Origin of the sequence: Mesorhizobium sp. (assembly GCF_004963255.1) — a bacterium.
In the GTDB taxonomy this organism is placed as follows: Bacteria; Pseudomonadota; Alphaproteobacteria; order Rhizobiales; family Rhizobiaceae; genus Mesorhizobium.
In genome coordinates this window covers 1-57,671 of the sequence record NZ_SUGA01000012.1, presented here as the reverse complement: position 1 = coordinate 57,671, position 57,671 = coordinate 1, and the positions used below count along the sequence as shown (strand labels likewise).

The following is a 57,671-nucleotide window of genomic DNA, read 5'->3' as shown; positions in this document are numbered from 1 at the left end:
TTTCTGCGTCCATATGGAAATTATCCGTTGCTGCGGAATTTAATTCGGCCATTATGATGATATGTCGAATAGCAATCAATCAGCTTTTATGACTGACGCGCCGCGCGCGCCCATTCCCGCCACCGCCTATCTGCTGACCGGCTGCATCGCCGTCATCGGCTCCAATTCGCTGGTTCTGGGTCCGATCGCGCCGGCCGTCGCGGCGTCGTTCGGCGCCAGCGTGCCGGCGGTGATGACAGCCGCCGCCGCCTTCGGCCTCGGCACCTCGGCCAGCGCGCTCTTTCTTGCCCGCTACATCGACCGCATCGGCGCGCGGCGCATGCTGCAGGGCGCCTTGCTGCTGCTGGCGCTGGCACTCGTCGCCAGCGCGCTCGCGCCGACGGTGACGACCCTGGTCGCCGCCCAACTCGTTGCCGGCATTGCCGCCGGCATCGCCATGCCGGCGATCTACGCCAGCTCGGCCGCGATCGCGCCGCCCGGCCGCGAGAGCGGCACCATCGGTGTCGTGCTGACCGGCTGGACGCTCTCGATGGTCGCCGGCGTCTCGCTGTCCGCGGTGCTCGCCGATCTCATCCATTGGCGGGCTGTCTTCGCGGCCGTGGCGTTGCTTGCGGCAGCGGTCGTCGCCGGCCTGGCGATGAGCTCTCTGCACGACACCAGGAAAAGCGGTCCCGCGCCGTCGCCGCTCGGCGCGCTCGCCGTTCCCGGCATCCTGCCGTTGCTCATTGCCTGCGGCGCCTTCATGACCGCCTTCTATGGCGTCTATGGCTATCTCGGCGATCATTTCCATGAAGCCCTCGGCGAGCCGGTAAGCGCCAATGGCCTTGCGGCGGTCGCCTATGGCCTGGGCTTCGGCGCGGCCGCCTTGCTGGATGGCGTCATCGATCGGCTCGGCGCCCGCCGTGTCATGCCCTTCGCCTATCTGCTGGTCGCCGCCGTCTATGTCGCGATCGCCCTGGCGAGTGGCGGCTTCGGCCCGTTGATCGCGACGATCGCCGTCTGGGGCTTGACCAACCATTTCGGGCTGAACGTGCTGGTCATGCGCCTCACCGCGCTCGACCCGTCGCGGCGCGGCACCATCATGGGACTGAACAGCGCGGTCACCTATCTCGCCGTCACCGTCGGCACGGCAGGCTTCGGCCCGCTCTACACGAGCCTCGGCTTCGCCAACTGCGCCCTGGTCGCCGCTGGATTGATGCTGGTGGCGGCGGGCGCGGCGGCATGGCGGTCGTCCACCCGGCAATAGGCTTGCATCTGCGTTCACACCTTCGCTAAGGCTGGCTTGCGAACCGGAGTCGCAGCCGATGAAGACGACGCTCGAGATCACCGCCGAGCCCCTGCCGCGGGACCTTGCTTTCCTGGGCGAAAGTCTCACCGCTTTCAATGATGGCGACGTCGGCCCCTCAGGCCGGAAGCCTCTCGTTGTCTTCGTGCGCGACGAGCACAGCGGCGTCGTCGCCGGCATATCCGGCTACACCGCCTGGGGCTGGCTTTACGTGCAGTGGCTGTGGGTCGACGAAAGGCTGCGCGGAAAAGGCATTGCCGCCGGCATGCTCGACGCCGCCGAACAGGAAGCTGTCGCGCGCGGCTGCCATGGCGCCTGGATCGACACTTTCAATCCAATTGCCGAAAAGGTCTATCGGCGTCAGGGCTACCAGCCGTTCGGCGAATTGCCCGATTTCCCGGTTGGCCGCAGCCGCGTCTTCCTGCAGAAGAAACTGTCGCCCTGATCAGCCCGTCAGCTTTCCGCCGCGCAGCGGCTCGGGCGCGCCGGTGGTGCTCGGAAAGCTGATCGGCAGGCCGCGCAGCACGCGCACGGCGAGGAAAGCAAAACATTCCGCTTCCACCGCGTCGCCCTTCCATCCGAGCGTCTCGGCCTGAACCACTTCGACCCCGGCGCGGCTTTCGAGCATCGCCATCATCGTTGGGTTATGGCGGCCGCCGCCGCTGACCGCCAGCCGCTTCGGCCGGCGTGGCAACAGGTCGAGCGCCTTGCCCACGGCCGACACAGTGAAGGCCGTCAGCGTCGCCGCGCCGTCCTCGGCGTTCAGCCCCTCGGCCATCGCCGCGGTGAAGTCGAAGCGGTCGAGGGATTTCGGGTAGGGCTTAGTCAGGTATGGATGCTGCAAGAGCCTGGCGAGCCGTTCCTCATCGACCTTGCCGGCAGCCGCCAGCCTGCCGTCGCGGTCCATCTCGCCGAGGCCTTTCGACTTGACGAAGTCATTGACCGGCGCGTTGGCTGGCCCGGTGTCGAAGGCGACGATATTGTCCTTGCCGTCCCACCAGGTGATGTTGCCGACCCCGCCGAGATTGAGCACGGCGGTGTCGCCGCTCGGATCGGCTTCCTTGAGCAGCGCCGCATGATAGGCGGCGGCCAGAGGCGCGCCTTGCCCGCCGGCCGCGACATCGGCCGAGCGGAAGTCATAGGCCACCTTGGTGCCGAGCAGCGAAGCCATCAGCTCGCCGTCGCCGAGCTGGCGCGTGCGGCCGATCCGCCCCGGCTGCGGCGCGCGATGCAGCACCGTCTGGCCGTGGAAGCCAACGACGCCGATCTCGGCCATGCGCATGCCCTGGCTCTCGACCAGATCCTTGACCGCCGCCGACTGCGCCCGCGTCAGCGCCTCCTCTGCCTCGCGAAAAATCACCGGCTCCGGTCCCTCGAAATTCCAGGCGCGCGCCTGGCGCAGCGTCTCTTCGAGCAAGGCGCGGATCGATTGCGGGTAGGGGGCCAGCGTGTATGCGCCGGTGTCGGCGATGCGCTCGCCATCCGTCTTGATCAGCGCCACGTCGATATTGCCGTCGAGCACCGTTCCGGTCATCAGGCCGACGGCCCAGATTGGTTCCATGGTCTTGTCCCCGAATCGTCGTCCAACCACGTGTCGGACGGATCGGCGCGGCAGGCAAGTCTTTCGGCTCGCCCTTGCCGGCGGCCTTTTGCGCCAAATGGCGAAAATCGAGCAACCACGTTCTTGCCTCTTGCCGCCGAAGGCGCGAGCCTGCACGACCGTCGCCGACCTGTCTCAAGGAGAAAAATGCCATGGCAGCCAATGTTGCAGTGATCGCGGGCGCCGGCTCCGGCTTAAGCGCCTCGCTGGCGCGGCTTCTCACTCAGGAAGGCTTCCGCGTCGTTCTCGCTGCGCGCAATGTCGACAAATTGGCGACGCTGGCGAAGGAAACCGGCGCGCTGGCCGTCGAAACCGATGTGTCCGACACGGCCTCCGTCGAGCGGCTGTTCGACACGGCCGACAAGGCAGGCCCGCTCGAAATCGCGGTTTTCAACGCCAGCGGCCGCACACGCGGGCCGATCGCCGAACTCGATCCCGAGGCAGTCAAGCAAGCTTTGTTCGTCGGTGCCTATGGCGGCTTCCTGGTCGGCCAACAAGCGGCGCGCCGGCTTCTTGCACGCGGCTCCGGCTCAATCCTGTTCACCGGCGCCACGGCGAGCCTCAAGGGCTTTTCCGGCTCGGCCGGTTTCGCCATGCCGAAATTCGGCCTGCGCGGGCTGGCGCAATCGATGGCGCGAGAGCTTTCCCCGAAGAACATCCACGTCGCGCATTTCATCATCGACGGCCAGATCGAGCCGGCCGGACAGGCGCCCGAGCCCGACCGCCCCGACCGCCGCCTCTCGCCCGACGCGATCGCCGAGACCTACCTCGCCGTCCATCGCCAGCATCGCAGCGCCTGGAGCTTCGAGGTCGAGCTGAGGCCTTGGGTCGAGACGTTCTGACGACCCACTGCACGAACCTTACAATAACGCACCCTGCCGCAGCTTTATTTTAGAAAGTATGCATATTTTCTGATGCCATTTTAGCGATTTGCAATGTAAAAAAAGCAAAAAATAAAAGATACCTTTACTTAACTTCGGCGTGCATACTGCGGTTCGATCAGAGCTGTTGTCCGGCTCTCCTGCGCGAATTGAGAATGGGCATGCCGCTTACACGTCGCACGCTGTTTGCAGCCGGAGGCGGAGGGCTGCTGGTCGCGCAAGCGCAAGCCATGGCCACGCAGGCCCAGGCGCAAGACGCTCCAAAGCCCATCGTGAGCGACAACAAGCTGCGCATCGCCATGCCCGGTTTCGCCTCCGATCCGTTCTTTCCGGCCGATGGCTCAGGCGACAAGGGCATCGACATGGATCTTGCGCGCGGCATAGCCGCCGAGCTTGGCGTCGAACCCGTGTTCGACCGGTCCGCCGCGACCTTCGATGGCATGGTGCAAAGGCTGACGTCCGGTCAGGCGGACCTGGCGATCGGCAAGCTCAGCCGCACGCTTAAGCGCGGCCGCTCGATCCTCTATTCCCGGCCTTACGCCATGCTGCATCAGGGCCTGCTCGCCAATCGCGTGAACCTGGCGCGCATCACGCAAGGCAAGCCGCCCGAACAGATCATCCGCGATTTCTCCGGCGATCTCGGCGTGATCGAAGGCTCGTCCTTCGCCACTTATGCGGCGGCCACTTTCCCGCACGCCACGATCCAGCGCTTCGCGGGCTGGAACACGGTCATCGACGCGATCCGCAACGGCACGATCGACCTTGCTTATCGCGATGATTTCGAGATCAAGAAGCTGATGGTCGACGATCCGTCGATGACGGTGGTCGCGCGCTCGATCACGCTGACCGACAAGGTCGATACGATCGCGGTCGGCGTCAGTCCGGCCAATCCGCATCTGGCGGCCTTTGTCGATCTCTATCTCGATCTGGCAAGGGCTCAGCAGGTCCTCAACACCGACGAGATCATTGCGCGCTATCGCCAGGGGAGCAAAGCCTGACAATGGCCGTCTCGGATGCAGCCGCACCCATGCCTCTCGATTGGCGCCAGGCGGCAAAGCGCATCCTGCGCTCGCCGTTGACGACGATCATCATGATCCTGGCCGGGATATTGTGCGGCCTCTACTACCCGGCCGTCGCCCATGCGATCAGCCCCGTCGCCCAGGTCTACCTGAATTTCCTCAAGATGGTCGTCCTGCCTTACCTGGTCTCGTCGGTCATCTTCTCGATCACCGCCATGGTCCAGGACCCGAAATCGGTGCGCTATCTCGGCAAGGTCGGCATAGCGGTGCTGGTCGTGTCGTTCCTCGCCGTGCTGGTCAGCGGCACCTATTCGCTGATCCTCAAGCCCGGCCAGATCGAGAACCCGCAGTCGCGCATCGAGCTCGGCGAGTTCATCAATTCGCAGGGCAGCGTCTCCACCGATCTCGCCTTCCCGTTCCAGCCGCCACCGCCCACTGGCGACCCGAACGGCGGACATTCGATCTTCCTGGATCTTGTGCCGAACAACGTCTTCAACGCGCTGGCGTCGGGCCAGACCATCCAGGTCCTGTTGTTCTGCCTGCTTTTCGGGCTGGCGATGGGCAAGATTCCGCAGCCCTCGTCACTCAGCCTGTCACAAGCGCTCAACGCGGTCTACCGGGCCTGCACGGTGCTGACCAACTGGTTCGTCTGGGGATTGCCCTTCGCGACCTTCGTCCTGATCGCCGACCAGACCGCGTCGACCGGCACCAAGCCGCTGATGCTGATGGGCGGCTATCTGCTGGTGATGGGTCTCTCCTGCCTGACATTCCTCGCCGGCGCGTTTGCGATTATCGCCATCAGGTCGCGGCGAAGCTACTGGGCCACGATCAAGACCCTTCAGCCGCTGCTCATGGTGGCTATCACGACGCGCTCCACCGTCGCGTCGCTGCCCTGGGTCATCAATCTTTTGAGCGAGCGGCTGCGCTTCAACCTGGTGGTGGTCGAGCTGCTCGTGCCGCTGCAGGCGGCGCTGCTGCGGACCGGGCCGGCGCTGGTCTACACATCCGGCGCCCTGTTCATTGCCCAGCTCTACGGCCATCAGCTGGCGATCCCGGACCTCTTGCTTGTCGGCGTCGTCTCCGCGCTTCTGGCGCTGACGACAGGCGGCATGGGCAGCCTGCTCATCCTCTCGCAGATGTCCATCGTCTGCGGCTATCTCAAGCTTCCCTTCGAGGCGGCGTTCGCTCTGTTCGTGGCGGTGGACGCGGCCGTGGACACGCTGATGACGCTGTCCAGCGTCTCCACTGTGGCCGCAAGCACGGCAATGATCGCGCCCAGCCATCGAGAGACGGTGCAGGGCGTTGAAACCGTTGGGCAAGAGCTCGAAGCCGAGCCCGCCCGATGATCGACGACGCCATCCGCCCGCAGCTCGGCATCATCGGCGGTCTCGGGCCGCTGGCGTCGGCCGACTTCTACTTCAAGCTGACGCGGATGACCGAGGCGCTGCGCGACAACGAGCATGTGCCTTCCGTCATCCTCAGCGTGCCGCAGCTGCCCGACAGGACCGAAGCGATCCTGGCCGGTCATGACGGTCCGCTGGCGCCGCTGCGAGCGGCGGTCGCAACGCTCAATGCGCTCGGCGTTGCTTGCATTGCCATGCCCTGCAACACCGCCCATCATTGGTACGACAAGCTGGCGGCGGACTCGCCAGCCGAGATCATCCATATCGGCGACGCTGTGGTGGCGGAGATTCGCCGCAACCTGGACCGGGGCAGGATTGCCAACCTCGCAACCCGGGGCACCCTGGTTTCCGGTTTCTATCAGCACAGGATATCGGCGGCGGGGTTCGAACTCTGCGTCCCGCAGGACGCCGAGTTTCAGGAACGCGTCGACAGCGCGATCATGCTCGTCAAGGCCGGGTCGATCGCGGAAGCCGCGGCCGAGACCGAGCGCGCGCTTCATCTCGTGCAAATGGCTGGCGCAGATATCGCCCTGCTTGGCTGCACGGAACTGTCGGTGGTGGCAGCCAGCCTCAACGACACGAACGGATTGATCGTCATCGACAGCAATGCAGCCTTGGCGCGGGCCAGCCTGATGCGGCTGGGCTTCGGCATACAGGAAGCGCGGGGCCTGCCGACTGTGCCTCGCTTGCGGGGAAGCGATCGGTTGAGCTGGCGAGTCGCGCAGCAGGCCTCCTGAGCGCTTGCCGCTTGATCGCGTAAAACCGGCTGCCAGCAGCCAATGTTCTCCAAGTCATAAAATCTTTGAGAGAATATTTTCCGCCTCCCGTCTTAGAGGAAATGCGCTTCTTTGCCCGAGCGGGCAGCATTGGTGATGCTTGAGATCAAGGCTTCGCATCCCGCCAGGCCGAAATGATTTCAGGATCGCAAGGAACGCATCATGTCGAAACACGGCAGCGCCTCAAATTCTCTCGTTACGTCAATCACCAGGCGCGCCGGACTGGCGGCGCTTCTGGCCACGACATTGGCCGTCATCGGCCTCACTGGACCGTCGCCGTCCTTTGCCGAGGACAAGAAGGCGATCAAGGTCGGCATCATCAGCGGCGAGGACGAGGATGTCTGGCGCGTCGTCACCGCCGAGGCGGCGAAGAAAGGCCTGACGATCGAGACCGTTGTCTTCAACGACTATACCCAGCCCAACGAAGCGCTGGAGCGCGGCGAGATCGATGCCAACGCCTTCCAGCACAAGCCCTATCTCGACAACCAGATCAAGACGCAAGGCTATCACATCGTGCCGGTCGGCTATACCGGCGTCTGGCCGATCGGCCTCTATTCGAAGAAGCACGCCAAGGTCGCCGACCTGCCGGAAGGCGCTGTGATCGGCCTGCCCAACGACCCGTCCAACGAAGGCCGCGCGCTGCACGTGCTGGAGCATGAAGGCTTGATCAAGCTGAAGGACGGCACCGGCATCCTGGCGACCACCGCCGACATTGCGGAGAACCCGAAGAAGCTCGAGATCAAGGAGCTCGACGCCGGCATCGTCGGCCGCTCGGTCGACGATCTCGACGCCGCGATCGTCAACACCGACTGGGCGCTGAAGAGCGGCCTCGGCCCGGAAAATCGCATCGCGCAGGAGCCGGTGGCCGACAACCCCTACCGCAACTTCATCGCGGTCAAGATCGGCAACGAGAACGAACCCTGGGTGAAGACGCTGGTCGCCTCCTACCAGAACGAGACGGTCAAGGCCGAATTCGACAAGGTCTACAAAGGCACCGGGATCAGCGCCTATTGACCGGCGCATGGTTGGCAGAGATGGGCGGTCCGCTGCTGAGCGGGCCGCCGTCGCGTTTGCGTGGCACTGAAACGGAAACAGAGATGAACCAGCACGTCACCGCCGGACTCGCCGATCCGGTCGAGCCGACCAGGCGGGGAGACGTTGTCCGCCTCGTCGATCTGAAGCGCCGCTTCGGCGCGACGGCAGCGCTCGACGGCGTCTCGCTGACCGTGAAGAAGGGCGAGATCCTCGGCATCATCGGCCGCAGCGGCGCCGGCAAGTCGACGCTGATCCGCTGCCTGAACGGGCTGGAGCGAGCGGATTCCGGCGAGGTCTTCATCGAGGGTCGCGAGATCAGCCGCCTCGGCGAGCGCGAGCTGCAGCCGCTGCGCCGCCGCATCGGCATGGTGTTCCAGCACTTCAATTTGTTGTCGGCCAAGACCGTCGAGGACAATGTCGCGCTGCCACTCAAGATCGAAGGGCGGCCGCGCGCCGAGCGCATGGCCCGCGCGGCTGAATTGCTGCAGCTGGTCGGTCTGTCGGAGAAGGCTAAAGCCTATCCCGCCTCGCTGTCGGGTGGCCAGAAGCAGCGCGTCGGCATCGCCAGGGCTTTGGCCGCGCGGCCGGCGCTGCTCTTGTCCGACGAGGCGACATCGGCGCTCGATCCGGAAACGACGCGCTCGATCCTGGCGCTGCTCAAGGACATCAATTCCAGGCTCGGCCTCACCATCCTGCTGATCACGCATGAGATGGAAGTGATCCGCTCCATCGCCGATCGCGTGGCGGTGATCGATGCCGGCCGGATCGTCGAGGAGGGCGCCGTCTGGCAGGTCTTCGCCGATCCGAAGTCGGAGATCACCCGCAGCCTGCTCGGCGGCATCCGGCCGCAACTTCCGCCCGAGATTGCCAGCCGACTCGCCGCGGGCGAGGGCGCCGAAACGATCCTCCGGATCGACGTCGCGGGAGAAGCAGCGCGTCGCCCGCTGCTGTCCGAACTGAGCGTCAGCGTGCCCGGTGCGTTCCGGCTTGTGCATGGCGGCATCGACCATGTGCAGCAGCAGCCGGTCGGCACGCTGTTCGTGGCGGTCCCTGGAGCCGATGCCAGGCATCTGGCGGCGGTTATCGCTTTCCTGAAGAACCGCGGCGCGCGGGTGGAGGTGCTTGGCCATGTCGCCGGTCCTGTTTGAACTCCTGCTTCGCTCGATCTGGGAGACGGTGCTGATGACCGGCGCGTCCGGGCTCATTTCACTGGTCTTCGGCCTGCCGCTCGGCCTTGCGCTGGTCGCCACCGATCGCGGCGGCATCGCCGAAACTCTTTGGATCAACCGCATCCTCGGTGCCGTCATCAATGGCTTCCGCTCGGTGCCCTTCATCATCCTGCTGGTGGCGTTGATCCCGGTGACGCGGCTGATCGTCGGCACCTCGATCGGCACCTGGGCGGCGATCGTGCCGCTGTCGATCGCGGCGACGCCCTATTACGCGCGCATTGCCGAAGTGTCGCTGCGCGAGGTGGACCACGGGTTGATCGAGGCGGCGCGCGCCATGGGCGGCAACCGCTGGACGATCATCCGCGAGGTGCTGGTTCCGGAGGCGCTGCCAGGCATCGTCGCCGGCTTTACCGTGACGCTGGTGACGCTGGTGGGCGCCTCGGCCATGGCCGGCGCCATCGGCGCCGGCGGTCTCGGCGACCTCGCCATCCGCTACGGCTATCAGCGCTTCGAAACCAGCGTCATGGTCGCCGTTGTCATCGTGCTCATCGTGCTGGTCTGCGGCATCCAGTGGATCGGCGACCGGCTGGTCGCTCGTCTGGATCATCGTGGATGACGTGCGGCATCCGAACGCAATTTGCCGCAAATGCCGGGAATTGAGCGCTGGCTTGCTCCGTTTGCAATCAGATTGGTCGGCGCTTTCCTTCACCCGCAATGACACGCATGCCATCGTGCGGCGGGTCGCCAAGGCAATTCCGGGAAAAGCGCGCGGCGATTTTCTGTCCGGAATCCGAAGACATAGAGTTGCCGCCAACAGGAGCCTGACCATGCCAAGAATAATTCCGGTGCTCGATCTCGACCGCCTGGAGCAGGGTCCATCCGAACTTCGAACTTTCTTGTTTGATCTACGCACCGCCGCCCGCGATGTCGGTTTCTTCTATCTGAGCGGCCACGGCATCACCCAGCCGGAGATCGGCGCTGTGCTGCGCGCCGCCCGCGGCTTCTTCGCCTTGCCGGAAGCCGACAAGCTCGCCATCGAAATGGTGAAGTCGCAGCAGTTCCGCGGCTACACGCGCGCCGGCGGCGAACTGACCAGGGGCAAGGCCGACTGGCGCGAGCAGCTCGACATCGGCGTCGAACGCGCGACCATCGCGCAAGGGCCGGGCGTGCCGGCCTGGACGCGGCTGCAGGGCCCGAACCAGTGGCCGGCCGCGCTCCCCGATCTGAAGCCGGCGTTGCTCGCCTGGCAGACCAAGGCGACCGATGTGGCGATCCGGCTGCTCAAGGCCTTCGCGCTGTCGCTCGACCAGCCGGAGGACGCCTTCGACGCCATCTATCGCGGCGAGCCGAACCACCGCATGAAGATTGTGCGCTATCCAGGCCGCGACACGACCGGCGACGACCAGGGCGTCGGCGCGCATAAGGATGGCGGCTTCCTCACCCTTTTGCTGCAGGACGAGAACAAGGGCCTGCAGGTCGAGTATGACGGCAACTGGGTCGATGTCGACCCGATCCCGCAAACGCTGGTCGTCAACATCGGCGAACTGCTTGAACTCGCCTCGAACGGCTATCTGAGGGCGACCGTGCACCGCGTCGTCACGCCGCCCGCCGGCGTCGAACGGATTTCGGTGCCGTTCTTCTTCAGCGCCCGTCTCGACGCCACGATCCCGCTGCTTGACCTGCCGGAGGAGTTGGCGGCCGAGGCGCGCGGCCCGGCCAGCGACCCTGACAACCCGCTGTTTCGCAACGTCGGAGCCAATGTGCTGAAAAGCCGGCTGAGGTCACATCCCGACGTAGCGCGGCGCCATTATGCGGACCTGTTGGAAAAAGCATCGGCCGCCGGCTGACGACTTCACAATGATTAAGCGAGATTTTTTCGCGATCTCGGCATTTTTTGGAATGTCGTTCGTGGAAAATACGCCGCCGAGACCCCAAATAGGTTGCATCGCTCGGTGTTTTCCTCCCATTGCGCCGGGCGATGTTCCCCTCTGAAGGTTATGACCTTCATGCTTGGCCGGGCCGCTTTCGCGCCCGGCCTTTTTCTTTCAAATGCTTTAGAGATGCCTCGATCAGGCGAAGGCGATACCGATCGCGACAAGGCGGCCTAGCTCATCAGCTTCGGCAATCCTGCCGCCAGCGCGTCGATGGCCAGCCGCACCTTCAATGGCAGATGCGGCGTCTGCAGCCAGAGTGCGTGGCAATCGTAGAGATAGTCCGGCTGGCCAGGCAGCACGCGGATGAGCTTGCCCGCTTCGACACGCTCACGCACCAGCCAGTATGGCAGCCAGGCCAGTCCCATGCCTTGGCTCGCCGCGTCGGCGATGGCATCGAGATCGTCGAGACGCAATCGACCGACCGGCGCGAACTCTGCGACGGTACCGTCATCGCGAGGGAAGAGCCATGGCTGCAACACATGGCCGAGCCGCCGGTAGACGATTGGCTGATGGGCGGCGATATCCTCAAGATCGGTGGGCTTGCCGAAGGTCTCGATGTAGGACGGCGAAGCGCAGACGACCATGCGCTGGCGCGCGACTCGGCGCCCGATGATGCCGGCCCGATCATCCAGCGCGCCGGTACGGATCGCCAGATCGAAACCATCCTCGACGATATCGGCGAAGCGGTCGCTGAGCGACAGGTCCAGCTCCAGCGTTGGATGGCGTCGCGCGAGCGCGAGCAGGATCGGCGTGACGCAGTGCCGGCCGAAATGCGCCGGCATCGTCACTCGCAGTTTCCCGCGCGGCTCGGACAGTTGGTCGGCGGCCAGCGCGTCGGCCGCCTGCGCTTCCGCCAGCACGATCCTGCAGCGCTCATAATAGGCGCGTCCGAAATCGGTCGGGCTCTGCTGGCGCGTGGTGCGGCTGATGAGGCGCACCCCGAGCCGCTCCTCAAGGAAGCGGACATGCTTGCCGACCATCGGCCCCGAAAGGTCGAGAGCCGCCGCGGCGGCCGTGAACGAGCCGAGGTCGATGGCTTTCACGAACACTTCCATGCTTTCGAGGCGATCCATATTGAAAACCTATCGTTTCGACTGTCCTGCCTGAACAGCGATTTATCGGCTCTCCACGCCCCTGCATAGTTCCATTCCATCGATTGGATTTGGAGTTGCATGGATGGCAAGGGTTGTTCGCTTTCACAGTCACGGCGGTCCCGAGGTGCTTCGCATCGAGGAGATAGCGGTTCCGTCGCCAGGTCCTGGCGAGGTTCGGATCCGCGTCAGGGCACTGGGCTTGAACCGCGCCGATGCCTTGATGCGCAACGGCACTTACATCGAAACGCCATCGCTGCCGTCAGGCCTCGGTCTTGAGGCAGCCGGCTTTGTCGAGGCGATCGGCGAGGGCGTCGCTGGTTTCGCGCCGGGTGATGCGGTCAGCATCATCCCGCCGCGATCGATGGCGCGCTGGCCTGCCTATGGCGAGCTTGTGACCTTTCCTGCCGAGTTCGTCGTCAGGCATCCGCCATCGCTTTCGTTCGAGGCCGCCGCGGCGACATGGATGCAATATCTCACCGCTTATGGCGCGCTGATCGATATCGCCCATCTGTGCCGTGACGAGCCCGTCGTCATCACCGCCGCTTCGAGCAGCGTCGGGCTCGCCGCCATCCAGATCGCCAACAGAATTGGCGCCGTGCCGATCGCCGTCACCCGGACATCGGCCAAGAAGACGGCATTGCTCGATGCCGGCGCCGCGCATGTGGTGGCCTTGGCTGAGGACGATCTCCAAGCGCGGCTGAGAGCGATCGCGCCGCAAGGCGTGCGGGTCGTGCTCGACCCGGTAGGCGGCCCGATCTTCACGCCTCTTGCGGCCGCGATGGCGCACGGCGGCATTCTCATCGAATATGGCGGCCTCAGCCCTGAGCCGACGCCGTTCCCGCTGTTCGAGGTCCTGGCGAAGACGTTGACGTTGCGCGGCTACCTTGTCCACGAGATCACCGGCGATCCCGCCCGGCTGCAAACAGCCAAGCGCTTCATCCTCGATGGCCTCGCATCGGGCGCGCTGAGGCCGATCATCGCCAGGACGTTTAGGTTCGAGGCGATCGCCGAGGCGCACCGCTTTCTCGAGGCGGGCGAACAGTTCGGCAAGATCGTCGTGACTGTGTGAGGGCCTGAAAGGATCGGCGCTCGATCGAGCGGCGCGCCCGATCGATCATGCCGCCCGAACTACGCAGACCGTCGCTACCCGCGCTTTTCGATAACCGCGTAGAGCACGTTGCGGTTCTCGCCGTAGAACACCTGCGCGTCGACGGTGTTGCGGTCGACGCTGGCGTTGATGATGTTCCACATGTCGGCCTCGGAGCGCAGCAGCAACACCCAGTCCATGAAGGTTTCCCGGTAGCCGGCGTCGGGCGTGCCCTCGGCATAGTTCGCAAACAGGAACCTGCCGTTGGGCTTCAGCATCTGCAGGCAGGTCTTGGTGAGCTTCACGGCGACGTTGTGCTGGAGGTAGTCATAAAGGCCCGAGGCGTAGATGAGGTCGAACTTGCCGAGCTTGTGGCCCCTAGTCAGCACGGTCCGCACCGAACCGTCCACGGCCTCGACCGCGGTGCCCTGGAAGTCGCGCGCGATCAGCCCGACGCTCTGCGGGTCCTGGTCGAGCGCAACCCAGCGCTTGAGCCCGCCCTCGGCGAGCGCCCTCGAACGATTGGCTTCGCGCAAATGGCCGGCCGCGATCGCCAGCACCTCGGCGTCCGGCCCGTTCATCGCGGCGGTCTCATCGACATAGCGGGTCAGGAGGTCGCGCCGTTCCCGGGCCGCGACGCAGGACGGCACGTTCTGGGTGTGGCTATAGAGCGCTTTGCCGATCCCCGAGGCGTTGGCCACGTCGTCGGCCACATGCGGATCGCAATAGATAAAGTCGAGCAACTGGGCGTCGCCGGAATAGCCCCTGGGCTTGGTGAAGGACCAGTGCGTGAGCGGATCCTGGAGGAAATATTGCAGGATCGCATGGTTCTGCGCCACCGGTATCAAGGCCTGCCAAACGTCGGGATGGACCCTAGAGCGCAGCGCGCTGAGCACCGACAGCAGCCGGCGAACGATCTCGGCGGGATCCTTCCGCAGCTCGATCTGCTGCTGCGTCGTCAACAGGATGAGCGCCAGCTCCGCGCGCGCCGTTTCGAACGCTTCGCCATGATGCTCGGGCTTTCCTCGATGCAGACCTGCGGCAATCGTCTCGGCGGTAATCAGGCTTTTGCCATCAAAAACGGTTTGCACCGGATACTCCGTGGTTAACAGTCCATTAATCTATTGCGTAGAATGTCTCGTTTGCCAACGGCGATCGGTAGCATTTTAATAATATGATTAATTTCCCGCTAACCATCTCGCTTCATTAGATATTTTGCGGGTCGGAATCCGGGTTCGAGTTAACGCAAACTTGTCTCCCGCCGTGGCATTTTATTGCTCGGCAAACCGTTGTTTCCCTAGGAGCGGGCCCGCGTGGGGGCAGAAGCGAGAACAGAGTTCGAAGCGCAAAAACCCGTTGAACAGGGTTTCATTGCGAACGAACGCGTCGCGTCCAGATTGGCCGATATGGCGCATGTGGAGCCCTACGAGCCGCGCCCGGGCCCGGGGCCGAACGAACTGCGTTTCCTTTACCGTGAGGAATCGCAGGCGAAGCGGCGCAAGGAAGCCAGGCCTGGGCTTTGGATGGCCGTTGCCATCTATGTTCTTTTTTCTGCGACGGATCTGCTGCTGATACCGGATGTGGCGCTCTACACGATCACGGCGCGCTTTGCCGTGGGCCTCACGGCGCTTCTGACGCTGGAAGGGCAGCTTCGCCGCGGCGTTGCCACGCAATGGCTGGACATGACCTGCGCCGCCGCCATTATCTTTGGCTATGTCGGCTGGCTCTGGCCGACATCCTTGGGCGCGGACCGGCAAGCCGTCGCATACTATATGGTGTTCGGCACGATCTTCATGATGAGTGCCAACCTCTTCTTCACGTTCAGCTTCAAAACGTCGATCATCACGTCGACCATAATCCTGTGCATATTGTACGTGGTGAATTATTTCGTGCCCGCATCGCTCACGTACAAAATGGTGTTCGGTACGTTCTACGTCTCATGCTTCACCTTCACCTCCTATGTGAACTGGAAGCTCAATGAAGAACGCTACAATGTCTTCCTCAACGCGCTGGAAGCCAAAATCCAGCACAAGGAGGCCACCGAGCGTGGCAAGGCGCTGTTGCGGCTGTCGCGCACCGATCCGCTGACGGGCCTGGAGAACCGCCGCGCGATCGACGAGAAGCTCAGGGATTGCTGGAGCGACTGGCAGAAGCTCGGCATTCGTTTCGCGGCGATCCTCATCGACGTCGATTTCTTCAAGAAGTTCAACGACTGCTACGGCCATCAGGAGGGCGACCGTTGCCTGATTCATGTCGCCAACGCGCTGAGCGATCTCGTGCGGCAACACAATGGCTCGATCGGGCGCTATGGCGGCGAGGAATTCATCGTGCTGGCGCGCATGAACGACAAGGACCAGGTCGCGGATCTCGCGCAAGCCATTTGCCGCACGGTGGAGGACCTGGCGCTGACACATGAGCTGCGGCGGGACGGCACCTCTATCGTGACGGTGAGCGTCGGCGCCGCCTTTACCAGGACGCAGGCCGGCGGCAAGCTGGAGAAGATCATCCACGAGGCCGACCGCGCGCTGTACCTGGCGAAGGCCGGCGGCCGCAATTGCGCGCGATTGTTCGACCCGACCGATCCACAATCGAGCGACGAGAGCGAGAACATCGCCGCCCTGCTGAAGATCGCCGTCGAACGGGATCTCGTCTCGCTGGTCTATCAGCCGATCCAGGATGTCGCGTCCGGCCGGTTCGAAGCGGTCGAGGCGCTGATGCGCCTGAAGATGCTCGACGGCATACTGGTCCCGCCCAGCCTGTTCATTCCCGTCGCCGAACGCACCGGCGCCATCCTCGAGCTCGGGCGCTGGGCGATAAGGAAGGTGTGCACGGATATGCTGGCGCACGACCATGTTCGTCTCGTCAGCGTTAACGTATCGCCGATCCAGCTCAAGACGCCCGGCTTCGCGACATCCGTCGCCGGCATCCTCGGCGAGACCGGCGTCGCCGGCAGCCGGCTAGCCTTCGAGATCACCGAGGGGCGCGAACTGGAGATGGACTCCGACATCCTGCGCTGCATCAGCGACCTGAAGCTCCTGGGCATCAGGATCTGGCTCGATGATTTCGGCACTGGCTTCGCCGGCCTGTCATGGCTGCGCCTGATCGATTTCGACACGGTCAAGATCGACCGTTCGTTCCTGCACGACTGCGGCACGCCGAAGGGTATGGCCATGCTCCAGGACATCATCGCGCTGGTCCGCAACCGCGGCCACAAGATCCTGGTCGAAGGCGTGGAAACCGACGAGCAGATGGCGCTGATGCGCGAGTTCGGCATCGACAAGGTGCAAGGCTACCACGTCGGCCGTCCGCTGCCGGCGGCAAGTTTCCAGGCGAAGCGGCCGGTGCAGAAACGGCCGTTCACGGTGCTGAAGTCGGCGTGATACTGCATTCGAATTGAAAGCCCAGGTAAAGGCATTTCCGAGATTGGGTCTGAGGCGCGGGCGGGCGAGCAGTTTCTCCTTGCTGCCCCCAGCCGCCTATCCCGAACAGTTCGGCAAGGTGGTGGTCGTGGTTTGAGGCGCGCTTGCCTGTTTGCAGGCTGCTGCCCCGCTCAGCAAAAGGGTTAATAGGCCGCGGCCGAGCCGGGTATAGCCTGAAGGCGCTCGATGTCCTGACGGGGCGGGGCGCCGAACAGGCGCCGATATTCGCGGCTGAACTGGGACGGGCTGTCGTAGCCGACCGCGAAACCGGCCGTGCCGGCGTTGGCCCCGTCGGCCAGCATCAGCCTTCGCGCTTCCTGCAGGCGTAGCTGCTTTTGATATTCGAGCGGGGTCATGCGTGTGATCGCCTTGAAGTGGGCGTGAAGCGACGACGCGCTCATGCCTGAGGCGGCGGCAATCTCGTCGATCCGCAACTGCGTGTGGAAGCCGCTGCGTATCGTGGCGATGGCGCGGCTCACCTGGTTCAGGTGGCTGTCGACGGTTCCCATTTGACGAAGCGTTGCGCCATGCGGACCGGTGAGCAGACGGTAGAGGATTTCGCGCTCCACGAGCGGGGCCAGGACATCGATGGTCTCGGGGCGATCGAGCAGCTTCACCAATCGGCATGCGGCATCGATCAGGTCAGGATCGCTTGGATAGACGGCAAGCACGGGCAAGTCCTTCTCGGAAGAAACCCGCCGCTCGATCACAAGCAGGTCGGCAAGTGCCGCTGGGTCGAAGTCGATCTTGCAGCAAAGATATGGCGCGGCCGGACTGGCCTCGAGAACATGGCCGACCAGAGGCAGGTCGACCGAAACAAGAAGATAGCTCGATGCATCATAGATCACGCTCTGGCCGGCCAGCGAGACGCGCTTCGACCCTTGGGCGATTATGCAAAGCGAAGCTTCGTAGACCGCTGGCACCGGCGCGCTGGGATGGTCGGCGCGAATGAGCGACAGCCGGGGCACAGCGGTGCCGGACATGCCGGAAACCGGTGCGAACCGCGAGATCAGCTGAGCCAGGTCGGCAATTTTGTCCATGCCGCATAAATCTGCATCGCGCGCAATGTTGCAAGGCTTGGTCGGTTTATTTGGAGGATCGTGCAAACTCTTTGGACGATTACGCTACCGCTCTCCGCCTTCGCGCCACCATTTTTCGACCCGTCACCGCAAGCGAAAAGGAAACGATCATGACGGGACTGAAAGACAAGGTTGTATTGATCACCGGCGCCTCGAGCGGCATCGGCGAAGCGACGGTTCGCGAGCTCTCATCGGCGGGCGCCAGGCTGTTTATCGGCGCCCGACGCGGCGAGCGTCTGAAGGCGCTGGCCGAGGAAATCGGTGAACACGTCGCCTGGCGCGAGCTCGACGTAACGAAGGCTGAGAGCTTCGATGCTTTCGCCGATGCCGCGCACGCCGAATTTGGACGGATCGATGTGCTGGTCAACAATGCCGGCGTCATGCCGCTGTCGCCGCTTGCCGCGCTGAAGCGCGATGAGTGGGCGCGCATGATCAACGTCAACATCTTCGGCGTGCTGAACGGGATCGCTTCGGTGCTGCCACGCTTCGTCGCGCAGAAAAACGGGCACGTGGTCAACGTGGCGTCCGTCGGCGCGCATCTCGTTCTGCCCACCGCGGCGGTCTACTGCGGCACCAAATATGCGGTGTGGGCGATCACCGAAGGCCTGCGCCAAGAGCATGACGACATCCGCGCCACGATCATCTCGCCCGGCGTGACCGCGACCGAACTGGGCGACGACATCAGCGACCCGCAGGTGGCCGCGGCTTTGAAGGAGTGGCGGCAGAAATCACTGACGCCGGACGCCATCGCCCGCGCGATCCGCTTCGCCCTCGAACAGCCCGACGGCGTCGACGTCAACGAAGTGATCGTGCGCCCGACGGCGGCAAATATGTAGACATTCGTCTGCCAAGATGCCGATTGTCAGTGAATGACGGGCAGGCCGGCCTGAACGCCGGCCTGCTCCAGCTCTTGAGATCAAGCAGCCTTGACCTTCAGCTCTTCCTCGCCGCGCACCATCCTGGTCACGCCGGCGAAGTCGAGCTTGCCGGAACCGAGCACCGGCACTTTCGGCACGACGCGCACCTCGGCCGGCACCATCAGGTCCATGGCGCCATTCGCCTTGGCGAAGGCGAGGAAGTCCGCGCGGGTCGCGCCGGAAGCTTCTGTGATCAGGATGAGCTTCTCGCCCTTGCGCGCGTCCGGCACCGCCGCGACGGCTGACGGCGAGCCTTTCCAGAGCTCGCCTGCCAGCGCCTCGACCGCGGCCAGCGAGATCATCTCGCCGCCGATCTTGGCGAAGCGCTTGGCGCGGCCCCGAATCGAGATGAAGCCGGCATCATCGACGGTGACGACATCGCCGGTGTCGTGCCAGCCGTCTTTCAGTGGCTCGATCACGCCGGGGTTCTCGGCCCGCAGATAGCCCGACATGACGTTCGGGCCGCGCACGAACAGCCGTCCGCCTTCGTCGACGCCGGGCACCGGGTCCAGGCGATACTCCATGCCGGGCATGATTTTGCCGACGCTGCCCGACTTGTTGTACATCGGCGTGTTGATGGCGATCACCGGGGCTGCTTCCGTCACGCCGTAGCCCTCGAGGATGCGCAGGCCGAACTTCTCCATATAGGTCGTGCGCGTCGCCGCCTTGACCGGCTCGGCGCCGGCGAAGCAGTAGCGCACCGAGCGGAAGTCGTAAGGATGCGCCGTGCGGGCGTAGCCGGCGAGGAAGGTATCGGTGCCGAAGATGATCGTCGCGTTCGATCCGTAGATCAGTTCCGGCACGATGCGGTAGTGCAGCGGGGAGGGGTAGAAATAGACCGGCACGCCCGAAATCAGCGGCAGCACCGTTCCCGCCGTCATGCCGAAGGAGTGGAAGATCGGCAGCACGTTGAACACCTTGTCGCCCGAGTGGAAGTCGATGCGCGACGCGGCCTGGGCGGCGTTGGCCAGGATGTTGCGATGGGTCAGCACCACGCCCTTCGGCGTGCCTTCCGAGCCGGAGGTGAACAGGATCGCTGCCGGATCGTCCGCCTTGCGCGCCACCCGCGGCGTCGTCTTGCGCAACAGGCCGAGCAGCTTGTCCTTGATGCCGATCGTGGCGCGCAGGTCGTCGAGCCAGACGATGTCGACCGAACGGCCGATCTCCTCCACCACCGGCCCGAGCTTGGCCTGCTCGACGAAGGCGCGGGAGGTGAGCACGGTCTTCACCTCGGCCGCCTTGCAGGCCGACAGGATGTTGGCCGCACCCGCGGTGAAGTTGATCATCGCCGGCACCTTGCCAGCCGACATGACGCCGAGCAGCGTCGCGCATGAGCCGTTGGCGTTGGGCAGCATGATGCCCAGCGTCGCTTGTCCCGCATAGAGATGCTCGAACTTCTCGCCGAGCACCGCGGCGGCGGTGAGCAGCTTGCCGTAGCTCAGCGAACCGGTGACCGGATCCTGCACGGCGAGTTCCTTCATGCCGCGCTCGTGAGCCGTCTCGATGATCTTCTGAAGCACCGTCTTGTCGATGTCCTGAGTGCGGAAGACGAGGTCCGACATCACCTGGTAGAGCGCGGAGCCCGCCGCGGCGCGGCGCTGACGCCCCTTCAGTTCCTGGGCGACTTCGAGCTTTACCGGCTCCAGGATGGTCACCTTGACCTTCGGGAACAGGCGATGGCGCACATGCTGCGAGGAGAGCCGCGAGAAGTAGCTCTTCTCCAGCCCCTCGATGCGCACCGGCACTACCATCGAGCCGGTCTTGTCGGCGACCATGGCGGCGCCGTCATAGACCTTCATCAGGCCGCCGGTGACGGTGATGCGGCCCTCCGGGAAGATGACCAGCGGATCGCCGCCCTGCACGATCTTGATCAGCGTGCGGGTCGACATCGGCTTCGCCGGATTGAGCGGCAGCGCCCGGGCGAGCTTCATGAAGGGTTTCATCCACCAGGCCTGGGCGATCGTGTAGTCGATGGCGAAGACCGGCTCCTCGTCGGTCAGCGTCAGCGCCAGCGGACCGTCGAGGAAGCTGACATGGTTGAGCGCCAGGATCGGCGCCTTGCCGGCCGCCTTGAGATTGTCGAGCCCCTCGACCTCCAGCCGCAGGAAGGCGCGGAACAGGATCGAGACGAAGTCGCGGAACGGATTGGTCGGCAGGAATTTCAGCATCAGCCAGGCGGCAATCGCGTTGGCGACGACGAGGCCGAACAGGATGCCCGCGATGGAGACGCCGGCAGCCTGGATGGCGGCGACAAGGATGCCGCCGACGGTCATGAAGCCGGCATTGACGATGCTGACTGCCGCGACGACACGGGCGCGGCGCGCCTCCGGCGACCAGGCCTGCACGGCGGCGAAGGTCGGCACCACCAGGAAGGCGGCGGCGATGGCCATGCCGGCGAGGTCGATGGCCACACGGATGGTGTTCGGGCCGGCGAAGAAGGACGAAAGGCTGGCGGCTGTCGGCGAAGGCTGCATGCTGCCGATGGTCCAGGCCAGGTGCAGCCCGAACAGCGCCATCAGCGCGGTGCCGACCGGCGCGGGCAAAAGCACCATGCGGCCCTGCGACATCCAGGCGGCGATGGCCGAGCCGACGGCGATGGAGACGGCGAACACTGCGAGATAGGCGGTGACGGCGATCTCATTGCCGCCAAGCGAATCCTTGATCATCGCCGGCAGGATCGAAAGCACGATGGCCCCGACCAGCCAGAACCAGGAGGTCATCAGGCCGGCGCGCCAGATGCGCGTATCGGTGCGCAGGTCGGCGACCTGCCGCCAGGTCGAGCGCAAGATGTTCCAGTCGATGGTGAGGTTGGGAGCAGCCGAACCCGTGGCAGGGATGTAGCGGCTGACCAGCCAGCAGCCGACGGCGAGCGCCATCATGATCGGTCCGAACACCGAAACGCCGATGCCGTCGGCGGAAACGACGCCGCCGGCAATCGTGCCGCCGAGGATCGCGGCGAAGGTGGCCGACTCGATCCAGGCATTGGCCTTGGGCAGTTCCTTGCGCTCGAGATGATCCGGCAGGATGCCGTATTTGATCGGCCCGAACAGCGCCGAGATGATGCCGAACATCAACAGCGCCGTCATCAGCACCGGGACTGAGGACAGCGCGATGCCGACGACAGCGACGGCGGCCGCGGCGATCTCGGTGAATTTCAGGCGCCGCGCGATCAGCGCCTTGTCAAAGCGGTCGGCGATCTCACCGCCAAGCGCCGAAAGCAGCAGGAAGGGGGCCATGAAAATGGCGCCGGCCAGCGTCACCAGCGACGCGGCCTGGTCCTTCGCCAGCGTGAAGAGAATGAGGAACACCAGCGTGTTCTTCAGGAAATTGTCGTTGAAGGCCGAGAGGAATTGCGTCCAGAAGAGAGGCGCGAAGCGCCGCGACATCATCAGATGGGTGTTCATGGCAATTTCCATTGGGCAAGCCCGGCTGGCAATCCGTTTGGACTGAGCGGACACTTGCGCGGTTTGAGCCTTGTTTACCGGGAAGCGGTTAAACTTCGTTACTGCGATTTATTCCAATCCATTTGTTTCTTGCCCTTGGCGCCCCGCACCTTTCGTCTGCGATCGGTCTCCAGGGCTTGCAGGCGCTTGAATATTTGCGGGCATGGCTGTCGGTGAGCATCGATATGGTCCTTTCGTTTCAGGCTTAGGCTGCGTCGGCGTGGGCTTGTTTCAGGCCGGATACAATCCAGTGAACATTGTTCATGTATGCAGCATAGCACATCGTGAACGTCGTTCAAGAGAAAAATGAACAGCGTTCACAGCTCGAACTGTTGAATGGGAACATCCTGGATGCGAGCTTCGCGCGACCCGGCGTTCAGGAACAACGGAACGTTGGACAAGCTTTCGATTTTGCGGCGACTGGAGCTACAACAGCCGGCCGCAAACGGCTATCAATCGTCGCGAAGTCATGCTTCGGGGTGGTGAGAGGCGCGCGGCTTGCAGCTGGATTTGAAAACAATCGAGGCTTTGGCCCCCGATCAGGCCTCGCTTGGCGCAGCCGCCAAGCTGACCAAGCGGTCGAACTGGCCCCGGCTTGAAGCGCATGAACAGCTGCCGCTGATCTGGGGCGAATGCCAGGGCTCGGGCTCCAACCCCTACCGGGTCGCGTTCGACACCTCCGACCACGGCTATAAATGCACCTGTCCGTCGCGGAAATTTCCGTGCAAGCACATACTGGCGCTGGCCTGGATCGGCGCCACGGCACCCGACAGCTTCGCCCGCCTCGACCAGACGCCCGATTGGGTGAACGACTGGCTCGGCCGGCGCCGCAAGCCAGGGCAGCCGCCGGCCACGGCGCCGGCTCGCGCGGAAGGCAAAAGCATCGACGAGGCATCGCGGCCGGAAGAGGCACCTCCTGTCGAGGACGCTGCCGCCACCGAACGCCGCGAGGCGGCGCAGCGTAAGCGAGCGGAGGACACGCGCAGCGCGGTCTCGGCCGCGCTCGACGAGCTCGACCAATGGATCGCCGACCAGTTGCGGCTCGGCCTTGCCGGCTTTGTCGATGCCTCGAGCGAGCGCTGCCGCCGCATCGCCGCACGGCTGGTCGACCTGAAGGCGACGGCGCTGGCCGGTCGTATCGACGAGTTGCCCGCGAAGCTGATGGCGCTGCGCGGCGAGGAGCGGCCGGACGCCGCCATCCGCGAGCTGGGCAAGCTGGTGCTGCTTGCCAAGGCCTGGCGCGCGGCACCCGATGATGCCGAGCTGAAACGCCTGGTCTCGGCATCGGAGACGCGCGACCAGATCCTCGCCAATCCCGACGCCGTTCAGGTCGAGAGCGACTGGGAGGTGCTTGGCGAAAAGATCGAGACTCGCCGCGACGGCCTCGTCAGCCACGCGACCTGGCTGCTCGACCTGAAAAGCTCGGTTCCGCGATTTGCGGTGCTGCTCGATTTCTTCCCGGCCTCAGCCGGCCGGCGGTCCGGCGCCTTCGCGCCGGGGGATCGCTTCAAGGCGAGGCTGGTGTTCTATCCGTCGCGCAATCCGCTGCGGGCGCTGGTCGCGGAACGGCTGGGAGATGCCGCGCCCGGTGCATGGCCGGCTTTCGCCCCGGATGCAGCCGGCGATCCGCTGGCCGCCTACGCCGCCTTCCAGGAGGGCGCCCCATGGCTGTCGGACTGCCCCATCATCCTGCCGGCCGGCGCGATCGCGTTGGACGAAAAGGACGCCGCCTGGTGGCAGGCGGCAAACGATCCGCACGGCATCGCCTTGCCTGTCGCTGGGTCCGTCCACCAGACCTTGCTCGGCATCGATCTCGCGGCGACCGCCGCACTCTGGAACGGCGCCAGGCTCGAGCTGCTGGCCTCGCAAAGCAGCATCGGGAGGCTCGATCTGTCATGAACGGGCTCGATCAAGCGGGGCTGGCACGGTTGCGCGACGGCTGGATTTCTGGCGGCGCCATGTTCGAATTCGCCCCGGTCGAGTGGAAAGAGGTAGCCACCGCTTCCAACTCGGACGAACGGGAGAGGCGGCTCTTGGCCATCGCCGCGCAGGCGCTGGATGTCGCGCTTCGCCCTGCGGCGCCGAAGAGCTTGAAGCGGCGCCTGCCGCTGCCGGTGCTGGCCTTGCCGATGCTTCCCGAACGGCTGCGGCCATTGCTGCGTGCCGCGCTTAAATATGCGGCTGATGCGCGGCTCAAGACCCGCGTGGCCGCGCTTGTCGCCAGCCGAGGCTTCGTGCTGCATCCGATGGACTGGATGCCCGCTGCGACGGATCAGGAAAGCCCGGATATCTACGCCCCCTGGGTCGACTGGCAGGCAGGCGCGGACAGCGAAAAGCAGTCGCGGCGCGAGGATTTGACGGCGGAAACCTGGGACGATTTCTATCCCGCCGCGCGCCGCAGCGCGCTGATCGATTTGCGTCGCTCCGCACCCGCATTGGCGCGGACCCTTATCGAGACAAAAGGGGCAAGCGAGCCCGCCGAGGTCAGGCTTGCGCTAGTCGAACTCATGCGTTTTGGCCTGGGGGCCGATGACGTGCCGTTTCTGAAGAGCCTGTCTGCCGATCGCTCAGGCAAGGTGCGCGAAATGGCCGGCCGGCTGCTGGCGAGGTTGGGGGAACGGGGCAATCCAGCGGATGGCGGCTCGGAAGACCCGATAGCTGAGCTCGCCGCCTTCATCGAGGAGGGCAAATCCGGCTTCATCCGCCGCCGCACCACCTACGCGCCGGTGAAACTCAAATCCCCTGCGCAGCAAGCACGTCGTGCCGACTTGTTCGCCTCCTGCTACTTCGGCGATCTCGTCGCCCACTTCGGCAAGACAGAGGCCGATTTCATCGGCGCATGGCAGTTCGGCGTCGATGACGGCGCCGATCTCTTTCTCGTTCGAATGGTCGCGGCGTCCGGCGGCGACGCGGCGGTGGCCTCTCTGGCGGATCTGCTTGCCGCAGCCGGTGGCAGGCTGGCGATTCTCGGCCTCCAACTCACGGCGCGTTTGGACAGCGGCGGGAAGCGTGTCCTGATCAGGCAGATCCTGAATGACGGGCAAAATCTGGCCGCGCTCAACATGGTCGAAGGCGCTGAGGCAGGCTGGCTGGAGTGGGGCGACCTTGCAAAGGGCAAGACGCTTTCCGCGTTGCGATCCGCCGTCTCGGGCGACAACGACGTCGTGAAACGGAACACCGAGCAGCATCTCGAATCCATCGGCTTTCTTGCCACGGCTGCGACGGCGGAAAAATTGATCGGCGAGGTCGTCGCCGCCGGCCTGCCGCCCGCATCCCCATCGCTTAGCCTGCTGCGCCTCAACGCGGCGCTGGCCGCAAACCCAACCACATGATCAACCCGGAGAAGATCGCATGAACGCAGCCATTCGCCTCCCGGCCGAACAGGTCTACGCCGCCGAACTGCAGGCCCTGGCGCGCGGCGACGACCGGCAAAAGCCTGCCGGCTGGAGCCTGTCGCCGAAAGCCGTGCTCACCTATCTGATGGGCGGGAAGGCGAGCGACGGCACGGTGATTTCGCCAAAATATGTCGGCCGCCGGCAATTGATGGAAACGGCGGTCGCCACGCTCGCCACCGACCGCGCGCTGCTTCTGCTCGGCGTTCCCGGAACGGCAAAATCCTGGGTCTCGGAACATCTCGCCGGCGCCATCATGGGCAACTCGACGCTGGTCGTGCAATGCACCGCCGGCACTGACGAGAATCAGATCCGCTATGGCTGGAACTATGCCCAGCTGCTCGCCAAGGGCCCGAGCCAGGAAGCGCTGGTGCCGACGCCGCTCTACCGCGCCATGCAGGACGGCAAGCTTTGCCGGCTGGAAGAGCTGACGCGCATGGGCTCCGACGTGCAGGACACGCTGATCACCGTGCTGTCGGAGAAGATGATGCCGGTGCCGGAGCTGAACACCTCGATCTATGCGCAGCGCGGCTTCAACATCATCGCTACCGCCAACAACCGCGACAAGGGCGTCAACGAGCTCTCCTCGGCGCTGAAGCGCCGCTTCAACGTCGTGGTGCTGCCTTTGCCGGACGATATGGCCGAGGAAGTCTCGATTGTCTCCCGGCGCGTCGGCGAGATGGCCGGCGGGCTGGACCTGCCGGTGCCGAAGAATGTCGGCGAGGAGATTGCGCGGGTGCTCACCATCTTCCGCGAGCTGCGTTCGGGCGCCACCGCGGACGGCAAGGTCACGCTGAAGACGCCGTCGGGCTCGCTCTCCACCGCCGAGGCGATCGCAACCATGGTCAGCGGTCTCAGCCAGGCGGCATGGTTCGATGACGGCAAGCTGCATGCCGAAGGCCTGGCGCCGAGCCTTGTCGGCGCCATCGTCAAGGATCCTGTGCAGGACAAGGTGGTTCTGGAGGAATATCTGGAGACGGTGCTGAAGAAGCGGCCGGACTATGCCGGCTACTATGCGGCGCTCAACGCGGCCATCTGAACCATGACGCAAGGCGGCATCAGCTATTTCGGCATCCGCCACCACGGACCAGGCTCCGCCGGGAGCCTGGTCAAGGCGTTGCAGGAGTTGCAACCGGTCGCCGTGCTTATCGAGGGGCCGGCGGATGCCTCGCCGCTGTTGCCGCTGCTCGCCAGCCCGGACATGAAGCCGCCGGTGGCACTGCTCTGCTATCCGGAGGATGATCCTGCCGCGACCAGCTTCTGGCCTTTCGCCGAATTCTCGCCGGAATATCAGGCAGCACTTTGGGCCGTCGCCAACAAGGCGGCGCTGCGCTTTATCGACCTGCCGTCGGCCGCGCGGCTTGCGGAGAAGGCGGCTGAAGCGGCAGCGGACACCGAAGCAGCCGAGGCGGACGTCACGGAAGAGCAGGGAGAAGAACCCTCGCGCATCCAGGATCCGATCGGCACTTTGGCGCGTGCCGCCGGCTACGAGGACGGCGAGAGCTGGTGGTCGGACATCATCGAGCAGAATCCCGAGCCCGGCCCGATCTTCGCGGCCATCGCCGACGCGATGATGACGCTGCGCGACGGCGAGGGTTCGATCGGCAGGTTCGAGGCTATGCGCGAGGCACATATGCGCCTCGAGATCGCCGCAGCGCGGAAGGAATTCGACGGCCCCATGGCCGTGGTTTGCGGCGCCTGGCATGTGCCGGCCCTTCAAGCGGGGCATACGCAGAAGAGCGACCAGGCGCTGCTCAAGGGCATCGGCCGGCGCAAGACCACGATGACCTATGCGCCGTGGACCGGACCGCGCCTGGCGCTGGGCTATGGTTATGGCGCCGGCGTCGTCGCGCCGGGCTGGTGCAAGCATCTGTGGCAGACACGTGGGCAGGACGACGCCTCGGTCCTGTGGTTGGCGCGGATCGCCTCGGTGCTGCGGGCGAAGGGCCACATGATCTCCACCGCCTCGCTGATCGAGGCGGAGCGTCTGGCGCGCGCGCTAGCCGCAATCCGCGAACGGCCAAAGCCGGGCTTCGAGGAACTGCGTGACGCTTCGATTTCGGCCCTCTTCAACGGCGAGGCCCTGCTGTGGAAGATGGTCGAGGCCGAGCTGCTGCTCGGCGCCGATGTCGGCGAGATCCCGCACGACACGCCGCTCGCGCCGCTGATTGACGATCTGCAGCGCAACCAGAAGGCTGCAAGGCTGAAGCCAGAGGCACTGGAGCGGGAACTTTCCGTCGACCTGCGCAGCGAGAGCGGTCTCTTCCGCTCGACATTGCTGCACCGGCTGAACGTGCTTGGCGTCAATTGGGGCAGGCTGACCGAAGTCGGCCGCAGCCGCGGCACATTCCGTGAGCGCTGGATGCTCGCCTGGCAGCCGGAATATGCCGTCCGCCTTGTCGAGAACCTGGTCTACGGCCCGACCATCGAGAAGGCCGCCAATGGCAGGCTGATCCAGATGATCGGCGCCGCCGCGACGCTCGATGCTTTGGCCACGCTGGTGCAGAGTGCGATCACCGCCGCCCTGAGCGAGGCGTCCGCCGCCGGTCTTGCAGCGCTCGAGGAAAAGGCGGCGCACAGCAGCGAGTGCCTGGAGTTGCTGGCCTCGGTGCCACCGCTGGCCGACATCATCCGTTACGGCGAAGCGCGCAAGACCGAGACCGAGCGACTCGCCGGCCTGCTGGAGCGGCTGATCATCGAAGGCTCCATCGCGCTGCCTTACGCGGCGCGCGATCTCGACTCGCAGGCCGCTGCCGCGCTGATGGGAGCGCTGCGCAAGGCCGACGAGGCGATCAAGCTGGTCGAGCCGGACGAGCATGTCCTTGAGGCGTGGCGCAACGGCCTGGCGGCCGTGCTCGACTCTTCGCGCTCCACGGCGCTCGTCGCCGGTTGCGCCGCGCACCTACTCTACGAAGCTGGACAGCTCTCAGCCGATGAGACCGCCGATCTCCTGGCAAGGCGCCTGTCGCCAGGAACGCCCGTGATCGATGCCGCAGCCTTCTTCGAAGGGTTCTTCAGCGGCGCCGGCCAGCGGCTGATCTATGACGAGGGTTTGCGCGGCGCCGTCGATGCCTGGCTAGCCTCGCTCGACGAAGAGGCTTTCGTGGCGCATCTGCCGCTGCTGCGCCGCGTCTTCTCCAACCTCGACAGCATGGAGCGTCGCCGCCTCATCGAGGCCGTGCTTGGCAAGAGAACGAGCCTGCCTGCCGGGCTGATTCCGGCGCCGGATGGTGGCGCGGCATGGCGGAGGCATTTTGGCATCCTACGCCGTCTGATCACCGGGGAGCCCAGCCATGGCTAACGATACGACCGGGCCGGACCTCGAACCGATTGCGGACAATCGCGAGCGCCGTTGGCGGCTGGCGATTGGCGCCGACGAAGAATCCTCCTCGGCGCTGTCGGCCGAGGACCGAAAACTCTCGGCGGCGCTCGATGCGCTTTATGGCGACGGCAGCGGCGACACCGCCGGCGATCCGCGCAAGCGGCGCGGCGGGCTCGGCCGCTCGGCGCCCCGCGTCGCGCAATGGATGGGTGACATCCGCTCCTTCTTCCCCGAGCAGGTCGTCCAGGTCGTGCAGAAGGACGCCTTCGAGCGGCTGAACCTGAAGCAGATGCTGATGGAACCGGAATTCCTCAAGGCGATCGAAGCGGACGTCAATCTCGTCGCCGACCTGATCTCCTTGCGCTCAGCGATGCCGGACAAGACCAAGGACATCGCCCGGTCGATCATTTCCGACATTGTCGCCAAGCTGATGCAGCGCCTGGAGCAGAAGACCGCGGAGGCGATTCGCGGTGCGCTCGATAAGTCGCGGCGCACCAACCGGCCGCGCCAGCGCGATATCGACTGGCCGCGCACGATCACGGCGAACCTCCGCCACTACCAGCCGGACCATAAGACCGTGGTTCCGGAAAAGCTGGTCGGTTTCATGCGTCGTCAGCGCCGATTGGTCGACCTCGACGAGGTGACGCTCTGCGTCGACCAGTCCGGCTCGATGGCAAGCTCGGTCATCTACGCCTCGATCTTCGCCGCCGTGATGGCCTCGCTGCCGGTAGTGCGGACGAAACTCGTCTGCTTCGACACGGCGATCGTCGATCTGACAGAGGAACTCAGCGATCCGGTCGAGGTGCTGTTCGGCGTCCAGCTCGGCGGCGGCACCGACATCAACCAGGCGGTCGCCTATTGCGCCGAGCGCATCGAACGGCCGACCAAGGCGCATTTCATCCTGATCACCGATCTCTACGAAGGCGGCAACGGCAAGGAGCTCCTGCAAAGGCTGGCAGCACTTGTCCGGTCGGGCGTCAATGTCGTCGTGCTCTTGGCGCTCACCGATCAGGGCCGTCCCGGCTACGATCCGTCGATGGCCGGGTCGGTCGCCGCGCTAGGCATCCCGGTCTTTGCCTGCACGCCCGACCATTTCCCCGACATGATGGCGGCAGCACTCCGCCGCGAGGACATCGGCGCCTGGGCGGCGGGCGCGGACATCAAGCTCATTCGCGCCGACGCGGAGACGCCGAACGCCGCCGAATAGCGTTCGGCGGCGTTCGCTATGGCCTTTTTTGCGACCTGACCGTGACAGGTCATGCTGATGCTGCTTAGCCGAATTTCGGATCGAGGCTGCCCGACTTGTAGCGCTTGGCCATCTCCGCCAACGGAATCGGCTTGATCTTCGGCGCGTTGCCGGCGGTACCGAACTGCTCGAAGCGCTCCTTGCAGAGCTTCTTCATGGCAGCCATCGCCGGCGTCAGATATTTGCGCGGGTCGAACTCCGACGGGTTCTCGGTCAGCACCTTGCGGATCGCGCCGGTCAGCGCCATGCGGTTGTCGGTGTCGATGTTGATCTTGCGCACGCCATGCTTGATGCCGCGCTGGATCTCCTCCACCGGCACGCCCCAGGTCGGCTTCATCTGGCCGCCATATTTGTTGATGATCTCCTGCAGCTCTTCCGGCACCGACGAGGAGCCATGCATCACCAGATGCATGTTGGGCAGACGGCGGTGGATCTCCTCGATCACATTCATCGCCAGCACCGCGCCGTCCGGCTTGCGCGAGAATTTATAGGCGCCGTGGCTGGTGCCCATGGCCACCGCCAGCGCATCGACATGCGTATCCCGCACGAACTGCTCGGCCTGCACCGGGTCGGTCAAGAGCTGGTCGTGGCTGATCGCGCCTTCGACGCCATGGCCGTCCTCCTGCTCGCCGCCGCCGCTCTCCAGGGAGCCGAGCACGCCGATCTCGCCCTCCACCGACACGCCGCCCCAATGCGCCATGTCGACGACGCGGCGGGTGATGCCGGAATTATAAGCGTAATCGGCCGGAGACTTGCCGTCCTCCTTCAGCGAGCCGTCCATCATCACCGAGGTGAAGCCATACTGGATCGCCGTGACGCAGGTCGCTTCGTTGTTGCCGTGGTCGAGATGCATGCAGACCGGGATGTCGGGATGGATCTCGACCAGCGCGTCGATCAGCTTGGCCAGCACCACGTCATTGGCATAGGCGCGCGCGCCGCGGCTGGCCTGCAGGATGACCGGCGACTTGGTCTCCTCGGCCGCCTCCATGATGGCGAGGCCTTGTTCCATGTTGTTCATGTTGAAGGCAGGCACGCCATAGCCATGTTCGGCGGCATGGTCGAGCAATTGTCTCAGTGTGATGCGAGCCAACGAATAGTCTCCCGTATCTGTTGCAGGCACAAGTTACCCAACGTCAGGCGCCATGGCCTGACCCGACTGCTTCTGGCCGGATTTCCGGCGGACCGCAACCCACACAAGTTGCGGTCCTGAAATCCAAATCGGTTTAGTTTAGTGCACCGCTCGTGGAGCGGTTCACGCGGCGATCCTTGCACGCGCGGCGAGGATCTCGACGCGGGCCTTCGCTTCCTTGCCCTTTACGGTGAAATGCTCGTGGAAGAAGCAGTGATGCTCGGCACTGTCAATCCACGCGTTAACGCGTGGACCGGAAGGCGCTCGCGGGTCGAGACCCTTACCGCCGGTGGGGACTTTCACCCCGCCCTGAGAACATTAGCGCGGGTTTATGGGAGAGGAGGGTTGGCGCTGTTAATTGGTGCCCAGGCGATCGCGTGGGGCGAGGAACCCAAGCTTTGAGACGCTGGCGGGGTATCTCGTGTCCTACCAACGTCTCCCGACGGGAAGACTACCCCCGTTCGGGAAACATCGCCTTCAGTCCTTCGCGCGAGGCCTTTGCCACGCCGCGCTCGGTGATGAGACCCGTCACCAGCCGCGCCGGCGTCACATCGAAGGCCGGGTTGGCCGCCGGCGTCGCATCGGGCGACACGCGCACTTGGGCGACCTTGCCGTCAGCCGTCCTCCCCCACACCAGCGAGACCTCGTCGCCGGAGCGTTCCTCGATGGGGATTTCCTTCAGCCCATCGGCCACCGTCCAGTCGATGGTGGGCGAGGGGAGCGCGACATAGAAGGGCACGTCATTGTCTGCGGCGGCCAAAGCCTTCAGATAAGTGCCGATCTTGTTGCAGACGTCGCCATTGGCGGTGGTGCGGTCGGTGCCGACGATGACCATGTCGATGTCGCCATGCTGCATCAGATGGCCGCCGGCATTGTCGACGATCAGCGTGTGCGGCACGCCGTGCCCTGCCATCTCCCAAGCCGTCAGCTGGGCGCCCTGGTTGCGCGGCCTGGTTTCGTCGACATAGACATGGACGGGGATACCGGCCTCGGTCGCCAGATAGATCGGCGCGGTGGCGGTGCCGTAGTCGACCGTCGCCAGCCACCCGGCATTGCAGTGGGTGAGGATGTTGACGGTCTCGCCCGGCTGCTTCTTCGCCGCGATCTCCTTGATGATGGCAAGCCCGTTCTCGCCGATGGCGCGGTTTAAGCCCACATCCTCGTCGGCGATCTCGGCGGCACGCCGGTACGCGGCCTCGGCGCGCTCTTCCGGCGCGAGCGGCTTAAGGAAGCGCCGCATCTCGTCCAGCGCCCAGCGCAGATTGATCGCCGTCGGCCGCGTCTTGTGAAGCGTTTCCCACACCGTGTCGAGCGCTTCGTCCGACGGATCGTCCATCATCTGGATGGCGACGCCATAGGCGGCGGTGACGCCGATCAGCGGCGCGCCGCGCACCCACATGTCGCGGATGGCGGTGGCGATGCCGGCGACGGTTCCGATCGTCTCGATGCGGAACTCATGCGGCAGCCAGCGCTGGTCGATGATCTCGACCGAGCGCTTGTCGTCACTGAGCCAGATGGTGCGGTAGTGGCGTTCGCCGACGTTCAAATACAGTTCTCCTGTTCGATCAGCGCGGCCAGATTGTTGACCTCGTCGATGCTGTGGATCTGGCGCCGGTTGACGGCGATGTGGCGGCCGAAGCGCAAAGCCTTGGCCTCACATCTGGCGCGCAGGTCTTGATCGGCAATAGTCTCGAAATCGGCATTGTGGGCCAGCCCAAGGATGCGCCGGTGCACCTCTATGCCGGCAAAGCCGAGCAGGTCGGTCCAGATGGAATGCAGCGTGTGGTCGAGCGCCTGTTCGGAACCCAGCCTGTCGCCCTGATCTTCGAACAGGCTTTTCTGGTAGAGCATGCCGGTGCGTTCGGTGCGCCAGAGATGCGAGAACTCGGCGCGGAAGGTCGCCCAGGTCTCGGCGGTGACGCCGAGCAGATAGGGGCGCATCGAGTCGCGGCTGCCTTTTTCCTCGTGTCCGCGCTGCGAGAAGAAGGCCATCCAGAAATTGGCGAGCAGCATGCCCACATCGAAGGCGATCGGGCCATAAAAGGCGAATTCCGGATCGATCATCCTGGTCTCGGTGTCGGTCACCATGATCGAGCCGGAATGCAGGTCGCCATGCAGCAGCGTCTCGGCATTGGCCGCGAAAAGGTGCTTCAGCCGTTGCGCCTCGACCTTGAGGTCGCGGTCGGCGCGCAATTCGGCAACCAGGCCGTCGAGCTGCGGCGAAGTATGCCGGTTCATCCTGGCGTCGAAATAGGGATCGGAGAACACCAGGTTCTCGGTGATGTCGCAGAGCTCGACATTGTCGGCGAACAGCGCCAGGTCGGCCTTGCGCTCTTTCGTCACCATCGACAGATCCGAGCCGCGGAACAGCGTGCGGGCCATGAACAGGCCGATGTCGCGCGCGATGTTTGGCAATTCGCGGCCGTCGATCAGCGCGCGCCTGAGGATGACGTGCGGCGGCGCCAGATATTCCATTACGATCAGCGCCTGGGTCTCGTCGAAATGGTAGATCGCCGGCACCGAGCCGGGCGCCCGGCGCTCCTGCCGGGTCAGCGCATGATATTCGAAGAAGGAGCGCTTCAAGGGCAGCGGCCAGCTGTCGCCGACCAGCCGCACATAGGGCAGCGCCTGCTTCACCACCGCCGCACCTTGGTCGCCCTCGACGATGAAGACGAGGTTCAGATTGCCGTCACCGACCTCGCGTACTTTCCAGTGGCTGGCGTCCTTGCCGATGCGCTCGGTCAGCGCCGCGGTCTCGCCAAGGCGCTTCGGCAGCGTCTCCACCGACAATGCTTCGAACTTCCCGGTCATTCTCTCCCCTCCTGCGCGTGGTGTCCGACGATAGCGGAGCCACGGCGGCGGGGCCAAGCTAGGAAGCGCTCTGGCAAATGTCAATCGTGTTGACAATTGACGAATGACCCCATAGCGTCAGGAACCAGGGAGGAAGGAATGGGCCCAGATGCCGTGTTCCATGTGGAGGGCTTGAGGAAATCCTTCGGCCAGAACGAGGTGCTTGGCGGCATCTCGCTCGACCTTTATGCGGGCGAGGTCACCGTGCTGATGGGCGCCAACGGCGCCGGCAAGTCCACCCTGGTCAAGATCATCAGCGGCGTCTACGCGCGCGGTGCCGGCACGATGCGGCTCGCCGGCAAGGCATTCGACCCGCAAACCCCCGCCGAAGCCATTCGCGCCGGCGTCGTCACCGTGCACCAGAACATCAATGACGGCGTGGTCGCCGACCTCGACGTCGCCACCAACCTGACGCTCGACCGGCTGAGCGGCAAAGGCGCGTCGATGCTGTTCAAGCCCGCCAATGTCCGTGCCGAAGCCAAGGCCGTCGCCGACCGCATGGGACTCGCGATCGACCTCAAGGCGCGCGTTAGCGACTTGTCGTTGGCCGACCGGCAGATGGTGGCCATCGCTCGCGCCATGGCGCACCAGCCCAAAGTGCTGATCCTCGACGAGCCGACCTCCTCGCTGTCGAGCGCCGAGGCCGACCGGTTGTTTTCGCTGATCGACCGGCTGCGCGGTCATGGCGTCGCCATTCTCTACATCTCGCACCGCATGTCCGACATCAGGCGGCTCGCCGACCGCATCATGTCGATGCGCGACGGTGTCGTCTCCGGCGTCTTCGATCAAAAACCGCTTGATTACGAGGGCGCCGTCAACGCCATGCTCGGCCGCAAGATTCGTCTCGATAGGGTCGTCGCTAGAAGCTCGGCGCGCGCGGTTTTCACTGCAGAAGGCCTGCGGATCGCGCATGGCGCAAAGCCGATCGCGATGACGCTCGGCGCCGGCGAGGTGGTGGCGATCACCGGCCTCGTCGGCGTCGGCAAGACGGCGCTTGCTGAAACGCTTTTTGGCGTGCGCAAGCCGCTCGCCGGAACCATGCATATGGATGGCAAGCCCTACGCGCCGGACTCGGCGCGCGCGGCGATAGCCGCCGGTGTCTTCCTGGTCGCCAAGGATCGCGCCGAAAGCGGCATCGTTGGCGGCTTCAACATCGAGCGCAACATCAGCCTGCCGTTCCTCAGGCGCATGTCGAGCCTCGGCGTCATGAAGAAGCGCGCCGAGCGCCTCGCCGCCCGCCGCCAGATCGACGAGCTCGGCATCGTCTGCCGTTCCGAGAAGGACGAGCTTTCGGCGCTGTCCGGCGGCAACCAGCAGAAGGTGATGGTGGCGCGCTGGATGTCGCAGGCCTCGCGCCTCTTCATCCTCGACGAGCCGTTCCAGGGTGTCGACATCTCGGCGCGCCGCGACATCGCGGCTAAGCTCAGGGCAAGCGCCGACGGCCGGGCCACGCTGATTTTCGTCACCGAGATCGATGAGGCGCTGGAAACCGCCGACCGCATCCTGGTGATGTCGGAACACACGATCGTCGGCGAGCACAGGAACGCCGATATCGACCTCGACCGGCTGCTGGCGGAAGTGGCCGGCGGCCCGCTTCACAGCGCGGCATGAGGTCGCGGAATGACGAGATTCGGAGTGCAGGCATGAGTTCCAGTTTGGCGGGCAGGGCAACGGCGCGGGAGCGTTCGATGACATTGCGCGACTATGCCATCCGCTGCGGCTTCATCATCCTGCTGGTCGGGTTGATCGCCTATTTCGCGATCGCGGCCGATGGTTTCGCCTCGCCGCAAAGCGCTGTCTTCATCTTCCAATCGGTCGCCATCACCGGCGTGCTGGCGCTCGGCGTCACCGCAACGCTGGTCGTCGGCGGCTTCGACCTGTCGATCGGCTCGGTCGCGACAAGCGCCATGATGGCGGCCTCCTACGCGATGGTCGTGCTGGAGCAGAACGCCATCGTCGCCGTCATCGCCTGCCTGGTCATCGGCGTCATCGTCGGCCTGATCAATGGCTGGCTGATCGTCTATATGCGCGTGCCCGATCTGCTGGCCACGCTCGGCATGATGTTCCTGCTGCTTGGCCTGCAGCGTATCCCGACGGAAGGGCGCTCGATCGCCACCGGCATGACCATGCCCGATGGCTCGGTCGCCAACGGCAAGTTTTCCGAAACCTTTCTGGCGCTCGGCCGCCACCGCATCGATTTCTTCATCCCGAACCTGATCCCGGTTTCGGTGGTGGTGCTGGTCGTGCTCGCGCTGCTGATCTGGTTCTTCCTCGAATACACCCGCTTCGGCCGCATGATGTATGCGGTCGGCTCCAACGAGAGGGCCGCTGAACTCGCCGGCGCGCCTGTCAAGGCATACAAAATCTGGGCCTATGTCATTTCGGGAGTTTTTGCCTCTATCGGCGGGATTTTGCTCGCCGCCCGGCTTGGACGTGGCGACATCGCCTCGGGTAATAATCTGCTCCTCGATGCGGTAGCGGCGGCGCTCATCGGCTACGCGGTGCTCGGCGCCGCCAAGCCCAACGCCTTCGGCACCGCCGTCGGCGCGGTGTTCGTCGGCGTCCTGCTGCAAGGCCTGACGATGATGAACGCTCCCTACTACACGCAGGATTTCGTCAAGGGCGCGGTGCTCGTCGTCGCCCTTGTCTTCACCTTCGCCCTTTCCGGCAGGGGCAAGAGATAGTTGCGACCGGGACATTGATGAGAACACAAACGGAGGAAAAAGTGAGCATCACAAGGAGACTTTTGGGGAAGGCGGCACTCGGCCTCGCCGGTGCGGCGCTGCTGATGCAGGGCACGGCATTGGCGGCGGACCGCCCGGCGCCGTTCGACAAGCCCGGCGTCAAGATCGCGCTGGTGCGCTATCTGTCGACCGGTGACTTCTTCCAGGCCTATCTCTCCGGCGTCGAGGCGCAGGCGAAGGCCCTCGGCGTCGACCTGCGCGTGCTCGACAGCCGCCAGGACGCCGCGCTCCAGGCCGACATGGTCGACCAGGCGATCGCGCTCGGCGTCCAGGGCATCATCATCCAGCACGGCCTGACGGAATCGATGAAGGACGCCGCCCAGCGCGCTGTCGACGCCGGCATCAAGGTCGTGGCCTTCGACGTCAATGTCGAGAACCCGAAGATCCCGCAGATCGAGCAGTCGGACAAGGATCTCGCCAAGCTGGCGCTCGAACAGGCGGTCAAGGACAATGGCGAGAGCTGGAAGGGCGGCTATGTCTATGTCGCCGGCATCGCCCCGCTCGACCGCCGCAACGAGACCTGGGTGGATGTGAAGAAGAAATATTCGGGCATCAGCGAGGTCGCCCAGTTTGGCACGCTCGACAACCCGATCGCCAACTCCGTCGCCAATCAGGCGCGTTCCGTGCTCCAGGCGCATCCCGACATCAAGGTGATGTTCGCGCCCTATGACGAGTTCGCCAAGGGCGTGAAGATCGCCGTCGACGAGGCCGGCCTGAACAAGGGCATCAAGATCTATTCGGCCGACATCTCGACCTCCGACATCGCCGCCATGCGCGAGCCGGACAGCGCCTGGGCCGCCACCGCCGCCACCAACCCGGCCGTCGTCGGCCAGGTCTCGGTGCGCGCGCTGGCGCAACTGCTTGCTGGCGAGGACCCGGGCCACAACGTCATCGTGCCGCCGACGTTGATCACCCAGAAGGAGCTGATCGACAAGGACATCAAGAACATGGAAGACCTATCGGCCAAGCTGCCGCAATTTGCCCATGCCGATGTCGCGATGCCGGCCTGGATGCCGAACCCCAACGCCAAGTAAGGTCTCAGGCAGTCACGAAATGAAGAGAGCGGTCCAGCGGGCCGCTCTCTGTTTACAGGAGCCGTTGCGGCCTCACCGCTGCCAGAAAGGCAGTTTGGCGATCTCTGCTTCGACCTCTTCCTTCGTCAGCCCGATATCGTCGATCAGATGCGGATTATCCGTCGCCAGGCGCTTGAGCTCGAAGCGGAAATAGGCCTGCTTGCGGTGCTCGGCGATAAGACCGCGCAGGGCCGCCAAGCTAAAGGGCCGGCGGCCTGTGTGCATTGCCGGTGCCGCCAGACATGTGGAAGGCGCAAAGCTGTCGTTCATGGCAACCTCCATCGAAATGAGGGTTTCGAAGCCCTCGACCTGATTGAGATTGCACTGTGCCGCAGGCGGCGAGCGACGTAATTAAGCCCTCCCAAATAGTTCTCAAAACTTCCAAATCGGCTATAGATGCGCCGCATGCAGGGATCGCGCTTTGCTTTCGGACCATTCGTGTTTGATCCCGGCGCGGGAACGCTGCTTCGGGGCGATGTTCCCGTCGCCGCCGGCCATCGCGGGCTGAAGCTGCTCGAGGCCCTCGTCGCGCGTCCAGGCGAAATCCTCGCCAAGGCCGAGCTGATGGACGCGGCCTGGCCGGGCACGGCGGTAGAGGAAGGCAATCTCACCGTCCAGATCGCGCAATTGCGCAAGCTGCTCGGTCCGGCGGCCGGTGGTGGCGAGTGGATCGCCACCGTGCCGCGTGTCGGCTATCGCTTCACCGGTACGGTCGAACAGGCCGACGCCACGCGCAAGCCGTTGCCGCTGCCCGACAAACCGTCGATCGCCGTGCTGCCCTTCGTCAATCTGAGCAACGATCCCGAGCAGGAGTCTTTCGCCGACGGCCTGACCGAAGACCTGATCACCGATCTTTCACGGATTCCGGGCCTCTTCGTCATCGCGCGCAATTCGGTGTTTGCCTACAAGGGCAAAGCGATGGACGTGCGCGCCATCGCCGGCGAACTCGGCGTGCGCTATCTGCTGGAGGGCAGCGCCAGGCGCGCGGCAGGGCGTGTGCGCATCAACGCCCAGCTGATTGACGCGCTGAGCGGCAAGCATCTGTGGGCCGAGCGGTTCGATCGCGGCCTGGAAGACATCTTCGCCGTTCAGGATGAGGCTACCGCCAAGATCGTCGAGGCGCTGCTCGGGCGGCTGCGCGCGCCGCCGGCCCGCAACCGGCCCAGAAATCTGGAAGCCTATGATCTCGTCGTGCGGGCTCGCAAATCGTTCGACGAATCCCCGCAGATGGCGCGCGAAGCGCATCTGATGCTGACGCGCGCGATCTCTCTCGATCCGGACTATGCCGAGGCCTATCGCTGGCTTGCGATGAACCACTGGATGGGCTGGGTGCATTGGGGCGAGCCGTTCGAACCTGCCCGCAGCACGTCCCTGGAATTGGCGCGCAAGGCGGTGGCGATCGACCCCCACGACGCCGGCTGCCGCTGGGTGCTCGCCAACCTGCTTGCCTATGAACGCGATTTCGAACAGGCCGAGATTGAGTTCGCCAAGGCGATCGAACTCGATCCGAACGAGGCGGATATCTGGGCGACATTGTCCGACATCGAGGTGCTGGCCGGCCAGGTGGACTTGAGTCTCGAGCACATCCGCAAGGCGTTCCGGCTCAATCCCTTTCCGCCGAGCTGGTATTATCTGACGCTCGGCCAGGCACAGTATGCGGCCCGTGACTACGAAGCCGCCGTCGAGACGCTGCGCCGCGACGAGACCTACCGCACCAGCTCGCGCCGCTTCCTGGCGGCGGCCCTTGCTCAACTCGGCCGGCTCGACGAGGCGCGCACCGAGGTCGCGCTGTTCCTGGTCGGGAATCCGCACTTCTCCACCCAGCGCTGGGTCGATACAGAGCCTTTCCGCGACGACGCGACGCTTGAGCATTTCGTCGACGGCTTCCGTAAAGCCGGCCTGCCGGAGTGAGGCCGGCGTAACCTCAGCGACCGGCGCGCGCCAGCCCATGCGCCACCAGCCGGTCGATGACCTCCGGATAGCTGACACCGCTCGCCGCCATCGCCTTGGCGTACATGCTGATGTTGGTGAAGCCCGGAATGGTGTTGAGCTCGTTGATCAGGAAAGTCATATCCGGCATCAGGAAGAAGTCGACGCGGGCCATGCCGTCGCAGCCGAGCGCCCTGAACGCCTTTGCCGCCGTGTCGCGCATGGCTTCTTCGACCTGCGGCGGCAATTCCGCCGGCACGATCAGCGCCGCGCCGTTCTCGTCGATATATTTGGCGTTGTAGTTGTAGAAGCCGTGGCTCTCCGCGGGCACGATCTCGCCTGGACGCGAGACGAAGAGTCCGCCCGAGGGGCTCTCCAGCACGCTGAATTCGATCTCGCGGCCACGAACGAATTCCTCCGCCAGCAGCTTGCTGTCGTGCTGGAAGGCTTCTGTCAGCGCGCGGTCGAATTTTTGGCCGGCATTGACCTTGGCGACGCCGACCGACGAACCTTGCCGCGCCGGCTTGATGAACAGCGGCAGGCCGAGCTGCTCTTCCAGTTCGGCAAGCGAAGGCACCGCGCCCTCGTCGATCGTCACCGAGCGTGCGACGGGCAGTCCGGCCGCCTTCAGCAGCCGCTTGGCAATGTCCTTGTCGAGGGCCGTGGCGGAGCCGAGGATGCCGCAGCCGGCGAGCGGCACGCGCGCCACCTCGGCCAGTCCCTGCACCGCGCCGTCCTCGCCATGCAGGCCGTGCAGCACCGGAAACAGGATATCTATGGCGGGCAGATCGTGGGGTGCGCGGCCGGTAGGGATCGCGAGCATCCGCCCATGCCCGCCCGGCACCAGGCAGAGCTGCGTGCCAACCGACGGCGTCGCCAGCGTGCCATTCTCGAAGCTGCTCAGCGCCCATTGCCCTTCGCGCGTGACGAAGATCGGAACGGCATCGTATTTCGCCGGGTCCAGCGCGGCCATGACGTTGGCCGCCGAAAGCAGCGACACGTCATGCTCGGCTGAGCGTCCGCCGAACAGCACACCGATACGAAGTCTTTTTGCGGGCATCGACAACTCCACAAATGATCAAGGATTGGAGCTCGCATGCGAAACACCAGGCATCCCCTTCAACCGTAGTAAGCGGACGATTGGAGTGGGACTTTGACCGGTTGCAGCAGTTTTTCAGCAGAAGCGCGGCAGGACGCTCCGTCCTGAGAGGCGTCAACGCGAGGAGATCGAGCGGTTCGTCGTTTTCGTGAAACGACGAACCGCTGCAACGATATTCGTCAGCGCAGCGCCGCCGCGATGTTGCCGCCGTCGACGGTGGTCACATCGGCGGTGGTACGCTCGGCCAGCGCCTGGTGCAGGAAGGCCTGCGCCACGTCGTCGGCCGTCACTTCCTGCCCGAGCAGATTCCCGGACATGTATTCCTTCTCCGATACGCCGCGAGCGCCGGAACGGCTGGCGATCATCGCGTCGGTGAGAAGCCCGGAGCGGATGCGGTCGGCGTTGACCGCATTGGAGCGGATGCCATAGGCGCCGTAATCCAACGCATATTGCCTGGACAGGAACAATGTCGCCGCCTTGGGAATTCCGTAGGCGCCGAATTTCGGGCCGGGATTGATCGCCTGCTTCGAGGTGTTGAAGAGAAGAACTCCGCCTGTGCCCTGTTCCAGCATGATGCGCACCGCGTTCTGCGCCGCCGACTGATGCGCGAAGAAGTTGAGATCGAAGCTCTTGCGCAAAGTGGCGTCGTCGAGCTCGCCGATGCGGCCTTCCCAGGCCGCTCCCGCGTTCGAGACCAGGATGTCGACGCCGCCATAGACCGCGACCGCCTTGTCGAAGGCAGCGCGCATCTCGGCCGGCTTGGTGATGTCGGCGCCGACGCCGATCGAGTTGTTGCCGGCCGCCTTCGCCGCGTCCGCGGCCTTGGCCGGATCGAGGTCGACGATCACCGCATGCGCGCCATTGGCCGCGAACAGCTTTGCCGTCGCGGCGCCGATGGCGCCGGCGCCGCCGGTGACCAGCACGACCTGGCCGGTCAGCGGCTTCGGCTTGTTGGACGCAAGCTTGGCCTGCTCCAGCGACCAGTATTCGAGCGGAAAGAGATCGGCCTTGGAGAGCGGATGGAAATTGCCGATAGCTTCGGCGCCGCGCACCGCCTCGATCCACATCTCGCCGACATCGGAGGCGATCTTCGCGTCCTTCAGCGTGCGACCATGGCCGAACATGCCGAGACCCGGCACCAGCGTCAGGCGCGGCATCGGGTCGAGCATGGTGCGCTTGACGTCGTCGAGCGCGTCATTAGTCTCGAAATAGGCGGTGTAGTCCTTGACGAAGGCCTCGACATGGCTGCGCACCACGGCCTTGTAGTCGCCGAGCTTGTCCGCATCGGGCGCCGGCACGGCCATCGGCCCGGTCTTGATGCGAATCGACAGGTCGGGCGTCGACACGCCGCGGCCGGCATAGTCGGCGATCTTTGCCGAGTTGATGAAATCGACGATCGCGTCCGAGGTGCGGAAGTCGCTGATCATACGGTCGAAGCGGCCTTCGCCGCGCGGCACCGCGACGGCACCGCGCAGCGGCGGCGCGATGTCGCTCGGCTTGGCGAGCTTTGCCGGCAGCGCCGCCTTGGCGGCCTGCGGCTTGCCGTTCTTGGCGACATAGTCCTCGGCCATGGTCACGTAGTGGATCATGCGGTCATAGGCCTGCTTGGCATCGTCGCCGAAGGTGAAGATGCCGTGCTTGTCTAGGATCAGGCCTTCGACGCTCGGGTCGGCATCGAAGACTTCCGCGGCCGCCTTGGCGAGGTCGAAGCCTGGCTTGATGTAGGGCACGTAACCTAGTCTGTCGCCGAACACGGTCTTGATCAGCGGCTTGCTGTCTTCCTGGTCGACGATGGCGAGGATCGCGGTCGAATGCGTGTGGTCGACGAATTTGTGCGGCAGGAAGGCGTGCAGCAGCGTTTCGACCGACGGGTTGGGGGAGGACGGATCGATCAGGTTGGAGCGCTGCAGCGCCACCATGTCCTCGTCGGAAAGCTTGTCCAGCGCGCGCGCCTTGAGCAGCGCGCCCATCTTCACCGCCGGCAGGCCTTGCGGCTCGATGACGGCCATGTCCCAGCCGCTGCCCTTGACGCAGAGCACGTCCCATTCGTCGCCGAGCAGGTCGGTGGCCTTGGTCTTGCATGAGGTGTTGCCGCCGCCATGCAGCACCAGCCGCGGCTCTCCGCCGAGCAGGCGGGTCGTGTAGACGCGCAATGCAAGGTCGCCGCCGACGCCCTTCTTGGCGTAGTCGGCAACCATCTTCTCCGCGTCGGCGTCATTCCAAAGATTCTTCATGTCGTTGCGTCCCGATACTCGTCTTTTTGCTCATGAACAGAAAGCCGCGACGCCTTTGTGACAGAAGCGGCGAGGGTGGTTTTCTAAGAGGCCTTTTTGGTTGCCGCCTCGGCGTATTGGAGCAGGCGCTCGGCCATATGCGCGCCGATCACCAGATGCGTGCAGAGCCCGCCGGCGATGGCCGCGAGCAGCGGCTCGAACTTGGTGTCTTCCTGCACCACCATCAGCCGCTTCTCGATGGCGCGCAGCGAAGCCAGCGCGGCGGAGATGACGCGCCGGTTGTAGCTGCAGTCGAGCACCTCGCCCCTGGCGTCGATGATCTGCCCGGCGATGACGCCGGCCGCACCCTGGCTGCGCAGCGCCTCCATCTCGGCCGGTGACAGCGCGCCGCATTTCACCAGATGGCTGTCGGCGTCGACCGCGCCGACGGAATAGAGCGCCAGATCGCAGTCGGCGATGCCGGCGAGCTGGTCGCGGATCACCGGCTCGGCGCGCAGGCTCTTCGCCAGCTCTTCCGTCGACAGCACCAGCGGCGCATAGAAGTTCAGGCCCTTGGCGTTGAGCCGTCGCGCGATCTCCATCGTGCACTGGTCGGGCCGATAGGAATAGGGCGCGCCGAGATTGCCGCAGAGCTGCACCACGGTGACGTCCTGCAGGTCGGCGAAGGACATGATGTCGGCTATGGTGTAAACGGTGCGGCCCCAGGCCACGCCGATGCGGTCGCCCTTCTTCACCAGCTCGAGAAAGACGCTGGCCGCCAGCACCGCGATGTCAGTCGAGGGATCGGCGAGATAGGCATTTTCGGGCGCGATCCAGACGGCGTCGAGCCCGAAGGCGTCTTCAACCTTGCGCGCCATGACATCGTCGGTGAAGAGCTGCGTCGAGGTCGAGATGTTGACGATGCCGGTCTCGCGCGCCTTGCGCAGATACATGGCGACCGAAGCCCGCGAAATGTTGAGCTGGCTCGCCACTTCGTCCTGGCGAAGGCCATGCGCATAGTAAAGCCAGGCGGCCTTGTGGATGAGCTGTTCTGCCGGTCTGATCGCCATGCCGCCTCCCTGGCTGACATTAGTCACGGCTCTCGACAAAAGTCAAACCTGAGTGAGCGGAGGCGTTTACCTGTCGGCACGGCTCAGCGTGGATCGCCGTTCTGTCAAGCGACCGGATCATAGCATTTTCAGCTATTCGGAGGGATAGCGTGACAGCGGGCCTGAGGTTAGAAGGTTCGAAAAGAACTTTGGGGAGAACGGGATGGCCAATCCCTACGAACAGGATCTCGACAGGAACGCCGCCAATTACCAGCCGCTGACGCCGCTCACTTACCTTGAACGCACGGCCAAGACCTATCCCGACCATGTCGCTATCATCCATGGCAGCCAGCGCATCACCTATCGCGAGTTCTGGCGCCGCTCGCTGAAGCTTGCCTCGGCGCTTGCGCGGCACGGCATCGGCAAGGGAGACACGGTGACAGTGATGCTCTCCAACACGCCGCCGATGCTGGAAGCGCATTTCGGCGTGCCGATGGTGAAGGCGGTGCTCCATTCCCTGAACACCCGCCTCGACGCCGCCATCATCGCCTTCCAGCTCGATCATGCCGACACGAAGGTGCTGATCGTCGACCGCGAATTCTCGGGCGTGGTCAAGGAGGCCCTGGCGTTGGCCAAGGCCAAGCCATTGATCATCGACTATGATGATCCCGATTACGCCGCCGACCCTCCCTACCCGAAGGGCGAGCGGATCGGCGTGCTCGATTATGAGGACTTCGTCGCCGCGGGCGACGAGGCGTTCGCATGGTCGATGCCGGACGACGAATGGGACGCCATCTCGCTCAACTACACGTCCGGCACCACCGGCAACCCGAAGGGCGTCGTTTATCATCATCGTGGCGCCGCCCTGATGGCCTACACCAATACCATCCATGCCGCCATGGCCAGGCACGCTGTCTATCTCTGGACACTGCCGATGTTCCACTGCAACGGCTGGTGCTTTCCCTGGACGCTAGCCGTCCAGGCCGGCACCCATGTCTGCCTGCGCTGGGTGCGGGCAAAGCCGATATACGACGCGATCGCCGATCACGGCGTCACCCATCTGTGCGGCGCGCCGATCGTCATGTCGGTGCTGATCAATGCGAAGGACGAGGACAAGCGCCAGTTCCCGCAGACCGTCACCTTCAACACCGCCGCCGCGCCGCCGCCGGAAGCGGTGCTTGCCGGCATGGCCGATGCCGGCTTCGCCGTCACCCATCTCTACGGCCTGACCGAGACCTACGGCCCGGCCGTCGTCAACGAATGGCACAATGAATGGGACGCGCTGGAGAAAGGACCGAGGACGGCGAAGAAGGCGCGCCAGGGCGTGCGCTACGCCGCGCTGGAAGGGCTGACGATCATGGACCCCGAGACGATGGCCGAGACACCGGCCGACGGCGAGACCATTGGCGAGGTCATGTTCCGCGGCAACATCGTCATGAAGGGCTATCTGAAGAACCGCAAGGCCACCGACGAGGCCTTCGCCGGCGGCTGGTTCCATTCCGGTGACCTGGGCGTCATGCACCCCGACGGCTACATCCAGCTCAAGGACCGCTCCAAGGACATCATCATTTCGGGCGGCGAGAACATCTCCTCCATCGAGGTCGAGGACGCGCTCTACAAGCATCCGTCGGTCGCCTCCTGCGGTGTGGTAGCCCGCGCCGATGAGAAATGGGGCGAGGTGCCGGTCGCCTATGTCGAGCTGAAGCCCGGCAAGGCCGCGACCGAAGCCGAGATCATCGAGCATTGCCGAGGGTTGCTGGCGCGTTTCAAGGTGCCGAAGGCTGTGGTGTTCGCGGAGATTCCGAAGACGTCCACGGGGAAGATCCAGAAGTTCCGGCTGCGGGAAATGGCGAAGGGGGCGTAGTACGGCGAGGCGAAGAAAGCCACGTCGGCGGGACAGAGGGGGGCGCGAAGGATCGCTACGCTAGAGGTTAGCATCCTCGTCGCCACCCGCCGGCCCTCGCAACTGTCACCATCTGTCACCAATTATACGCGTACGCCGATTCCGCGTTGACTCCTCGCTGCTTTCGTTTTACGACTGACGAAAATTGAAATTCGTCACTTATCAAACGAAAGCGCCATGTCCGAAGCCGCCAACATCGTGGCAGACCCCGCCCGACAGGAGAATGTGACCCGCATTCTCGACTGCGCCGAGCGCCTGTTCCGTCACTATGGCTACGGCAAGACCAACGTCGCCGACATCGCCCGCGAGCTCGGTATGTCGCCGGCCAACATCTATCGTTTCTTTGCCTCCAAGGTCGAAATCCACCAGGCCGTCTGCGGCCGTATGCTCGGCGCCAGCTACAAGATGGCCTACGAGATCATGCATCTGCCGGTCAGCGCGGAGGAACGGCTGCGCCGCTACATCCACGCCCAGTACAAGATGACGCTGGAGGTCATGCTCGACCAGGAGAAGGTGCATGAGATGGTCATCGTCGCGCTGGAGCGCGACTGGGGCGTCATCGACAAGCATGTCAACAGCATCCACGACCTCTTCGCCGAAGTGATCCGCGAGGGCATCGAGGCCGGCGAGTTCAGGGACCAGGATCCCGAAACGGCCTCGCGCTGCTTCGGCGCCGCCACCGTCATTCTCTGCCACCCGCAGATGGTGGCGCAGTGCCTCGCCAAGACCAATCGGGCGATGCCCGACGAACTTATCGACTACGCCATCAGAGCCTTGAAATAGAATCTGTCCGCCGCATGCGGTCGACAAATCATTTCCAGTTCGGGAGTGCTAAGGTGTCCTTGTCCAGTTCCATCCTCCGCAGGCTGCCGGCCGCCGGCCTCCCAACCGCCGCCGTCGTCGCAGCAGTGCTTGGTCTTGCCGGCTGCAGCCAGGAGAAGGCAGAGGTCGTCCAGGAGGTCGTCCGACCGGTGAAGGTGGTCGAGATCGGCGAGGCGCAGAACACCCGTCAGCTCGACTATTCCGGTTCGGTGCGCGCCCGTACCGAGATGAATCTCGGCTTCCGCATCGCCGGCAAGGTGACCGAGCGCCTGGTCGACATCGGCCAGCACGTGAATGAGGGCGACGTCCTCGCCCGCATCGATCCGGCCGATTACGAATTGTCGGTGAAGAGCGCCGCGGCCAGCCTCGACGCGGCCGAGCGCCAGGTCGAGACCGTTGACCTCGCTAGGAAGCGCGCCGAGCAGCTCTATGCCAAGAATTTCGCGCCCAAGTCGCAGCTCGACCAGGCGCGGCTGACCTACGACCAGGCCGTGGCGACCCGCGATGCCGCCCGTTCGACGCTGGCCCAGGCGCAGAACCAGGTTCAATACGCCGATCTGAAAGCCAGCAAGAACGGCATCGTCACCGCCATCTCCGCCGATGTCGGCCAGGTGGTCGCCGCCGGCACGCCGGTTATGACCGTCGCGGTCGACGGCGAGAAGGAAGTTTCGATCGCGGTGCCGGAGATGGATGTCGCCGGCTTCAAGCCTGGCAAGGAGGTCAAGGCGAGCTTCTGGTCCGACGACGGGCTCACCCTTGACGGTAAGGTCCGCGAAGTCGCCGGCAGCGCCGATCCGCAGTCGCGCACCTTCGCGGTTCGGGTGTCGCTGCCCAACGATCCGCGCGTGCTGCTCGGCATGACCGCCAATGTCCAGGCGACCGTCGGCAGCAAGGCTGAGCTCGTCTCGATCCCGCTGACCGCGATGACCGAAAAGGACGGCAAGCAGATCGTCTGGACGGTGGATCGCGCCTCCGACACGGTGCATCCGCGCCCGATCAAGGTCGCCAACTTCACAGCCGACGGCGTCACCGTGGCCGACGGCCTGAAACAGGGCGATGTCGTGGTCGCGGCAGGCACCCAGTTCATGACCGAAAACCTGAAGGTCAAGCTTTCCGGCGACGCCCAGCAATCCGCCTCGGCGGCGGAGGATGTCCCAACCACCGGCAGCCTGCACTAACCAGGCGTAACAGACGCCTTTCCCGCTCTCGCTGCATCAAGCCGCGAGCCGGGGAGGGGCATGGGTTCCGGGCGGCGAACGCCCGATCGCGGGATGCCGGCATGTTGGCTCCCCCCCGCGGCAGTGCCGCGTCCAGCGCGATTTGCGAGTCTCTCTCCGCTTGAGGGTCTCGCCGCCCGGAAACCCGACCGAGAATTCACGGGCAATGCCAGCAGTGCATTGCCGGCCAATTGGACTGGACTTGCGCCATGACCACCACGACCGACAGCAGCACTGAAAAGCGCCCCTTCAACCTCTCGCGCTGGGCGATCGGACATCCGAGCATCGCCCGCTTCCTGTTCGGGCTGATCATCCTGGCCGGCGCGCTCGGCCTGATGCGCATGGGCCAGAAGGAGGATCCTGACTTCACCTTCCGCGTCATGGTGGTGCAGGCGATCTGGCCGGGCGCCTCGATCCAGGACATGGAAGACCAGGTCGTCAACAAGATCGAGCGCAAGCTGCAGGAAACGCCGCATCTCGATTTCGTGCGCTCCTACACCCGCGCCGGCAGCGCCATCATCACGCTGCAGGTGAAAGGCGACACCAATGCCGAGGAGGTGAAGGACGCCTTCTACCAGGTGCGCAAGAAGGTCGGCGATATTTCCAACGAATTGCCGCAAGGCCTGCTCGGTCCCTACTTCAATGACGAGTTCGGCGACACCTTCATCACGCTGCATTCGATCAGCGGCGACGGCTTCACCTATCCGGAGCTGAAGAAGTTCGCCATCCAGGCACGTGACATGCTGCTGACAACGCCCGGTGTGGAAAAGGCCGTCATCATCGGCGACCAGCCGGAGAAGATCTATATCGACGTCTCGTCCAAGGCGCTGGCCGAGCGCGGCCTGACCATCCTCGACTTGCAGAACGCCGTGAAGGGGCAGAACGCGGTCGATCCCGCGGGCTCGGTCGACACCGGCCTGCGCTCGGTGCGCATCTCGGTCGAAGGCGATGTCACCAAGGCCGCGGATATCCGCGAGCTCAGGCTGCGCTCCGGCAATCAGGTGACGCGTCTCGGCGACATCGCCACCGTCTCTTCCGGCCTCGAGGATCCCTACGAGCGCAAATACCGCTTCAACGGTCATGAGAGCGTCCAGGTCGGCGTTGTCATGGCCAAGGGTTTCAACGTCAGGGACGTCGGCAAGGATGTGGAAGTGACCTACCAGCGCTTCGAGGCTGGGCTGCCCTACGGCGTTTCGGTCGATCAGATCTCGGATCAGCCGGAGGTGGTCAAGGACGCGGTGAGCGAATTCATGGAAGCGCTCGGCGAAGCGCTGCTCATCGTGCTCGCCGTCTCGCTGCTGTCGATCGGCTGGCGCTCCGGCCTGGTGATCGCCATCGCCATCCCGCTGGTCTTGGCCGCCACCTTCGCCATCATGTACGAGATCGGCATCGACCTGCAGCGCATCTCGCTCGGCGCGCTGATCATCGCGCTCGGCCTGCTTGTCGACGACGCCATGATCGTCGTCGAGATGATGGAGCGAAAGCTGGAGGAGGGGCTGGTCAAGATCGAGGCGGCGAGCTTCGCCTATACATCTACCGCCTTCCCGATGCTCACCGGCACGCTGATCACCACGGCGGGCTTTATCCCCGTCGGCTTCGCGGCATCCACCGCCGGCGAATACGTCCGCACGCTGTTCTATGTCGTCGGCATCGCGCTCGTCGTGTCGTGGTTCGTGGCGGTCTATTTCACGCCGTGGCTGGGCTACATGATCCTCAAGCAGCGCAAGCATGCCGGGACCCACCACGATGTCTTCGACACCGGCTTCTACCGCCGCCTGCGCGCGACGGTCACCTGGGCGGTGCGCCACCGCATCATCGTTCTGGTCATGACGCTTGTCACCTTCGCCACCAGCCTCTGGGCCTTCCAGTTCATTCCGCAGAACTTCTTCCCGCAGTCGTCGCGCCCGGAAATCCTGGTCGATCTCTGGTTGCCGGAAGGCACCTCGATCAAGGAAGTGGAGAACCAGGCCAAGGCGTTGGAAGCCAGGATGATGGACGATCCCGACAAGCGCTTCATTGCCACCTATATCGGCGAGGGTGCCCCGCGCTTCTTCCTGCCGCTGGACCAGCAGCTCAGGAATCCCAACTTCGCCCAGCTCCTGGTGATGGCCAAGGACGAGCCGGCGCGCGAGCGGCTGATCGTCAAGATGCGCGGCATCCTGGCCAAGGACTTCCCGTCGATCCGCGGCAAGGTCGACCGCCTCTTCCTCGGTCCGCCGACCGGCTGGCCGGTGCAGATGCGCATCATGGGTCCGGACCGCAAGGAGGTGCGCCGCATCGCCGACGAGGTCAAGGCGAAGTTCCAGGCCAACCCGCTGCTCGGCGCCATCCATGACGATTGGCTGGAGCCGGTGCCGGCGATGAAGCTGGTGATCGACCAGGATCGGGCTCGCGCCCTTGGCGTCACCTCGCAGCGCATCCGCCAGATGCTGCAGGCCACCATGTCCGGCGCGCAGCTCGACGACTTCCGCGACGGCGAGGAGACGGTGTCGATCGTAGCCCGCGAGCCGGAAGCGAGCCGCCATCTCCTCTCCTCGGTCGACTCCGTCTACATCCCGACCGACTTCGGCGGCTCGGTGCCGCTCTCGCAGGTGGCAAAGGTCGTGCCCGTCATGGAGCAGGGCATCGAATGGCGGCGCAACCGGCTGCCCACGATCAGCGTGCGCGCCACGCTGCCCGACGGCGTGCAGTCGAACGATGTGGTCACCAAGATGTACAACGACATGAAGGACCTGCGCGCCGGCCTGGCGCCTGGCTACAAGATCGAGATCCAGGGCGGCGCAGAAGACTCGGCCGAAAGCCAGGCCTCGATCGCCGCCAAGGCGCCGATCATGCTCGCCATCATCGTCGTGCTTCTGATGGTTCAGCTGCAGCATTTCGGCAAGGCGATGCTGGTGCTGGCCACCGGTCCGCTCGGCATCATCGGCGCCGCCGCCGCGCTGCTGATCAGCGGCGCGCCCTTCGGCTTCGTAGCCATCCTCGGTGTCATCGCGCTGCTCGGCATCATCATGCGCAACTCGATCATCCTGGTCGACCAGATCGATCAGGATATCGCGGCAGGCATGGACCGATCGGAGGCGATCGTGGGTGCAGCCGTGCGCCGCTTCCGGCCGATCATGCTGACCGCGCTCACCGCCGTGCTGGCGCTGATCCCGATCTCGCGCGCCGTCTTCTGGGGGCCGCTCGCCTACGCCATGATGGGCGGCATCCTGGTCGCCACCGTGCTCACCATCCTGGTGCTGCCGGCCGGCTACGCCCTGTTCTTCGGCCGCGCGCCGAAGAAGGCCAAGACCGACGAGCAGGCGCCGGCGCCGGAGAAGATCGAAGGCATCGAACGGCCGCAGCTGGCACTGGCCGCGGAATAGAGCATGACCCCGAGAAGTGCGTAGCGGTTTTTGCTGCGCTGACCTTCGGTTCGGAAGAGATGACGCTCAACGACAAGGTGGCAACCTGGGATCATCCGCCATCGGCGAAAGCCGGTGGCGGATGATCCGCATCAAAGGCCAGCCGGGCGAAAATGCTCAGCGGCAAGGCTTCCGCGAAACAGAATTCCTTTTCAGCGGCGCGATGCGGGCCGATCCTGCGCTAATATCGGAGCGGCAACGCTCGTCATCGCTGGATCATTCCCCATGTCAGAAAAACGGCAATTGCGGCTCGGCGCCTTCATGCGCCCCGTCAGTCTTCACACCGGCGCCTGGCGTTATCCGGGCGCTTATCCCGACGCCAACTTCAACTTCGCGCATCTGAAGCGTTTCGCGCAGACGCTGGAGGCGGCGAAGTTCGACGCCTTCTTCATGGCCGATCATCTGGCTGTGCTCAACATGCCTATCGAGGCGCTGCGGCGCAGCCACACGGTGACCTCTTTCGAGCCGTTCACGCTGCTGTCGGCGCTTGCCGCCGTCACCGATCATATCGGCCTGGTGGCGACCGCATCGACCACTTTCGACGCGCCCTATCACATCGCGCGGCGCTTCGCCTCGCTCGACCATATCAGCGGCGGCCGCGCCGGCTGGAACATCGTCACCACCTCCAACCCGGACGCGGCGCTCAATTTCGGCCTCGACGAGCATGTCGAGCACGACGAGCGCTACCATAGGGCGCGTGAGTTCTACGACGTCGTCACCGGGCTATGGGACAGTTTTGCCGACGACGCCTTTATCCGCGACGCCGAAAGCGGGCTCTACTTCGATCCATCGAAACTCCATGTGCTGGACCACAAGGGCGAGCACCTGTCTGTGCGCGGCCCACTCAACATTGCCAGGCCGGTGCAGGGCTGGCCGGTCATCGTCCAGGCCGGCGCGTCTGACGTCGGGCGCCAGCTGGCTGCCGAGACGGCGGAGGTGATCTTCGCTGCGCCGCCCGACCTGGCATCCGGCCAGCGCTTCCTTGCCGATGTGAAGGGCCGAGCGGAAAAGCTCGGCCGCTCACGCGACGACATCAAGATCCTGCCCGGCGCCTTCGTCATCGTCGGCGACAGTGTCGAGGAGGCGCGGGCCAAGCGCGCGAAGCTGGACAGCCTCGTCTATTACGAGAGCGGGATCGCCTCGCTGTCGATCTCGCTCGGCCACGACGCGTCCGGTTTCGATCCGGACGGACCGTTGCCGGACATTCCGGAGACCAATGCCTCGAAGAGCAGCCGCGAACGCGTCATTGAACTGGCGCGCAAGGAAAATCTCACCGTTCGCCAGCTAGCGCAGCGGCTCGGCGGCTATTCCGGCCTCGCTTTCGTCGGCACCGCCAAGTCCATTGCCGACGAAATGGAGGAATGGCTGCTCACCGACGGTTCGGACGGCTTCAATGTCATGTTTCCTTACCTGCCCGCCGGGCTCGACGACTTCGCCGAGAAGGTGGTGCCCGAGCTGCAGCGGCGCGGGATCTTCAGGCGCGAATATGAAGGATCGACGCTGCGCGAGAATCTCGGCCTGAAGCGGCCGCCGAACCGGTTCTTCGAAAGCGAGGCGGTCCGTAAGGCAGGTTGACACTGGGATCCAGACAATCGGCAAAAAGCAAACGGGCGCGCCGAGGCGCGCCCGTTTCGTTCGGGTTGCCACGTCAGATGACGAACACCCAGTTGGCGATCAGCATCACGATTACGCCGGCGGCGAGCGTCAGATAGGGCAGCATGCCCGCCTTCTTGACCGAGAGGTCGGCCCCCGCCATGCCGAGATCGGCCATCATATGGTCGGGGAATTTGCCGCCATCCTGGATGTAATGTCGGAAGCAGAACACCGGGATGATCAAGGCAGCAGTGATCAGGCCGGCCCACAGCGCCATCGGGTTCCACACCTTGGCGCCGGCGCCCATGAACACCGCGTTGACATAGGCGAAGATGGCGCCGATGCCGAGCAGCCAGGTCGGCGCCCGCCACGGCCGCGTGATGTGGCCGTTGTCGATGCGGTGGATCCAGCCGGCATTGAGGTTGAGGAAGTTGAAGATGATGTAGCCGCAGTTCGACACGGCGAGGATGAAGAAGAAGCTCGTCGCGTCGGCCGAGGCGATCGCCAGAACGGCCAGGTTGAAGCAGAGATCGGTCCACATCGCCCGCGTCGGCGCGCCATGCTCGTTGACGTGGCTGAGATAGCGCGGCAGCCAGCCGTCGACCGAGCCCTGGTAGAGCGTGCGCGAGGAGCCGGCCATCGCCGTCATGATGCAGAGCACCAGGGCCAGGATCATCAGCATGACCAGCAGGCTGTGGATGATCTTGCCGCCGCCGACCATGCCGGCCAACGCGTCGGCGACACCCGAGCCGTCGACGATCGGCGTCGCCAGCATGCCGTTCAGGCCCAGAACGCCCTGGAAGGTGAAGGGCACCAGGATGAACAACAGCATGCAGAGCAGGCCGGAATAGAAGATCGCCTTGAACGTGTCGGTGCCGGGGTTCTTGAACTCCGACGTGTAGCAGACCGCGGTCTCGAAGCCGTAGGTCGACCATGCGGCAATGAACATGCCGCCCAGCACCAAGGTCCAGCCGGCGATGTTCCACGAACCGGGGTCGGGCGCATAGGCCGCCGCCAGCGGCACCAGCGGCGAGAAGTTGGCGTAGTCGATCTGACCGGTGATGATCGGCACCACGCCGACGATCAGCATCGGGATGATGACCAGCAGGCCGATATATTTCTGCACATTGGCCGTGCCGAGGATGCCGCGATGCTGGATGGCGAAGATGACCAGCATCAGCACCGCGCCGATGAAGAAGGTGGCGTTGAGCGTGAAGGAGACCGGGCCGAGCGTATGGCCCCACAGCGTCCAGGTGCGGATCGCCGGCGTCGCCGCGGACGTCACCGCGGCGATGGCGTCGGCAGGGGCCGTCCCCGCATGCGCGGCGATATAGGCGACGACCTCCGGTGAGGTCTCGGAGAAGACCGGGATCGGCGCCAGCGCATTGAGGATATAGGCGGCGGCGATGGAGCAGCCGAGCGACAGAACCGGCGACCAGGCGAACCAGTTGCACCACACCGACAGCGGCGCGATGAATTTCGAATAGCGCAGCCAGGCGGTGGCGCCGTAGATCGAGGCGCCGCCCGACTTGTTCGGGAACAGGCCGGCAATCTCCGCATAGGTGAAAGATTGCAGGAAACCCATGATCATGGACACCGTCCAGATCAGGAAGGCCAGGGTTCCAGTCGTGCCGGCAATGCCGCCGATCGAGAACAGGACCAGCGCCGGAACGCCGCTTGCGACCCAGAAGGCGCCACGCCAGTCGATATGCCTGAGCAGCTTGCTTTCGGCAGGCTGCTCCAGGGCCGTGCTTATCGTGCTCATGTCTTGTGTCTTCCCCTTTTTTCTGTTCCCCGCCGGCGACGCTTCGGCTTTTGCGAAGCTTGCTCCCCGGCCACTATGGCCCGACCGTCGTGTTTCCACTCAGTCGTATTTTTTTCTTAAGAGTGAAGATTGATCCGACGCGCTTTCGCGTCAAGCGTTTTGTGGATGTCATGCACATGACGCTTGCGAAACGTGCTCTCTTCCCCTTCTCCCACACAGTGAGAAGGGGAAGATCGCCGCTATCAGGATCTCGGCCTGGTCTTCTGCGGATCGTAATGGGCGAAAGCCACGACGCGGGCCGGCAGCCGCTTGGCGTGGCCGTCGAGCTTACCGATCTCGACCTCCGTGCCGATCTCGGCGTGGGTGACGTCGAGCCTTGCCAGCGCGATGTTTTTGCCCAGCACCGGCGAGCGCATGCCGGAGGTGACGACGCCGATCTGGGCGCGCCCGACATGGACGCAGTCGCCATGGCCGACCGGAATGTTGGCGTCGATGTCGAGGCCGAGCAGTTTCGTCTGCGGATGCTCCTTGCGCCGGATCAGCGCGTCGCGGCCGATGAAGTCGTCGGCCTTGGTCTTCAGCGGCACGGTGAAACCGATGCCGGCCTCGAACGGATCGGTCTGATCGGAAAACTCGTAGCCGGCGAAGATCAGCCCGGCCTCGATGCGCACCATGTCGAGCGCCTGCAGGCCCATCGGTTTCAGCCCGTGCGGCTGGCCGGCTTCCCAGATCGCGTCGAAAACCTTTTCCGCGTCGCGCGGATGGCACCAGATTTCATAGCCGAGCTCGCCCGTATAGCCGGTGCGCGAGACGACGACGGGCACGCCGTTGCCGCCGCCGATGCGTGCGACCGCGAAGCGGAACCATTCGAGCTCGCCGATCGAGGGCTGCACCGGCGAGGTCCAGACGACCTCCTTCAAGATGTCGCGGCTCTTCGGGCCCTGCACGGCGATGTTGTGCATCTGGTCGGTGGAGGAGCGCACCAGCACGTTGAGGCCGAGCTTCTTGGCCGTCTCGCGCAACCATTCGCCTGAGAAATCGTCGCCGCCGACCCAGCGGAAATTGTCCTTGCCGAGTCTCAGCAGCGTGCCGTCGTCGATCATGCCGCCATGCTCGTAGCACATCGCCGTATAGACGACCTGGCCGACGCCGAGCTTCTTGACGTCGCGGGTGAGCGTGTATTGCAGCAGAGCCTCGGCGTCCGGTCCCGTGACCTCGAACTTGCGCAGCGGCGACAGGTCCATGATCACGGCTGCCTGCCGGCAGGCCCAGTATTCGGCGATGGGACCTTCCTTGGCGAAGGAATTGGCCAGCCAATAGCCCCTGTATTCGACGAAATCGCGCGTGTGCTTGGCAAAGCTCGAATGAAAGGCGGTCTCGCGGGTCATTTTCGGTTCCGAGTCGGGCTTCATGCGTCTGGCGATCGCTCGCGAGAATTTGTGCTGGCCGGAATAGGTCCGCACATGGATGTCGGTGAGGTCCCAGCCATTGGCGGGCGTGGTGTCGTCCGGGCAGGCCGAGGACACGCAGACGATGTCGGTCAGCGCGCGCAGCAAAACATAGTCGCCCGGCCGCGACCAGGGTTCGTCCGACACCATCACGCCATGCGCGTCGATCGCCGTGTTGAAGAAGAAGTTGATCGCCATCCAGCCGGCGCGGGGCGTGACACCCTTGTCGGCAAGCGCCTTGTTGAAGTTCTCCGAGCAGTTGGTGTGGCCCGGATAGCCGATGTCGTCGTAATATTTGGCGGCGCAGGCGAGCGCGAAGGCGTCGTGCCGCCCGCATGTGTCCTGCACCACCTCGACCAGCGGCTCCATGTCCCGGTCGTAATATTTCGAATGCAGGCCGGGCATCGGATAGGCCGAGCCCATCAGCGTGCGCGTCGTCGTCACGTCGAGCGGCAGGTCGTGCCCCTTGTCCAGTTTGCGCGCCGAAAAGCACTGGAAATCGGTGCACTGCCGGCCGTCGACGTCGATGATCTGCAGATAGTCGCCGGCCCTGACAAAATAGGATTCGGCGGTCGCCGAATGCACCCTGAGATCGAGCACCGGATCGGCGAGCGGATCGGCAAGCTGTCCTCTTGTCTTCAGCCGGATCGTGGCGCGGCGCACCAGCACGGTGAGCGGCGTCGCCGTGTTGTGGCCGTCGACCAGCATAGGCCCGCCGGGCGCCGCGATCAGCAGCGCGCCGTCGCGCTGCACGGAAAAACTCTGCTCGGTGCCGGCCGGCGTGGCGCCGCCGAACACGCGCACAGTTTTCGGTTGGTCGAGCTCCACCTTGCGGCGCTCGAGGCTGAGGCGAACCGCCGAGAGACTGTCGTCCCCTTCGGCAAGGAGCGCCTTGATGCCGGCCGCATTGCTGTTCGACCTCTCACCGAAAATGCCGGGATCGGTGATCCCCGTTTTATCCCAGGCCAGCAATTCGCAGGGCTGCCCGCCCTCGACATTGGCCACACTGACGCTGTCGCCCGCCTCGACGTCGATGAGCACCGCGCCATTGCCCTGCACGGTGTAGCGCTCCAGCCCGGGGGGCAAGCGGATCTCGCCGGGCCTCAGGATCAGGCTGGGCTTGGGCGGCCCGGACAGGACGGCGGGGTAGGGCGATTGGCTCATCTGAAACCCTCCTCCGAGCGAGAAACAAGTTTGCCTGTGTGTAAAATTATTTTCGCCGAGAGAATAGCAGGGTGAGGGCTTTTGGCAAGGCGGGACTTCCCTTCTCCCCTTGTGAGGGTTTTGCACGGGAGCCGATATTTAGCGCACGAGGCAGATGGGCGTTTTTTG

General features: G+C 64.6%; 42 protein-coding genes (1 of these 42 running past the window's edge). 27 read left to right on the top strand and 15 right to left on the bottom strand.

The window, feature by feature from the left end; translation table 11 throughout:
- Positions 1–13, bottom strand: partial view of an Lrp/AsnC family transcriptional regulator gene (locus E5X34_RS15325; protein WP_292566108.1) — the 5' portion only. The gene continues 527 nt to the left of window position 1, outside the view; 13 of the gene's 540 nt are visible here — the first part of the coding sequence; it begins with the start codon at positions 11–13; its stop codon lies off the left edge, out of view.
- Positions 14–61: 48 nt separating this feature from the next.
- Between E5X34_RS15325 and E5X34_RS15320 the strand changes: the two genes are divergently transcribed.
- On the top strand, positions 62–1,246 hold the full coding sequence (locus tag E5X34_RS15320; RefSeq protein WP_292566105.1) for an MFS transporter: 1,185 nt from the start codon (positions 62–64) through the stop codon (positions 1,244–1,246).
- A gap of 58 nt (positions 1,247–1,304) precedes the next feature.
- Positions 1,305–1,730 carry a GNAT family N-acetyltransferase gene (locus tag E5X34_RS15315; protein ID WP_292566102.1) on the top strand — a complete coding sequence of 142 codons (426 nt, stop codon included), beginning with the start codon at positions 1,305–1,307 and terminating at the stop codon, positions 1,728–1,730.
- On the opposite strand, the gene E5X34_RS15310 is transcribed toward E5X34_RS15315, so the two are convergent.
- Positions 1,731–2,846, bottom strand: coding sequence for an anhydro-N-acetylmuramic acid kinase (locus tag E5X34_RS15310; RefSeq protein ID WP_292566100.1), 1,116 nt, complete (start codon positions 2,844–2,846; stop codon positions 1,731–1,733).
- A gap of 191 nt (positions 2,847–3,037) precedes the next feature.
- On the opposite strand from E5X34_RS15310, the gene E5X34_RS15305 reads away from it, so the two are divergent.
- The 8 genes from E5X34_RS15305 to E5X34_RS15270 all read left to right on the top strand — a co-directional run bounded on the left by E5X34_RS15305 (position 3,038) and on the right by E5X34_RS15270 (position 11,015).
- Positions 3,038–3,727: an SDR family NAD(P)-dependent oxidoreductase gene (locus E5X34_RS15305; protein ID WP_292566097.1), complete on the top strand. Its 690-nt coding sequence runs from the start codon at positions 3,038–3,040 to the stop codon at positions 3,725–3,727.
- A gap of 200 nt (positions 3,728–3,927) precedes the next feature.
- Positions 3,928–4,764 (top strand): transporter substrate-binding domain-containing protein, encoded by an 837-nt coding sequence (locus E5X34_RS15300; RefSeq protein WP_292566094.1) that lies wholly within the window; start codon positions 3,928–3,930, stop codon positions 4,762–4,764.
- Between the two features lie 29 nt (positions 4,765–4,793).
- Positions 4,794–6,131 (top strand): cation:dicarboxylase symporter family transporter, encoded by a 1,338-nt coding sequence (locus E5X34_RS15295; protein WP_292566092.1) that lies wholly within the window; start codon positions 4,794–4,796, stop codon positions 6,129–6,131.
- The gene (locus tag E5X34_RS15290) at positions 6,128–6,925 is read left to right on the top strand and encodes an amino acid racemase (protein WP_292566090.1); all 798 of its coding nucleotides are present in this window, start codon (positions 6,128–6,130) and stop codon (positions 6,923–6,925) included. The genes E5X34_RS15295 and E5X34_RS15290 overlap by 4 nt, the downstream gene beginning before the upstream one ends.
- Positions 6,926–7,126: 201 nt before the next feature.
- Positions 7,127–7,978, top strand: a complete 852-nt coding sequence (locus E5X34_RS15285) for a MetQ/NlpA family lipoprotein (RefSeq protein ID WP_292566087.1) — start codon at positions 7,127–7,129, stop codon at positions 7,976–7,978.
- Positions 7,979–8,061: 83 nt separating this feature from the next.
- Positions 8,062–9,147 carry a methionine ABC transporter ATP-binding protein gene (locus tag E5X34_RS15280; RefSeq protein WP_292566084.1) on the top strand — a complete coding sequence of 362 codons (1,086 nt, stop codon included), beginning with the start codon at positions 8,062–8,064 and terminating at the stop codon, positions 9,145–9,147.
- On the top strand, positions 9,128–9,784 hold the full coding sequence (locus E5X34_RS15275) for a methionine ABC transporter permease (RefSeq protein WP_292566081.1): 657 nt from the start codon (positions 9,128–9,130) through the stop codon (positions 9,782–9,784). The genes E5X34_RS15280 and E5X34_RS15275 overlap by 20 nt, the downstream gene beginning before the upstream one ends.
- A gap of 211 nt (positions 9,785–9,995) precedes the next feature.
- Positions 9,996–11,015 carry an isopenicillin N synthase family oxygenase gene (locus E5X34_RS15270; RefSeq protein ID WP_292566078.1) on the top strand — a complete coding sequence of 340 codons (1,020 nt, stop codon included), beginning with the start codon at positions 9,996–9,998 and terminating at the stop codon, positions 11,013–11,015.
- A 257-nt stretch (positions 11,016–11,272) separates the two neighbouring features.
- On the opposite strand, the gene E5X34_RS15265 is transcribed toward E5X34_RS15270, so the two are convergent.
- Entirely contained in the window at positions 11,273–12,175 is a 903-nt protein-coding gene (locus E5X34_RS15265) for a LysR family transcriptional regulator (protein WP_292566075.1), read from the bottom strand.
- A 103-nt stretch (positions 12,176–12,278) separates the two neighbouring features.
- Between E5X34_RS15265 and E5X34_RS15260 the strand changes: the two genes are divergently transcribed.
- On the top strand, positions 12,279–13,265 hold the full coding sequence (locus tag E5X34_RS15260; protein ID WP_292566073.1) for a zinc-dependent alcohol dehydrogenase family protein: 987 nt from the start codon (positions 12,279–12,281) through the stop codon (positions 13,263–13,265).
- A 74-nt stretch (positions 13,266–13,339) separates the two neighbouring features.
- Here the strand turns inward: E5X34_RS15260 and E5X34_RS15255 are convergent, their stop codons facing one another.
- Positions 13,340–14,374, bottom strand: a complete 1,035-nt coding sequence (locus E5X34_RS15255) for a class I SAM-dependent methyltransferase (RefSeq protein WP_292566070.1) — start codon at positions 14,372–14,374, stop codon at positions 13,340–13,342.
- A gap of 315 nt (positions 14,375–14,689) precedes the next feature.
- Here E5X34_RS15255 and E5X34_RS15250 point away from each other — a divergent pair, with 315 nt between their 5' ends.
- Positions 14,690–16,663, top strand: a complete 1,974-nt coding sequence (locus E5X34_RS15250; protein ID WP_292566067.1) for a GGDEF and EAL domain-containing protein — start codon at positions 14,690–14,692, stop codon at positions 16,661–16,663.
- A gap of 182 nt (positions 16,664–16,845) precedes the next feature.
- Here the strand turns inward: E5X34_RS15250 and E5X34_RS15245 are convergent, their stop codons facing one another.
- Positions 16,846–17,742: an AraC family transcriptional regulator gene (locus E5X34_RS15245; RefSeq protein ID WP_292566064.1), complete on the bottom strand. Its 897-nt coding sequence runs from the start codon at positions 17,740–17,742 to the stop codon at positions 16,846–16,848.
- Between the two features lie 149 nt (positions 17,743–17,891).
- On the opposite strand from E5X34_RS15245, the gene E5X34_RS15240 reads away from it, so the two are divergent.
- Positions 17,892–18,617, top strand: a complete 726-nt coding sequence (locus E5X34_RS15240; RefSeq protein ID WP_292566062.1) for an SDR family oxidoreductase — start codon at positions 17,892–17,894, stop codon at positions 18,615–18,617.
- An 80-nt stretch (positions 18,618–18,697) separates the two neighbouring features.
- On the opposite strand, the gene E5X34_RS15235 is transcribed toward E5X34_RS15240, so the two are convergent.
- Positions 18,698–22,102, bottom strand: a complete 3,405-nt coding sequence (locus E5X34_RS15235) for an acyl-[ACP]--phospholipid O-acyltransferase (RefSeq protein ID WP_292566060.1) — start codon at positions 22,100–22,102, stop codon at positions 18,698–18,700.
- Positions 22,103–22,651: 549 nt separating this feature from the next.
- Between E5X34_RS15235 and E5X34_RS15230 the strand changes: the two genes are divergently transcribed.
- From E5X34_RS15230 to E5X34_RS15210, 5 genes are read left to right on the top strand one after another with little or no spacing between them, the layout of a single operon-like run.
- On the top strand, positions 22,652–24,040 hold the full coding sequence (locus tag E5X34_RS15230; protein WP_292566057.1) for an SWIM zinc finger family protein: 1,389 nt from the start codon (positions 22,652–22,654) through the stop codon (positions 24,038–24,040).
- 29 nt (positions 24,041–24,069) lie between these two features.
- On the top strand, positions 24,070–25,473 hold the full coding sequence (locus tag E5X34_RS15225; RefSeq protein WP_292566054.1) for a DUF5691 domain-containing protein: 1,404 nt from the start codon (positions 24,070–24,072) through the stop codon (positions 25,471–25,473).
- Between the two features lie 19 nt (positions 25,474–25,492).
- Positions 25,493–26,572 (top strand): AAA family ATPase, encoded by a 1,080-nt coding sequence (locus tag E5X34_RS15220; RefSeq protein WP_112095179.1) that lies wholly within the window; start codon positions 25,493–25,495, stop codon positions 26,570–26,572.
- A 3-nt stretch (positions 26,573–26,575) separates the two neighbouring features.
- Complete coding sequence (locus E5X34_RS15215) at positions 26,576–28,834, top strand: DUF5682 family protein (RefSeq protein WP_292566050.1); 2,259 nt, start codon at positions 26,576–26,578, stop codon at positions 28,832–28,834.
- On the top strand, positions 28,827–30,062 hold the full coding sequence (locus E5X34_RS15210) for a VWA domain-containing protein (RefSeq protein WP_292566047.1): 1,236 nt from the start codon (positions 28,827–28,829) through the stop codon (positions 30,060–30,062). The genes E5X34_RS15215 and E5X34_RS15210 overlap by 8 nt, the downstream gene beginning before the upstream one ends.
- A 64-nt stretch (positions 30,063–30,126) precedes the next feature.
- Here E5X34_RS15210 and fba read toward each other — a convergent pair whose 3' ends face one another.
- From fba to mtnK, 3 genes are all read right to left on the bottom strand, one after another.
- Positions 30,127–31,191 carry a class II fructose-bisphosphate aldolase gene (fba, locus tag E5X34_RS15205; RefSeq protein ID WP_040998092.1) on the bottom strand — a complete coding sequence of 355 codons (1,065 nt, stop codon included), beginning with the start codon at positions 31,189–31,191 and terminating at the stop codon, positions 30,127–30,129.
- A 490-nt stretch (positions 31,192–31,681) separates the two neighbouring features.
- Entirely contained in the window at positions 31,682–32,776 is a 1,095-nt protein-coding gene (mtnA, locus tag E5X34_RS15200) for an S-methyl-5-thioribose-1-phosphate isomerase (RefSeq protein WP_292566044.1), read from the bottom strand.
- The gene (mtnK, locus tag E5X34_RS15195) at positions 32,773–34,041 is read right to left on the bottom strand and encodes an S-methyl-5-thioribose kinase (RefSeq protein ID WP_292566042.1); all 1,269 of its coding nucleotides are present in this window, start codon (positions 34,039–34,041) and stop codon (positions 32,773–32,775) included. The genes mtnA and mtnK overlap by 4 nt, the downstream gene beginning before the upstream one ends.
- Positions 34,042–34,179: 138 nt before the next feature.
- Between mtnK and E5X34_RS15190 the strand changes: the two genes are divergently transcribed.
- From E5X34_RS15190 to E5X34_RS15180, 3 genes are all read left to right on the top strand, one after another.
- Positions 34,180–35,691: a sugar ABC transporter ATP-binding protein gene (locus E5X34_RS15190; RefSeq protein WP_292566039.1), complete on the top strand. Its 1,512-nt coding sequence runs from the start codon at positions 34,180–34,182 to the stop codon at positions 35,689–35,691.
- 77 nt (positions 35,692–35,768) lie between these two features.
- Positions 35,769–36,764, top strand: a complete 996-nt coding sequence (locus E5X34_RS15185) for an ABC transporter permease (protein ID WP_292566305.1) — start codon at positions 35,769–35,771, stop codon at positions 36,762–36,764.
- 41 nt (positions 36,765–36,805) lie between these two features.
- Positions 36,806–37,858: a substrate-binding domain-containing protein gene (locus tag E5X34_RS15180; protein WP_292566036.1), complete on the top strand. Its 1,053-nt coding sequence runs from the start codon at positions 36,806–36,808 to the stop codon at positions 37,856–37,858.
- Positions 37,859–37,930: 72 nt separating this feature from the next.
- Here the strand turns inward: E5X34_RS15180 and E5X34_RS15175 are convergent, their stop codons facing one another.
- Positions 37,931–38,167: a DUF1127 domain-containing protein gene (locus tag E5X34_RS15175; protein WP_292566033.1), complete on the bottom strand. Its 237-nt coding sequence runs from the start codon at positions 38,165–38,167 to the stop codon at positions 37,931–37,933.
- Positions 38,168–38,293: 126 nt separating this feature from the next.
- On the opposite strand from E5X34_RS15175, the gene E5X34_RS15170 reads away from it, so the two are divergent.
- Positions 38,294–39,808 (top strand): winged helix-turn-helix domain-containing tetratricopeptide repeat protein, encoded by a 1,515-nt coding sequence (locus E5X34_RS15170; RefSeq protein WP_292566030.1) that lies wholly within the window; start codon positions 38,294–38,296, stop codon positions 39,806–39,808.
- A 13-nt stretch (positions 39,809–39,821) separates the two neighbouring features.
- On the opposite strand, the gene E5X34_RS15165 is transcribed toward E5X34_RS15170, so the two are convergent.
- From E5X34_RS15165 to E5X34_RS15155, 3 genes are all read right to left on the bottom strand, one after another.
- Positions 39,822–40,886 carry a D-alanine--D-alanine ligase family protein gene (locus tag E5X34_RS15165; protein WP_292566026.1) on the bottom strand — a complete coding sequence of 355 codons (1,065 nt, stop codon included), beginning with the start codon at positions 40,884–40,886 and terminating at the stop codon, positions 39,822–39,824.
- A 218-nt stretch (positions 40,887–41,104) separates the two neighbouring features.
- A complete protein-coding gene (locus tag E5X34_RS15160; RefSeq protein ID WP_292566022.1) occupies positions 41,105–43,159 on the bottom strand; it encodes a bifunctional aldolase/short-chain dehydrogenase in 2,055 nt (684 codons plus the stop codon).
- Between the two features lie 83 nt (positions 43,160–43,242).
- Complete coding sequence (locus tag E5X34_RS15155; RefSeq protein WP_292566019.1) at positions 43,243–44,208, bottom strand: sugar-binding transcriptional regulator; 966 nt, start codon at positions 44,206–44,208, stop codon at positions 43,243–43,245.
- A 202-nt stretch (positions 44,209–44,410) separates the two neighbouring features.
- Between E5X34_RS15155 and E5X34_RS15150 the strand changes: the two genes are divergently transcribed.
- From E5X34_RS15150 to E5X34_RS15130, 5 genes are all read left to right on the top strand, one after another.
- Positions 44,411–46,051: an acyl-CoA synthetase gene (locus tag E5X34_RS15150; protein ID WP_292566016.1), complete on the top strand. Its 1,641-nt coding sequence runs from the start codon at positions 44,411–44,413 to the stop codon at positions 46,049–46,051.
- Between the two features lie 216 nt (positions 46,052–46,267).
- The gene (locus tag E5X34_RS15145) at positions 46,268–46,873 is read left to right on the top strand and encodes a TetR family transcriptional regulator (RefSeq protein ID WP_292566013.1); all 606 of its coding nucleotides are present in this window, start codon (positions 46,268–46,270) and stop codon (positions 46,871–46,873) included.
- 14 nt (positions 46,874–46,887) lie between these two features.
- On the top strand, positions 46,888–48,090 hold the full coding sequence (locus E5X34_RS15140) for an efflux RND transporter periplasmic adaptor subunit (protein ID WP_292566009.1): 1,203 nt from the start codon (positions 46,888–46,890) through the stop codon (positions 48,088–48,090).
- Between the two features lie 248 nt (positions 48,091–48,338).
- On the top strand, positions 48,339–51,494 hold the full coding sequence (locus tag E5X34_RS15135; protein ID WP_292566005.1) for an efflux RND transporter permease subunit: 3,156 nt from the start codon (positions 48,339–48,341) through the stop codon (positions 51,492–51,494).
- Between the two features lie 264 nt (positions 51,495–51,758).
- Positions 51,759–53,108, top strand: a complete 1,350-nt coding sequence (locus tag E5X34_RS15130; RefSeq protein ID WP_292566002.1) for an LLM class flavin-dependent oxidoreductase — start codon at positions 51,759–51,761, stop codon at positions 53,106–53,108.
- Positions 53,109–53,181: 73 nt separating this feature from the next.
- Here E5X34_RS15130 and E5X34_RS15125 read toward each other — a convergent pair whose 3' ends face one another.
- Complete coding sequence (locus tag E5X34_RS15125; RefSeq protein WP_292566000.1) at positions 53,182–54,891, bottom strand: APC family permease; 1,710 nt, start codon at positions 54,889–54,891, stop codon at positions 53,182–53,184.
- 242 nt (positions 54,892–55,133) lie between these two features.
- Positions 55,134–57,503 carry an aminomethyltransferase family protein gene (locus E5X34_RS15120; RefSeq protein ID WP_292565997.1) on the bottom strand — a complete coding sequence of 790 codons (2,370 nt, stop codon included), beginning with the start codon at positions 57,501–57,503 and terminating at the stop codon, positions 55,134–55,136.
- Between the last annotated feature and the right edge of the window lie 168 nt (positions 57,504–57,671).

Excerpts from the sequence above, each read along its gene's own strand:
- E5X34_RS15320 (WP_292566105.1), top strand. The coding sequence starts at position 62 with ATGTCGAATAGCAATCAATCAGCTTTTATGACTGACGCGCCGCGCGCG.
- E5X34_RS15315 (WP_292566102.1), top strand. The coding sequence starts at position 1,305 with ATGAAGACGACGCTCGAGATCACCGCCGAGCCCCTGCCGCGGGACCTT.
- E5X34_RS15310 (WP_292566100.1), bottom strand. The coding sequence starts at position 2,846 with ATGGAACCAATCTGGGCCGTCGGCCTGATGACCGGAACGGTGCTCGAC.
- E5X34_RS15305 (WP_292566097.1), top strand. The coding sequence starts at position 3,038 with ATGGCAGCCAATGTTGCAGTGATCGCGGGCGCCGGCTCCGGCTTAAGC.
- E5X34_RS15300 (WP_292566094.1), top strand. The coding sequence starts at position 3,928 with ATGCCGCTTACACGTCGCACGCTGTTTGCAGCCGGAGGCGGAGGGCTG.
- E5X34_RS15295 (WP_292566092.1), top strand. The coding sequence starts at position 4,794 with ATGCCTCTCGATTGGCGCCAGGCGGCAAAGCGCATCCTGCGCTCGCCG.
- E5X34_RS15290 (WP_292566090.1), top strand. The coding sequence starts at position 6,128 with ATGATCGACGACGCCATCCGCCCGCAGCTCGGCATCATCGGCGGTCTC.
- E5X34_RS15285 (WP_292566087.1), top strand. The coding sequence starts at position 7,127 with ATGTCGAAACACGGCAGCGCCTCAAATTCTCTCGTTACGTCAATCACC.
- E5X34_RS15280 (WP_292566084.1), top strand. The coding sequence starts at position 8,062 with ATGAACCAGCACGTCACCGCCGGACTCGCCGATCCGGTCGAGCCGACC.
- E5X34_RS15275 (WP_292566081.1), top strand. The coding sequence starts at position 9,128 with ATGTCGCCGGTCCTGTTTGAACTCCTGCTTCGCTCGATCTGGGAGACG.
- E5X34_RS15270 (WP_292566078.1), top strand. The coding sequence starts at position 9,996 with ATGCCAAGAATAATTCCGGTGCTCGATCTCGACCGCCTGGAGCAGGGT.
- E5X34_RS15265 (WP_292566075.1), bottom strand. The coding sequence starts at position 12,175 with ATGGATCGCCTCGAAAGCATGGAAGTGTTCGTGAAAGCCATCGACCTC.
- E5X34_RS15260 (WP_292566073.1), top strand. The coding sequence starts at position 12,279 with ATGGCAAGGGTTGTTCGCTTTCACAGTCACGGCGGTCCCGAGGTGCTT.
- E5X34_RS15250 (WP_292566067.1), top strand. The coding sequence starts at position 14,690 with ATGGCGCATGTGGAGCCCTACGAGCCGCGCCCGGGCCCGGGGCCGAAC.
- E5X34_RS15245 (WP_292566064.1), bottom strand. The coding sequence starts at position 17,742 with ATGGACAAAATTGCCGACCTGGCTCAGCTGATCTCGCGGTTCGCACCG.
- E5X34_RS15240 (WP_292566062.1), top strand. The coding sequence starts at position 17,892 with ATGACGGGACTGAAAGACAAGGTTGTATTGATCACCGGCGCCTCGAGC.
- E5X34_RS15235 (WP_292566060.1), bottom strand. The coding sequence starts at position 22,102 with ATGAACACCCATCTGATGATGTCGCGGCGCTTCGCGCCTCTCTTCTGG.
- E5X34_RS15220 (WP_112095179.1), top strand. The coding sequence starts at position 25,493 with ATGAACGCAGCCATTCGCCTCCCGGCCGAACAGGTCTACGCCGCCGAA.
- E5X34_RS15215 (WP_292566050.1), top strand. The coding sequence starts at position 26,576 with ATGACGCAAGGCGGCATCAGCTATTTCGGCATCCGCCACCACGGACCA.
- E5X34_RS15210 (WP_292566047.1), top strand. The coding sequence starts at position 28,827 with ATGGCTAACGATACGACCGGGCCGGACCTCGAACCGATTGCGGACAAT.
- mtnK (WP_292566042.1), bottom strand. The coding sequence starts at position 34,041 with ATGACCGGGAAGTTCGAAGCATTGTCGGTGGAGACGCTGCCGAAGCGC.
- E5X34_RS15190 (WP_292566039.1), top strand. The coding sequence starts at position 34,180 with ATGGGCCCAGATGCCGTGTTCCATGTGGAGGGCTTGAGGAAATCCTTC.
- E5X34_RS15185 (WP_292566305.1), top strand. The coding sequence starts at position 35,769 with ATGACATTGCGCGACTATGCCATCCGCTGCGGCTTCATCATCCTGCTG.
- E5X34_RS15175 (WP_292566033.1), bottom strand. The coding sequence starts at position 38,167 with ATGAACGACAGCTTTGCGCCTTCCACATGTCTGGCGGCACCGGCAATG.
- E5X34_RS15170 (WP_292566030.1), top strand. The coding sequence starts at position 38,294 with ATGCGCCGCATGCAGGGATCGCGCTTTGCTTTCGGACCATTCGTGTTT.
- E5X34_RS15165 (WP_292566026.1), bottom strand. The coding sequence starts at position 40,886 with ATGCCCGCAAAAAGACTTCGTATCGGTGTGCTGTTCGGCGGACGCTCA.
- E5X34_RS15160 (WP_292566022.1), bottom strand. The coding sequence starts at position 43,159 with ATGAAGAATCTTTGGAATGACGCCGACGCGGAGAAGATGGTTGCCGAC.
- E5X34_RS15155 (WP_292566019.1), bottom strand. The coding sequence starts at position 44,208 with ATGGCGATCAGACCGGCAGAACAGCTCATCCACAAGGCCGCCTGGCTT.
- E5X34_RS15150 (WP_292566016.1), top strand. The coding sequence starts at position 44,411 with ATGGCCAATCCCTACGAACAGGATCTCGACAGGAACGCCGCCAATTAC.
- E5X34_RS15145 (WP_292566013.1), top strand. The coding sequence starts at position 46,268 with ATGTCCGAAGCCGCCAACATCGTGGCAGACCCCGCCCGACAGGAGAAT.
- E5X34_RS15140 (WP_292566009.1), top strand. The coding sequence starts at position 46,888 with ATGCGGTCGACAAATCATTTCCAGTTCGGGAGTGCTAAGGTGTCCTTG.
- E5X34_RS15135 (WP_292566005.1), top strand. The coding sequence starts at position 48,339 with ATGACCACCACGACCGACAGCAGCACTGAAAAGCGCCCCTTCAACCTC.
- E5X34_RS15130 (WP_292566002.1), top strand. The coding sequence starts at position 51,759 with ATGTCAGAAAAACGGCAATTGCGGCTCGGCGCCTTCATGCGCCCCGTC.
- E5X34_RS15125 (WP_292566000.1), bottom strand. The coding sequence starts at position 54,891 with ATGAGCACGATAAGCACGGCCCTGGAGCAGCCTGCCGAAAGCAAGCTG.
- E5X34_RS15120 (WP_292565997.1), bottom strand. The coding sequence starts at position 57,503 with ATGAGCCAATCGCCCTACCCCGCCGTCCTGTCCGGGCCGCCCAAGCCC.